Source organism: Bradyrhizobium sp. P5_C12 (assembly GCF_054049735.1).
The window spans coordinates 1-55,804 of record NZ_JBFULU010000021.1 but is presented as its reverse complement, the minus strand read 5'-3'; the positions used below and the strand labels follow the sequence as shown (position 1 = coordinate 55,804).

Genomic DNA, 55,804 nt, shown 5'->3' with positions numbered 1-55,804 from the left:
TGGCAGCACAACTTCCCGAAGTCGCAGCTGTTCGGCTCGGTGACGGCGACGGCGGGCGATCTCATCTTTGCCGGCGGCACCAACGACCGCAACTTCCGCGCCTTCAACGCCAAGACCGGCGAGCTGTTGTGGGAGCAGAAGACCAACTCCGGCATCATGGGCATGCCGGTGTCCTATGAGATCGACGGCACGCAATACATCGCGATCCAGTCGGGGTGGGGCGTGGACGCGCAACGTATCCAGGATGCGCTGGTGACCAACAACATCGGCATCGAGGCCAATGTTCCGCAGGGCGGCGTCGTCTGGGTGTTCGCGCTGAAGAAATAGGCTCCGCGGGCGGATCGAAAGAAGCGGAGCAGCAGGGGGGTGGCGAATGCGGCGGACGGAAACGTCCGTCGCATTTTGCGTGTGGCTTGTGGCACGGCCGACGCCCGTGCCACGAACTCGTCATGCCCGGGCAGAAGCGCGTCTTCGCGTTAGATGTCCCGGGCATCCACGTTCTTCTTGCTGCGGGAAAGCTCGTGGATGGCCGGGACCAGCCCGGCCATGACGTGCGGAAGCACTCGTGCGCCAAACCGCCAGGTCGCTACTTCCCCTGGCGATCCACCTTGTCCTTTTCCTTCTGGTTCATCTCCCGAACCTTCGGATCGGTGCTGCTCTGCCCGGTGGTCTGGGTGGTCGAGGCGGGCGGGGCATTGGCGTTGGGCAGTGAGTTCTGGTCCGGCGCGGTGGGGCGGGTGGCCGTGGTCGGCGGCGTCGTGTTGCTCTGGGCGAAGGCGCCGCCAGCGGTCAAAAGAAAGGCGCCCGACAGCAACGAGACTGCGAGCGCCTTCGTGATGTTGATCATCGATCTGCTCCTGTCAGATCGATGCAAACGGCGCAAGGCCGCCTGATGTTCCTAAGCGCGATAGACTTCTATCGCGCGCCTTCTTGTTTGAGCACGATCTCCGCGCAATCGCACTCCATGCGTTCACGCCTCCAATTGCTTGCCGATCGGCAGCGCGCGGATGCGTTTTCCCGTCGCGGCGAAGATCGCGTTCATCAGCGCCGGCGCGAACGGCGGCACGCCGGGCTCGCCGACGCCGCTGGGCGGCGTGTCGGGTCCGGGCGGCACGATGTAGACGTTGGTCACCAGCGGGGATTCGTCCATCCTGAGGACCTGGAAGTCGTCAAAGTTCTTCTGCTCCACCTTGCCGTCCTTGAAGGTGACCTCGCCATACTTGGCGAGGCTCAGCCCCATGATCGCCGCGCCCTCGATCTGCGAGGCGATGCGCTCGGGGTTGACATAGGTGCCGCAGTCGATTGCGGTGTCGACCCGCGGTACCGTCAGCTTGCCCTTGTCGTCGACGGCCACCTCGACGATGGTCGCGATGTAGCTGACGAAGCTGCGATGCACGGCAATGCCGAGGCCGTGGCCCTTGGCGACCGCGCGCCCCCATTCGCCCTTCTCGGCGACCAGCTCGACCACCTTGCGCAGGCGGGCGGTGTCGATCGGGTAGCTGTCATAGGGTTCGCCATAGTTCCAGAGGTCTTTCACCGCCGGCTTGACGATCCGCGGGCTTCCGATCAGCGCTAGCAGCGTCTCCTTCTGGTCGCGGCCGGTCGCATGTGCGATTTCGCCGACCATCGACTGCACCGCGAAGGCGCGCGGGATGTTCGAGACCGAGCGGAACCAGCCGATGCGGGTGAACGCCGAGGCTTCCGGGTTCTCGCAACTGATGTTGGCGATCTCGAACGGCATGTCGACGAGGCCCATGCCGAGCTCGAACGGTGCTTGGTGCTTTGTGCCGGCGGCGAAGGTCGAGGCGATGCTCGGGGCCACGCTGCGGTGACGCCAGGCGATCACCTTGCCGCTCTTGTCGAGGCCCGCCTCGATCCGTTCCACGGAGACCGTGTGCAGGAAGTCGTGGCGGACGTCGTCCTCGCGCGTCCATTGCACCTTCACCGGCGCGCCGAGCTCCTTCGAGAGGAGCGCGGCCTCGAGCGCGAAGTCGCATTTCGACTTGCGGCCGAAACCGCCGCCGAGCAGCGTGACATTGACGGTGACGTTGCCCTCGGGAATGCCGAGCGTCTTGGCGACGTCCTCGCGGGTGCCGCCCGGGCTCTGCACCGGCGCCCAGATCTCGGCCTTGTCGCCCTTGACGTCGGCAACCGCGACCGGCGGCTCCATGCTGACATGGGCGAGATGCGGCAGATAATATTCGCCGACGATCACCTTGTCGGCGCCCTTCAGGGCGGCGTCGACGTCGCCCTCCTTGCGCACGACGAGGCCGGGCTTGCGCGAGGCCTCCTCGAGCTCCTTGCGGTAGGCGACGGAATCGTATTTGCCGTTGGCGCCGTCGTCCCAGACGAGCTTCAGCGCGTCGCGGCCCTTGATCGCAGCACCGGTGTTGCGCGCGATCACCGCGACGCCGCCGAGCGGCTGGAATTTCGACGGCCACGGCCAGCCGCGCACCTGCATCACCTTCTCGACGCCGGGAATCTTCAAGGCCGCGTCCGGATCGAACGAGGCCAGCTTGCCGCCGGTCACCGGCGGGCGCGCGATCACGGCATATTTCATGCCGGGCAGGCGCACGTCGGCTCCGTAGCGCGCCTTGCCGGTGGTGATGTCGTGGAGATCGACGATGCCGATCTGGCCCTTGGTCAGATAGCGGAAGTCCTTGGGGTCCTTCAGCTTGAGGCCTTCGATGCTGGGCACCGATTCCTTGGCGGCATCGGCCGCGAGCTCGCCGAAGCCGAGCTTGCGTCCGCTGGCGCTGTGGACGACCTCGTGATTGACGGCCTTGACCTCGGTCGCAGGGACGCCCCAGCGCTTTGCCGCGGCCTGCTCCAGCATGGTGCGCGCCGAGGCGCCGATCTGGCGCATCGGGATCAGATAGTGCCGCGTGCTGCGCGAGCCGTCGGTGTCCTGGTTGCCGAACTTGGCCTCGTCGCCATGGGCCTGCTGCACCTTCACCCTGGACCAGTCGGCCTCCATCTCCTCGGCCACGATCAGCGGCAGGCTGGTGCGCACACCGGTGCCCATCTCGGCGCGGTGGGCGAGGATGGTGACGGTGCCGTCGGGGGCAACCGCGACGAAGACGCGCGGATCGACCACGACGCCATGCGGCATCTTTCCGGCGCCGGTCTCATAGGCGAAAGCCTGGCGCGACATCACGGGCGCGGCGAGCACGAAGCCGCCGGTGATGCCGAGCCCCTTCAGGATGCTGCGGCGGGAGACCTTCTCGACCCTGACGTTCTTTTCGAAGCCACGGAGCTTGCCGGGATTGTCGATGAAATTCATGTCACACTCCCGTCGATGCGAGATGGACCGCGTTCTCGATGCGCTGGTAGCAGCCGCAGCGGCAGATGTTGCCGGCCATCGCCTCGCGGATCTGGTCATGCGACGGCTTGGGATTGTCCATCAGCAGCGCGGCCGCCTGCATGATCTGGCCGGCCTGGCAGAAGCCGCATTGGGGAACGTTGACCTGACGCCAGGCCTTCTGGACCGGGTGATCGCCGTTCGGGTGCAGCCCCTCGATCGTCGTGACCTCACGCCCGGCGACGTCGTTGATCGACGTGATGCAGGAGCGCACGGCCTCCTTGTCGACGATGACCGTGCAGGCGCCGCAAAGCGCCTGGCCACAGCCGAACTTGGTGCCGGTGAGCCCGGCCTCATCGCGCAGGAACCAGAGTAGCGGGAGATCCGGGTCGCCGTCCCAGCTCTGTTCCTGGCCGTTGATCTTCACCTTGATCATGATCGTCCCTCGCTCTTCATAAGCATGCCGATTCAAAATTCACCGACGCCCGCCGGCGTCATGGTCCGTGCGTCAGGTCGTCCCGCATCTCGCCAGTCGTCCCGCGCGGGCAGGTCCCGGCGGCTGGCGGTGATGCGAATCGCAATGTCCGGATGTGCTCGATACCTCCCGTTTTGTTCTTAATTGATTGAATTTCGCGCGGCATCGTGACCGCGCGACCATATCAGGGATCGGTGCCGCCCGGCGTTCACAGCCGGGTGTTTTCGACGTGAACAGATTGCATCTGTGATTTGTCAAAAGCAGGGCGTGGCAAGACGTCGCGTAGTTTGTGCGACCGCGAAAACAGCCCTGGCGAAAAAAGCTTCGTCCGCCAGACATACTGTGCGGACGAAGCAGGAAGCCCTCAGTCGAGGGAGGGAGAAACGCAGCGGCGCACACTTCAAAGAGGAAGTTGGCGGCACTGCGCAGTCATTCAGAGACCAGGACTGAGGGAGCCGACGGTTCTCGCAAGCCGATCAGAGGCGAGCAGGCGGCATCGTCGCGATCATCCGGGAGCCGCGCCGTCCGGCTCGCTGGCGGTGGTTGCGACCAGCGAGCGGACGGGACGTGGCGAACCTGGCAGCCTTGTTTCAGGCAGCCTTGTTTAGGCAGCCTTGGCCTTCGCCACGTGGGTCGCGATTGCGTCCATCAGTGCTGGCGACAGGCAGTCATAGGGCTCGAGCCCAAGCTCCTTGAACCGAGACCGTATTCCGCCCATCTGCTCCGGCTTCACGCCCGATTCGATCACCGACGAGACGAAGGCGGCGAATTGCGGCGCTGCCGAGCCTTGCTCCTGGAACAGTTCGGCGTGGATGAAGTCGAGGCCGTAGAACGGATGGTTCTTGTTCTCGATGCGGCCATACATGTGCGTGCCGCAACCCGTGCAGGCGTAGCGCTGGATCACCGCGGAAGCGTCGACGATCTGAAGCTTGTCGCCGTTCTCGAGCACGGTGACGTTCTGGCGCGGCACCACGGCCACGACCGAGAAGATCGCGCCCTGCGGTTTCCAGCACTTGGTGCAGCCGCAGGCGTGGTTGTGGGCGACATCGCCCTTGACGCCGACCTTGACCTGATGGTCCTTGCATTTGCAGGCGAGCGTGCCGCCGGCAAAGCTGCCGCTGCCCTGCTTGATGCCGTTATCGATCGAGGGGTGGAGTGCAACAGTCATGGGTCGATCCTCCTTGGGTGTGACGGTTGAGCTAGAACACGACGACTGAACGGATGGATTTGCCCTCGTGCATCAGATCGAAGCCTTTGTTGATGTCTTCGAGCTTGAGCGTGTGGGTGATCATCGGATCGATCTGGATCTTTCCGTTCATGTACCAGTCGACGATCTTCGGGACGTCCGTGCGGCCGCGCGCGCCGCCGAAGGCTGTACCGCGCCAGTTGCGTCCGGTGACGAGCTGGAACGGGCGGGTTGCGATCTCCTTGCCGGATTCGGCAACGCCGATGACGACGGAAGTGCCCCAGCCGCGATGGCAGGCTTCCAGCGCCTGGCGCATCACCGTGGTGTTGCCGGTGCAGTCGAAGGTGTAGTCGGCGCCGCCGTCGGTGAGGTTGACGAGATGCGGGACGATGTCGCCGGTGATCTTCTTGGGATTGACGAAATCGGTCATGCCGAACCGGCGGCCCCATTCCTCCTTGGAGTCGTTGATGTCGACGCCGATGATCTTGTCGGCGCCGGCCATCTTGGCGCCCTGGATGACGTTGAGGCCGATGCCGCCGAGGCCGAACACGACGACGTTGGAGCCCGGCGTGACCTTGGCGGTGTTGACGACGGCGCCGACGCCCGTTGTGACGCCGCAGCCGATGTAGCAGCTCTTGTCGAACGGCGCGTCCTCGCGGATCTTCGCCACCGCGATCTCCGGCAGCACCGTGAAGTTCGAGAAGGTCGAGCAGCCCATGTAGTGGTAGATCGGCTTGCCCTTGTAGGAGAAGCGGCTGGTGCCGTCCGGCATCACGCCCTTGCCCTGGGTCGCGCGGATCGCCGTGCAGAGATTGGTCTTCTGGCTCAGGCAGCTTTTGCACTGCCGACATTCCGGCGTGTAGAGCGGGATGACGTGGTCGCCCGGCTTCACCGAGCTCACGCCGGGGCCGATCTCGCGAATGATGCCGGCACCTTCATGGCCCAGGATCGACGGAAAGATTCCCTCGCTGTCGAAGCCGTCGAGCGTGTAGGCGTCGGTATGGCAGATGCCCGTCGCCTTGATCTCGACCAGGACTTCGCCGGTCTTTGGTCCTTCCAGGTCGACCTCGACGATCTCGAGCGGCTTCTTGGCTTCAAAAGCGACGGCGGCGCGTGTTTTCATCGTAAACTCCTCAAATCCTCATCGGACGCCAGGACGTAGTCTCGGCAATCCGCGTCACGTTCATTACTTGCCCATGCAGGCGTCTTCCGCCTTGGTGTAGGCCTCCGTTTTCTCGTCCTTCTTGGCGGGGCGCTGCCGGCCCCATGCATCGGTGGAGCGGGCGCGCAGATAGACGTACAGATCGTCCATGTAGCAGGCGACGTTCGGGTTGTCGCCGAAGGCCGGCATGACGTTCTCCTGCGCGGTCGAGATATTCTTGCGACCGGAGGCGATCACGCCGAGGAAGTCGCCATAGCTCATGGTCTTGACGGAATCCTTCAGCGCCGGTGCGTAGGTGGATCCCATGCCGTCCGGGCCATGGCAGACGTGACAGTCGGAGTGATAGCGGCGATATCCGGAATAGGTGAACCAGTCCACGGTACCATCGGCCGAAATCTTGTAGGTCGGGTTTCCGTCCTTATCGAGCCACTTTCCGTCATCTTCCTTCTTGACGGCGGTCGGATCGCCCGGACCTTCCGCCTGCGCAAGTCCTCCGGACGTGGCGACGACAATTGCAACGATAACAAGGCCGATTTTACGCAAGAGATTTTCCTCGGGGCGTTCGGTGGAGACGAGCCGGCGCGTGGATCTGATCCACGCGCCGGGGCGACACGAAGTTGAGGCTAGTTCGTCGGCAGCGAGAACACGGTCAGCGTACCGCCGAGAGCCGTGTAGTTGCTGAGCGCCGCGTAGCCACCGACTGCGCCGAGACCGGCGGTCGGATCGGTCAGGCCTGCCGCCAGACCGATGCCGGCCCAGCCGCCCACGCCGGAGAGCACTGCGACATACTGCTTGCCGCCGTTCTCATAGGTCGTGACGTTGCCGATGATGCCGGAGGGAGTCTTGAACTTGTAGAGCTCCTTGCCGGACTTGGCATCGACCGCCTTCAGGTAGCCTTCGAGCGTGCCGTAGAACACCACGCCGCCGGCAGTCGCGAGCGCACCGGACCAGACCGAGAACTGCTCCTTGTTCGACCAGACGATCTTGCCGGTCTTGCCGTCCCAGGCGATGAAATTGCCCATGTGGCTTTCACCCTGCGGCGGATACATCGAGAGCGTCGCGCCCACATAGGGCTGGCCCGCGGTGTAGCTCACCTTGAACGGTTCGTAGTCCATGCAGACGTGGTTGGTCGGAACGTAGAACAGCTGCGTGTCCGGCGAGTAAGCCGCCGGCTGCTCGTCCTTGGTGCCGAGCGCGGCCGGGCAGATGCCCTTCACGTTGTGGTCCTCGCCCGCCTTGTCGGTCGAAGCTGCGTCGAGCACCTTCGGACGGCCATAGGTCGGCGAGTTCTTGTCCATGTCGACGCCGGAGGTCCAGTTCACCTTCGGATCGTACTTTTCGGCGACCAGCAGTTCGCCGTTCTCACGATCCATGGTGTAGGCGAGACCGTTGCGGTCGAAATGGGTCAGGAGCTTGCGCGGCTGGCCGTTGATCTGCTGATCCGAGAGGATCATCTCGTTGACGCCGTCATAGTCCCACTCGTCGTGGGGGGTCATCTGATAGACCCACTTGGCCATGCCGCTGTCGGCATCGCGCGCGAAGATCGTCATCGACCATTTGTTGTCGCCGGGACGCTGCTTTGGATTCCAGGTCGAGGGATTGCCCGACCCGTAATAGACGAGGTTCAGAGCGGGATCGTAGGACATCCAGCCCCAGGTGCAGCCGCCGCCGATCTTCCACTGATCGCCCTGCCAGGTCTTGAGGCTGGAATCGGCGCCGACCGGCTTGCCGAGCGCCGTCGTCTTGGCGGGATCCACCTTGATCTGGTCATCCGGACCTTCGGAGAAGGCGCGCCAGACCTGCTTGCCGCTCTTGAGGTCGTAAGCGGTGACGTGACACTGCACGCCGAACTCGCCGCCCGAGATGCCGACGAGGACCTTGTCCTTGACGACCAGCGCCGCCGAGGTGCCGGTCTCGCCCTTGCTCGGATTGCCGTTCGTCGCAGACCAGGCCACCTGACCGGTCTTGGCATCGAGCGCGACGAGGTTGGTGTCGGCCTGATGCAGGATGATCTTGCCGTCGCCGTACGACAGGCCGCGGTTGACGGTGTCGCAGCACATCACCGGGATGACGTTCGGATCCTGCTTCGGCTCGTACTTCCAGACGATCTTGTTCTCGTTCGAAAGGTCAATAGCGTAGACCTTGTTCGGGAACGGCGTATGGACGTACATCATGTTGCCGATGATCAGCGGGCCACCTTCATGGCCGCGCAGCACGCCGGTCGAGAAGGTCCAGGCAACCTGGAGCTTGCCGACATTTTGTGCGTTGATCTGGTTCAGCTTGGAATAGCGGGTATTGGCGTAGTCGCCCGCCGGCATCACCCAATCTTTCGGGTTCTGCGACATCTTGATCAGCTCGTCATTGGCTGACGCGCTGCCGACGGCGAGAGCCGCCGCTGAGCCAAGATAGGTCGCCAGTAGCACCTTGCGCATAGTCATTCCTCCATTGGACTCGTTTATTGTTTCCGAAGCATTGCTTATTGCCGGGCTTTGGCGTCCGGCGTCTGCTCGTGCAGGGCGGTCACGATGGGACCAGAAACGATGCTGTGCTGTTTTCTCCTCCTGATGAGAGCCACAGGTCCGCGTGCAGGAGCGGCCCGTTTTTGTTGTTCCTGAAGCAATCCCTAACGCCTCCGCGATCGGGAAACTTGCCCAAGAGAGAAGGCGGTTTGCTCGACAGCGCACGGACGCGAAGTTTTTGATTTTGCAGGAGCGAATTCGGCTTCTTCGCACCGCGCAAGCGCGGGCGGCAGCGCTCAGGTTCCCCTTGACGACGGTTCAACTAAGGCGGAGGATTAAGTTTCAAGGGTGGCAATGGAACGATGGCGCACGTTCCAAAAGACCGCCCAAATTCGAGGTAAACGTCACGCAATCATGGCTGAGGGCTCCGGCAGCGCTGGTCGCGATTCGCGCAGAGTCTCCGGATGAAACCAGTGGCTGGATTAATGTCCGACACCATTCACACCCTCTCGACGACCGGACTGACGCCGAAGCGGCAGATCCAGAGCTGGATCGACGGGTTGACGAGCCTGTGTGGGCATTTCGATGTTGATCCGCTGGAGGCGTCCTCGCTCGAAGGCCGGATCGACTACACCACCGTTTCGCGCCTCAAGCTCTGCCAGATCGAGGTCAGCCAGCATCGCATCGCGCACACGCTGGCGCGCGCCAAGGCCAATGAACACCCCTACATCAAGATCCACTTCCAGACCTACGGCGTGTCCTATTTCGAGCAGGAAGGCCGCCACATCGAGCTGAACCCCGGCGACATCATCGCCTACGACGTTTCCTGCCCGCATTCGATCGTCAGCCCCGCCTTCACCCGCCACGACGTCGTGATCGTGCCGAAGGCGCTGCTCCGCGACCGCGGATTCCCGTCGCAGCGGATGCCCGCCTGCAAGCTGTCCTCGCGGACGGGAACGGGGCGGATCGCCCATGATTTCGTTCACGCCACCTTCGACGAAGCGGCAAAACTGTCGGCGAACAGCGCGGTCGGCGTTGCTGATTCGCTGATCGATCTGCTGCTGCTGCCGCTGCGCGAGGCCGACACGATGCTCGATCGCGTCGGGCCGGAGGCGATGTATGTGCGTGCCCAATTTTTCATCCGCGAGCACCTGCGCGATCCGGATCTGTGCATCGACCAGATCTCCGCCGAGCTCGGCTGCTCAAAGCGCTATCTGCACATGCTGTTCTCCGAGCGCGGCACCACGGTGAGCGACTACATCTGGCAGGCGCGCCTTCAGAATTGCCGCCAGGAACTCGAGGCCCACGCCGGCAAGACCATCACCGACGTTGCGTTCTCCTGGGGCTTTTCCAGCTCATCGCATTTCAGCCGTGTGTTCCGGAAATATTTCGGCGTGGTGCCGTCCTCGATCCACAAGGGGCAGCAGAGCGCTGCTGCCGCGGGCGAGCACTAGGCGCGCGCCGGGGAGCTCGCGGCATTGCAAGCCGCGTCACGCCGCCGCCGCAATGTAGGGAATGCTGGCCACGAGAGCGACCAGCAGCACTGCGTTGCCCAACATTCCGCTCCAATGCAGCCGGCGCAGCCGACGCGTGGCTTCGGCATCGCCGGCGTCCCTCGCGCTGAGCTGGTCATCCATCCGCCGCATGAACCAGCGGCGTCCGTAGAATGCCAAGGCGGCAATCAGGCCGACGCCCATCGCAGCGAGCAGGCGACCGTCGAGCAGGAAAGCTACCGCTCCGATGATTCCGGCAACCCGCATCACCAGAAAATGCGCATTGAACATTCCGCGCAGCAGCTGCGTGACGGGCTGGATATCCAGCTTCACCAGCAGGAAGGCGGGCGAAGCCAGCGTGAAATAGCCCATCGGAAAGAGCAGGATGATCAAGACGGCTACGGCGACGCCATCCGGGGTCATGCGATCGGCCTTTCTCGTCCGCGCCGGCGGGGTCTTCCGCCAGCGTCGCACAATCATAGCGGGAAAATGCGTTTCCGACACTAGGCTTTGGTCGGACGCCGGCGCCGCGAAGGCGCGACCGGCGCCTTGCCTCCCGCTTCAGACCGGCTCCAGCCCGAGCGATTGCGCGCTCTCGATCCAGATCGGCAGTTCGCGCTGATACAGCGCTTTGGTCTCCTTGAAGCCGATCGCCGGTTCGAGCACGAAGGTGTTGAGAACCTCCTTCACCTTCGGATCGCTGTTGGCGGCGACGCAGAGTTCGGCCAGCCGGTCGACGATCGGCTGCGGCGTCGCCTTCGGCACCGCCCAGCCGGAGAAGCCGCTAACCGTGAAGAACTTCGAGGTCGCGCCCTGCTCGGGGAGGGTCTTGACGGCCGGAATTGCGTCGACCTTCTTCGAATGCACCGCGAACACGGTGCCACGGTCGCTTTGCAGGACGGATTGCGCGGCCGTGTAGCTGCCCATCGCGGCGTCGAGCGTGCCTTCCAGCATGCCCGTCCACATCGGGGCTTCGCCGCGGTAGTGAATCGGCTCGATGGCGAGGCCATACTGCTTGTTGAGCTCGTTGATCGTCATATGCGGGGCGGAACCCGCGCTATAGGTGCCGAAATTCACCTTGCCGCTCTTGCGCGCGAAGGCGACGAAATCCTCCAGCGTCTTGACGCCGGTTTTCGGGTTCGCCACCAGCAACAGGCCGGCGCCCGGAATGACGCTGACGAGCGTCAGATCCTTGTCCATGTCGTAGCCGGGATTCTTCATCACCACCCGGTTCATGATGTAAGTGGTCGAGATCGAGCACAGCACGGTATGGCCGTCGGGTTCCGCGCGGGCGACCTCAGCCGTGCCGATCGCGCCCGAGGCGCCCGGCTTGTTCTCGACGACGACGGTCTTGCCCACCTGTTTCGAGATGAATTCGCCGAATGCGCGCGCGAGCAGGTCGGTCTGTCCGCCAGCCGGATAGCTGCAGATCATGCGGATCGGCCGCGATGGCCAAGTACCTTGCGATGTACCTTGTGCCGTGGCGCTGCGCGAGACGAAGGGCATCGCGAGTGCGGTGGTGCCGGCGGCGATGAAATGGCGGCGATCGAATTTTGCGGACATGATTCCCTCCTGATTTTGACCGAAGGTACTGCATCATGCCGCCTCTGCCACGAGCGGGAGGCGAGACAGATTGGCGCATTCGAGGGGACGGCACTGCGATTGCGCGCGCCTCACTCCGGTGATCGAGCCTTCCGCACGACCCGCTGCCAGACAATTTCGGTCACGACCACCGCAATGATGCCGAACGCGCCGCCCGTGATCACGTTGGCGACGCGCTCCTCGGCGATGCCGCTGGCGCCGCCGGCAAAGGAGGCTGCCAGCGCAATGAAGAAGCAGCGCAGGCCAAATCCGACGATGTAGCGGGAGAATGAGGTCAGCGTGAGGGTGGCCGCGAGAACCGCGAGCGCATAGCCGACGCGGCTCTCCGGCAGCGCGATGCCGGCGATAAAGCCGAGCGGGACGCCGACGAATGCGCCGATAGCCCGTTGCTTCAGCTTGTCGGTGGAGGCCGAGAGATCTCCGACGACGACGCTTGCGGCCGACCATATCACCCATTGCCCCTCGTCGAGATCCAGGATCTCGACCAGCGCCGCCGCAGCGAAGACCGCCATGGCGGTTGCCGTCGCGGGTAGAAACCACTTGGCCGCTGGCGGTTCGAACGATGTCGTCAAGGCGCCGTCGCGTCGCCGCTGGTCGTACATCTGGACGCCACAAACCAGCGCCAGCGCAATCGGAGACGACACGGCGATCACGCCGGCATGACGCAGGGCCTCCGAGGCGGTCACGCCCTCCCGCACCTCGCAGGCGAGATAGACGGCGGGGATGAACACCCAGTTGCCCAATGTCCGGAAGTGCTCGCCATGGCGCGTTACCGCCACGGCAAGGAAACCGGCGAGCGCGGTCAGCACGACGAACAGCGGCTTGATCGGGGCAGCGAGGAAGAGCGTGGCAAACGTGGCGAGGATCGCGAGGTCGTGCAATGCGACCGCCTTCGGCGCCAGCCGCAGCCGCAGCGCGGGAATGAGCAGTGAAACCGCGATCAGCCCGAGATTCAGCAGCGCCGTTTCGCGCGAGATGAAATAGGCGGCGACGAACGGGCCGACGACGATCAGCGCGCGCAGCAGCTCGCTTGTCTTGATTTCCCGGGTGAGGAGATCGCGCAGGCTTGTGGCGGGCGGGATGGCCGGGGAATTCACGAGGACACCGGGGCGTCGAAATGAAGCACAACACATAGCACGGAAACGAAATCAGTGCTTTGGCGCGTTGGACGATAGTCTCGCCACATTCTCGCTGTCATCGCCCGGCCTGAACACTTGACCGGGCGATCCTGTCCTCCGAGGCGGTTGTGTTCGGATCGATGGGCCGCGGCGTACTGGATGCCCAGCTTTCGCGGGGTATGACGGCGGAGCGCGGGCGCCCCGGAATGACGAGCTATCTCACCGCTGAATGATCTGCCTCCAGACCTCGCCGAGGATGGCGGGCTCGCGCGGCGGCAGGTAGGTGAGACCGGCCTGCTTGCCGAATTCGGCGATCTTGCCCTCGGCAGCAAGCGCGGTCAGCGCCTTGTTGGCGGCATCGATCAGGGCGGGCTCGCTCGCAAGCCCGACATAGCCGCGATTGGCGCCGATCGGATAATAATAGCCCGACGCGGTGATCGCCGTCTCGGGATGCGCGGCGCGATGGGCGTCGAAGCGGCCGAGGTCGATCAGCGTCGCGTCGAAATCGCCGCGGTCGAGCGCGCCGAGCAGATCGCCGCGGCCGGGCACGAGATGCGTGATGCTGTCGATCAGTCGCCCCTTGTCGAAGGTCATCAGGATGGCGTCGCCGAGCGAGCCGCTCTCGATCGCGAGGCGGAGGCCGGCGAGATCGCCGATGTCGCCGATCTTGCGGCCGCGCGCCTTCGGCCCGAGCACGACCGTCATCGGCGCGTAGACGTAAGGCTGGGTCGGCGCGAGCACGCCGAGCGCGACCCGGCGGCGCCGGTCGTCACGCGTGGCGCCGGCAAAATCCGGCAGCCGCGCGGTCTTCATGCCGGGCGCGACGAGAGAGTCCTGTGTCAGCGCGTAGCCGCCGACGAGCGAGYAGCGCCCGTCCGAGAGCAGTGCGTTGGCCTCCAATTGCGGGCTCGAATCCTCGTCGAGCTTGCTCTCGAACCATTGGATTGTCAGTGGTCGTCCCATCCGCTCCGCGATCGCCTGCGCCAGCAGCACGTCGAAGCCGGAGTCCGGCTTGCCGCGGTGATGCACCGAGAGCGGCGGCCGGTCTTCGTCGAGACAGATCTTCAAGGGACCGTCTGCGGCATGAGCAGCCGTCGCGGCCGTGAGGGTCGCGGCAACGCTCCATGCGGCGGTGCGCCAGCCCGTCATGGCTTCCTCCGGCTCGAGATGAAGACCCAGAGATCTCCGATCTCGTCGTCACTGAGGATGTCGGCCCAGGGCGGCATCTTGTTGTTCTTGCCGTTCTTCACCGTGGTGACGAAGCGCGTCTTGTCGTCGGGAAACGCGCGCAAATCCGGCGTGATGGTGCCGGAGTTCATCATGTTGGGACCATGGCAGTGCGAGCATTTCGAGGCATAGGTCGACTTGCCGTGGTCGATCTGCACCTGCACGGGGTTGGCATTCGAGTCATCCGCGGCACGAACGGTCGCCGCAAGCGCGACCGTCAGCGCCGCGACGGCGGCGAAAACCGCCGCCGTCCTGTGAGATACCTCTTTCAGCACGTCTTGCCGCTACTGCTTGACCGCAAAGACCCAGAGCGAGCCGCCGGGCGGCACCTTGGCCAGCCGCTCGTCGCCGGAGAACAGCGAATAGACGCCGCCATAGCCGCTGGTCACGGCGACATACTGCACGCCGTCCTGCTGCCAGGTCACCGGTTGTCCCTCGATGCCGGAGCCGGTCTGGAACTGCCAGAGCTTCTTGCCGGTGTCGGCATCAAAGGCTTCGAACTCGCCGGTCAGCGCGCCCGAGAACACGACGCCGCCCGCGGTCGAGAGCACGCCGGAGAAGCGCGGGATGTCGCTTGGTGCTTCCCACTTCGCCTTGCCGGTCATGGGATCGATCGCCTTCAGATGACCGCGCGGACCGTCGCCCCATTCCCAGAGATCGGTGAGGTCCATGCCGAGATACCATTCACCCTGCTTGAAGGTGACGGGCTCGGTCTTGTACCTGCCGCCGAAGGCGAGCGTGTTGGCGTAGGCGAGACCGGTCTGCGGATTGAACGACATCGGCTCCCAGTTCTTGCCGCCGAGGATCGAGGGATACACCGTGACCTTCTTGCCCTCGCGCGCGTCCTTCGAAACGTCCGTCTCGATCGGGCGGCCCGTCTTCATGTCGATGCCGGTCGCCCAGTTGACCTTTACGTATGGATTGGCCGCGAGCAGCTTGCCGTTGGTGCGGTCGAGCACGTAGAAGAAGCCGTTGCGGTTGGCATCCATCAAGACCTTGGTCGGCTTGCCCTCGACATTCATGTCGGCGAGCACCATCTCGGCCACGCTGTCATAGTCGAACGGATTGTTCGGCGAGAACTGGTAGTGCCACTTGATCTTGCCGGTCTTGGGATCCATCGCCAGCACGGAGCAGGTGTAGAGATTGTCGCCCGGACGCACCGCCGAGTTGAACGGGCCGGGATTGCCGATACCCCAATAGACCGTGTTCAGCTCGGGATCGTAAGACCCCGTGATCCAGGTCGAGCCGCCGCCGAGCTTCCAGGTGTCACCCTTCCAGGTGTCGCCGCCGGGCTCGTCCGGTGAGGGAATCGAATGAGTGCGCCACAGATGCTTGCCGGTGGCCGGATCCCAGCCGTCGATGAAGCCGCGGGTGCCGAACTCGGCGCCGGAGATGCCGGTGATGACGACGCCGTCGGCGACCAGCGGCGCCACCGTCATCGAATAGCCTTCCTTGATGTCCGCCGCCTTCTGCCGCCACAGCTCCTTGCCGTCCTTGGCATCGAGCGCGATCACGTTGGCGTCGAGCGTGGTGCGGAACACCTTCCCGTCGTAGATCGCGGCGCCGCGATTGATGATGCCGCAGCAGACGATGCGCGGCGTCTCGGCGGGATATTCGATCTTGGACTTCCAGATCTGCTTGCCGGTCTTGGCATCGACCGCCATCGTGGCGTTGTGCGACGTCACGTAGATCACGCCCTGGTACACCAGCGGCTGCGATTCCTCGCTGCGATCGTCGTTGAAGCTGTAATTCCAGACCGGGACGAGGTTCTTGATGGTGTCCTTGTTGATCTGGTTCAGCGTCGAGAAACGCTGGAGATTGTAGCCCATCCCGTAGTTGAGAACATTCGATGTGTCGGTCGCGCCCTTGACCAGCTGCTCGGTGGTCTGTGCGCCCGCACAAGTTGATGCAAGCATGACGAGGCTCGCGGCCATCGCAAAGCGTTTCATCCGTTCCTCCCCAATATGCGCGCCTTTTGACGCTGCGAGCGCAACACTCCGCCCGAATGCAAAACGCGTCAATACGAAAGTCGTAAGTGTCATGCCGATATGTTGGACGCCAGATGCCAGTTGCCTTACAGAAACCTTACAACTGGCGATTCTCGACTTGCGCGGAGACGCTGGCGAAATTCCGCGGCGTGAAGCAGCGCCGCGCTCACGCGGCCGGGTTCCTCGAGTTGTAGCGCGCGCCAGTTGCAATTCCGGGCTTGAACCGGTGCCTGCATGTGGACTTATGTCGTCTCGGTCCCGGTCGAATCGGGAAACGCTATTACGGGAGGTTTTGATGATATCGCGTCGCTCTGTTGCGCTTGCGTTCACAATTGCCTTGCTCGCCGGTCCGGCCTGGTCGGCATCCGGCAACGCCGTCAAGATGTTCGATACCGACAATGACGGCACGCTCGACCTTGCCGAGGTGAAGAAGGCGGCCACCGCGCTGTTCGCAAAGCTCGATCCCGATCACGACGGCACATTGGATGCGCGCGAATTGCGCGGACGGCTGACGGCGAAAGAACTCGCCGCCGCCGATCCCGATCATGACGGCACGCTCACGCTCGACGAATATCTTTCAGTGGTGGAGCAGCGATTCAACGCCGCGAATCCGGACAAGGACGGAACGCTGGATGCGAAGGAGCTGAACTCGCGCGCCGGCCGCGCGCTGTTGCGCTTGTTGCGGTGAACGCCGCCGCCCGAACCGGTCGCAATTCCGCCCGGACATTCGGAACCTGGAGCTGCTCGGCCATGCGAGTCGAAAAGGCGCGGCGGTGCGTCGCACAAGGTACAGCGTTTGTCCGAGAGAGAACTTCTCTTGTCCGAGAGAGAAGTGTGGGCACCGAGAATCGCAACAGATCTATTCTGTCTTCGATTCCAGACTTGCGCTGCACCTGACGCAGCCCTAGTTTTTCGCCGGCGCGGTTGTCGCGCTTGATACCTTGGAGACCCCCGAATGGCTTGGAAAGCTCCGAAGATCGTGGAAGTGCCGGTCGGCATGGAAATCAACATGTACGCCTGCGCTTCGCGCAAGTAAGACTGACGACCTGCCGCGGCTTCGATGGCTTATGCCGTCGGGGCCGTGGCAGTGTTCGGCCCGCTTCTTTTCCTGGTCGCTGCGCCCGATGTTTTGTCGTCGATGCAGAGCCACCCGCGATCGGGCGCCGGCGCTCTCCCCACCAAAATCCTGACCGTGCGCGCCGCGCAGTGTGTTACGCTGATGCCTGGTCAGCGCCGCTGCCGCATCAAGGCGGCGCGCGCTTTCGGGACACGGCATGCGCGGAAAAACCCACAGATTCTGGACGGCGGTAGCGTGCAGCGTCGCGCTTGCCCCGGCGTGCGTGAGCGCCGAGGAGGGCTTCGACACCGAGCACATCTTCGGCTTCCTGATCGGCACCGATGTCGGTAATCCCGGCGAGCGCGAATTCCAGAGCCAGACGACGGGGCGGTTCGGCAAGGGCGGCGGAACCTATCGCGCGCTGGYGCAGGAGGTCGAGATCGAGGTCGTGCCGCTGCCGAACTTCCGTATCGAGGTCGGAGGCACCACCACGTTGCACGACATCACCGGCGTCCCCGACATCGGCGACCGGCGCCAGCTTAACTTCCAGGGCGCCTCGCTCGACCTGCGCTATCGCCTGCTCGACCGCGAGCGCGCACCGTTCGGCTTCACTGTTGCCGCCGAGCTCCATGGCGACCGCATTGATGAGACCTCCGGCGCAAAAGGCCGGATGTATGGCACCGATTTCACGCTCGCTTTCGACCGCGAGCTGATCCCGAATTTCGCCATCGGCGCGCTCAACCTGATCTACCAGCCGGAATGGGCGCGCTTCGAGGTGGCCGGGCTGTCCGAGAAGAGCTCCACCATCGGCGCCGGCTTTGCCGGCCTCGTGCGCGTGCGTCCCAACATGCTGCTCGGCGGCGAGCTGCGCTACTTCCGGCAATATGAGGGCATCGGTCTCGGCGAGTTCGCAGGCCAGGCCCTGTTCGTCGGGCCCACGGCCTATTTCCAGCTCTCCGAACGTTCGCGGCTGACTCTGAGCTGGAGTATCCAGGCCTGGGGGCGTGCGGCCGGATCGAGTGCCAATCTCGACCTCGTCAATTTCGAACGCCAGCAGGCAAGGCTGGTGTTCGGGGTGAATTTCTAGGTGCGCTCTTCCCCTCTCCCCGCAAGCGGGGAGAGGGGAAAAGAGCGGCCATTCCTCACACCGGATTGAAACTTCCGGCTCCTCGGGACGTAGCCTTTCATGCTAAACCTTGACCGCCCTTGCGTGAGGATTCCGGCATGAACCCGATCGATCTGGTGGTGACTGTGTGTGCGGTGCTCTCGCCTGCGACCTGCGAGGAGCAGCATCTGGTGTTCAACTATGCGGGATCGCCGAGGCAATGCGCCATGGCGGCGCCGCCCTATATCGCGCAATGGATCGGCGACCATCCGAAGTGGCATGCGGTGCGGTGGCGCTGCGAATATCCGCACCCGAACGACAAGGCCTAGCCGCGCTACTTGGTGCAGTCCTTCAGGTCCTTGTCGGCGATCGAGAACACCGCATCGGCCCTGATCTCGATGTCGCGCACGATGCATTGCCGTGCATTGGGATAGCTGACCTTGGCGTCGTAGCGGCCGGGCTCGACGCCGGTGATGCGCAGCCGCTCGTCGTGGTCGACCTCCTTATCCTTGTCGTTCAGGGTCTGGTTCGGACCCCAGTCGGTCTTGCCGGCCGGTGAGAGCTGGAAGCCGGAGATCGTCTCCGTCGTCAGATTCCACAGCCTGATGCCTTTGCCCTTGCCTTGCGCGGCGGCTTCGCCGGCAAACCCCAGCAACGCGATCAACACCAGACCCCAACGCATCAGATCGTCCTCCCAAAAATCGTCCACCCACGTCGGCGCCGTTATTGCCTGATCAGGCGCTCGCGGTTCTTTGCCTTGTCGAAATTCTTGGCGCGGTCAAGGCCGATCGGTGCAATCAGCCTGGTGGAGGTGAGATCGGCGCCCTCGAAATCGGTGTCGATCACGGTCGCCCCGGTCAGGTCGGCGCCGCCGAGCTGGGCGTTCCGGAGCGACGCGCCGGTCAGGTCGGCGCCCCTGAGGGAGGCAAACTCGAGATCGACGCGCGACAGGTCGGCGTTGCGCGCGTTCAACCGTTCCAGATTCGCCGATCGCAGCACGGCGCGCATCAACCCCATCGACTGGTTGCGCATGTCGGCGCCGAGATTAGCGTCAGCGATCGAGGCGCCGACCAGGCTCGCGCCGCTGAGATCGGCTGCGATGCGCGCGCCGGTCAGATCGGCGCCGTCGAGGTGAGCGCGCGCCATCTGCGCGGCGAACAGGTTGGCGCCTCTCAGGCTCGCGCCCGTGAGATCGGCGTCGAGAAGCCACGCCTGATCGAGGATCGCTCGATCAAGACGGGCGCCGCCGAGTTTTGTCTTGTTGAGCCGTGCGGTGCGAAGCACCGCCCTGGAAAGGTCGAGCCCCGAGAGATCGAGCCCCGACAAGCGCGTGCCGGTGAAGTCGGCGGGCGCGCCGGCGCTCGCTTTGGCCAGCACGGCCTCGACCTCCTGCCGGCTCATTTCAGCGGAGACCATGGCGGGTGAGGTGAGGTCGACGTCACGCATCATGTCCTGGGCGCCCGCCATGGTCGCGACGAGCGCGAAGCCAAGCGTCGTCAGAGCAACGGTTCGTCTCATCGTCAGGCTCCGCTACCGGCCTGTTTAGCACACGCGCCGCGCGGCTGCCTATGAGACATCCCGCCCGGCGCGTTCGCCGCCCTGCTCACCCTGGGCGCGCCGCGCAAGCCCGGCCTTGATCGCGGCAATCGCGGCGTCGCTGCGCGCCTCGCGCGGGATGCCGATGGGGACCTCGGCCAGGATGCGCGCCGGGCGCGGCGACAGGAAGAACAGGCGATCGCCGAGGCGCACCGCATCGTCCAGGCTGTGCGTCACGAGCAGCGTCGTGACCGGCCGGCTGGCGACCAGCGTCGCGATCTCGTCGCGCAATCGGCCGGCCAGCGCGTCGTCGAGCGAGGCCAGGGGCTCGTCGAGCACCAGAATGTCCGGCTCGACCGCAAAGGCGCGGGCGAGTGCGACGCGGCGGGCCAGCCCCAGCGACAGCTCGCCGGGGAAGTGGCTGCGGTGCTGCTCCAGCTCGAGGATCCTGAACAGCTCGGACAGTTTTGCCTCGCCGATCCCGGGCGCCGCCAGCCGCACATTCTGCTCGACCGAGCGCCACGGCAACAGCCGCGGCTCCTGGAACACCATGCCGATGCGGGCGTCCGGCGGGCACGAGATGGCGCCTTGAAAGTCGCGATCGAGGCCGAGGATGATCCGCAGCATCGTGCTCTTGCCGCAGCCGGACGGTCCGATCAGCACGCCGACCTCGCCGGCACCAAGCGCGAATTTGACCGGCGCGAGCACATCGTGCGTTTCGCCCGCTGCGCTTCTGAACGTCTTGGCTGTGATATCGACTTCAAGCCGCACGGGGCCGCCACCGTGTTGCACGGGCTTCGAACGGCTGCACCAGGACGGTCTCGATGACGAACACCACGGCGGCGAATGTCAGCGAATAGGCGAGCAGCCGCGGCGTGTCGAACAGCTGGAAGGCGACCCCGATCTCGAAGCCGACGCCGTTCGGGCGCCCCAAGAGCTCGGCGACCAGCACGATCTTCCAGACCAGCGACAGCCCGGAGCGCGCGGAGGCGGCGATATAGGGCGCAAGCTGCGGCAGCGCCACGTGCCGGAACGCGCGCCAGCGCGGCATTGCGAACACGGCCGCCATCTCGTCGAGCGAGCGGTCGAGCGCGCGGGTGCCTTCGCGCAAGGTGACGATGGCGGTCGGCAGCTTGTTGATGGCGATCGCGGCGATTGCGGCAGCTTCGGTCAACCCGGCCCAGATATAGGCGAGCACGATCACCACCAGCGCCGGCAGGTTCAGGAGCAGGATCAGCCAGGGATCGCCGAGCCGGTCGGCGAGCTTCACCCGGCCCATCAGATAGCCGATGGCGCTGCCGAGCGACATCGCCAGCACGAAGGCGAGCGCGACGCGCGCGAGCGTGGCGCCGAGATGCAGGAACAGCGCGCCGCTCGCGGCCTCCGCGATCATCACGTCGAGCACGGCGGGCGGCGAGGGCAGTTTTGCACCGCCGACGAACAGCGCGGCTGTCCACCAGATCGCAAGGAGCAGGGCAATCGACAGAAGGCGCAGCACCTCAGTCTCCGGGGACGGCGTGATAGAAGGTGCCGGGATCGAGCTCGGCCGCCGGCCCGACCAGGTCGCGGCCGCCGGTCTCGGCCAGCACGCGGTAGAGCACGCGCGCATCGGCCTCCTCGTCGGCGATGCTCCGGCGCGGAATGCCGTCGCGATAGCGGTCGCGATAGGTCTTGAGCATCGCCGGATCGGTCGCGCCGGTGAGCGGCGCGACCTTCTCCCACGCCGCGTCCGAGGTCACCAGCAACTGCTTGGCCTTGCGGGTCATCGCGATGAAGCGCGCCACCGTATCGCGGTGGCTCGCGGCCCAGCTCTCGTCGAAGACATAGCCGACCGCCGAGACCGCCCCCTTGGCGCCGAGCTTCGGCAGGATATCCTCGATGCCGGCGAGGCGTCGAAAGCCCTTGGCCTCGAGCTGGGCGCAGAAATTCCAGAAGTTGAGGCTCGCATCCATCTCGCCGTCCAGCGCCTTGGCGGCAATCAGCGGCGGGGCACCGTAGACGATGGTCGCGTCCGACTTCAGGTCGATGCCGTCCTGCTTCATCCGTGCTTGCAGCAGCAGCCAGCTCTTGTCGAGCGGACCTCCGCCGACGGCGAGCTTGCGCCCCTTGAGGTCGGCGAGCGACTTGATCGGCGAGGCGGCCGGCACCATCACCGCGCCGAGCGCGCTGGAATAGGGATAGAAGGTCAACTTGGCGCCGAGCGCGCGTTCGCGCGACACCCAAAGCCAGTCCGACAGCATGATGTCGGCGCTCCCGGCGCGAAGCGCGATCTTGCCGGCCTCGGGACTCGCGAGCTCGGTGACCTCGAGCGAGAGCCCGGCCTCCTTGTCGAGCCCATTGGTGCGGATCGTGGCCAGCTCCCAGGAGAATGTTCCGGTCTTCTGCACCGCAAGGCGGATCGTATCCGCGGCGCGGACGGTTGCGACCTGTGTCAGCGCCAGCGTCATCGCGAGCGCCAATGTTCGACCAAGAAGTCTCATCACCTTGTGAGCCGTTTCCTCGAAGGGAGTGCTTTTCAGGACAATACGCATAGCATAGCTTTGATCGCAACCAGCGGGAGGACGCCCATGAATCTGGCGGGACAGCTACGACCGATTGTCGCCGCATTGGCGGTGTGGGCCGCGACCGTGTACGCGGCGCGCGCCGAGGAGGCCAATGATTATCCGACCTCCGCGCGCGCCGAATACGTCTATGGCTGCATGAAGGCCAATGGCGAGAGCCGGCAGTCGATCGAGCAATGTTCCTGCTCGATCGACGTGGTTGCCTCGATCGTGTCCTATGAGCGTTACGTCACCGCGGAAACCGCGCTCAGCATGTCCCAGGTCCGCGGCAATCTCGGCGTCCAGTTCCGCACGTCGGAGCAGGCGAATTCCGCGGTGAATGATCTCAGGCGGGCGCAGGCGGAAGCCGAGGTGAGGTGTTTTTGAATCTCTTGGACGTCATTCCGGGGCGATGCGAAGCATCGAACCCGGAATCTCGAGATTCCGGGTTCGGTCCTGCGGACCGCCCCGGAATGACAACTTGAGACTCACGTCCCCGGCTTCTCCACATCCCACTCGTTGCGGAACACGTGCCCATCCGTGTCTTTCGCCTCCGCGCGGAAGCGTTTTGCGCCGTTGGACACATACGTAAAGCGCAGATTGGGATCTTCCGAGATCGAGATGCCGCCCTCCATCGACAGCACCGGACTGTCGTCCTGCGTCAGCTTCAGCTGGTTGACGAAGAAGGCGGGAATATAGAGCTGTGTGACCTGGTCCATCTGAAGGCCGGAATTGTTGGGATGGCCGATCATGATCTGCGCCTCGCGGGTGCGGCTGGCGGGCGCATCATCGCGCGCAAATTGCCGGTAGCGCATCTGGCCGAGCCGGTTCCTGGCTTCCTCGACATTCTTTCCCGCCGGCGCGGAGCAGCCGCCGGAGGCCTTCACATAGGTCTTGGCGACGTAGAGCTGGCCGTCGCTGAGCTCGGCGACCGCATGGACGTCGGTGTAGTTGTTGACGCGCACGCGCGTGGAGATTTCCGTGACGTTGGCATCCGGCCCAAGCTCGAACTTCGCCGCCATCGGCGCCGGGTTGCGGTCGATCACCAGCGTGATCGCGCGAATGCGGCGGCCGTCGCCGGGTGACAGCTTGCTGCGCAAGGTCACGGGCACGATCGCGGCGTCCTCGGCGCGATACGGCATCTCGATGCCGATGATGTCGCTGCCGTCCTGCATCGGGCGGTTGCTGAAGATGTCCTGCACCAGGCCCGGCCAGGGATCGTAGGCCTCCTCCGCGCGTGCCGGCGCGGCAAAGGCCAGGCCGAGCAGCGCAGCGATCAAGGTCAGGCGGAGATTGTGTCCCATCATGTGTTGGTCCCGCGCGGACGAAGCAGCAGCGGACGCAACGTAGCGCGCCTGCTACTCCCATTCAATTTCCGAAAATGCTGCGGTTGCGTTGCGGGCGTTGTAGTCGTCGAACAGCTCCCAGTGCGACCGTTCGGACGCGGCCGCCTTGTCCGCGGCGGCCCGGATCGGCTCGCCCTTCTTGTTGAGCGCGCGGACGTCGGACAGCAGCGTCGAGAGATAACGCCGTTCGTCGGCCAGCGCGGCAGGCCAATCGGTCACGGGGCCGTGACCGGGAACGACGCGCTGCGCCGGAATGCTCTCGAGTTCCTCGAGCAGGGCGAGCCAGCCGCGGATGCTGCCATCCATCACCGGGATATGGCGGCGAAAGACCAGATCACCCGCGAACAGGGTTTTCGTCGTCGCGTCGAACACGCTCAAATCGTTGTCGCTGTGCGCGGCGGGCCACGCCCGCAAGGTCAGGCGCCGCGATCCGAGATCGAGCGTCAGCGTGTCCGAAACGAGCAGGGTGGGCGGCACGATCTTCACGGGATCGATCAATTCATGGCCCATGATGCGTCTGAAATTGTCGAGATAATACGGCCCGCGCGCCGCCAGCGCCTGCGGCAGCTTGCTGTGTCCGACAAAACTTGTTCCTGCGGCGGCGAACGCCGCATTGCCGAAGACATGGTCGGGATGGCCATGGGTGCTGATGACGTAGCGAACCGGCTTGCCGGTGTGGGCCCGCACCGCCGCGAGCAGCGCCTCGCCTTCGCGGACGCTGCCGCCAGTGTCGATCACGGCCACCGCATCCTCGCCGACGATGAAGCCGACATTGGCGATGTCGCCCTCATTCTCGCGCGACATCAGGGCGATGGTCCCGGAGTGTACGAAGATTCCGGGCGCGACTTCGCTCACAGGCAATTCGACCGGCCCGGCGCGTGCTAGCGTCGTTGCTCCCAGCAGGGCCAGGGCTGCGATCATTGAAGCGACGTGGGACACTTTTCCGCCTCAGTTCAAAGGATTTGCCACATTGCACTGCAACAAAGTCAAGCCGACACAAAGTTGGCGAAACAGATGCGTCCGTGCGTTGCATGGATAGCATTCGAACAAAACGAGGAGGAAGCGGGATGAGGGAGGCCGGACGACATCGTCGCTGGTTGTTTTTGCTGTGGGGCCTGGCTGCATCCTGCGCGCTGGGCGACGTCGCTATGGCGCAGACGAACGAGAGCGGCGACCTCTCGTTCGAGCTGGTCGATCCCAAGGTGCTGCGCGTCTGCGCCGATCCGCGCAACCTGCCGTTCTCGAACGAAAAGGGCGAAGGGTTCGAGAACAAGCTCGCCGAGCTGCTTGCGGACAAACTCCAGAAGAAGCTCGACTACGTCTTTTTCCCGCAAGCCACCGGCTTCGTCCGGATGACGCTGGGTGCACATCGTTGCGACGTGATCATGGGGTTTCCGCAAGGTGACGATCTGGTGCAAGGCACCAATCCCTACTACCGGACGACTTATGCGCTGGTCGCCAAAGCGGGCAGCGGGCTCGAGGATGTCGACACGCTCGAGGACACCAGGCTCAAGGGCAAGCATGTCGGCATCGTCGCCGGCACGCCGCCGGCGACCAATATGGCGATTGCCGGCCTGATGGGCGACGCAAAGCCCTATCCCTTGATGATCGATACGCGCTTCGACAATTCGGCGCAGGCGATGATCGACGATCTCGCCGCCGGCAAGATCGACGCCGGCGTGCTGTGGGGACCGATGGCCGGGTTCTATGCGAAGAAGGCCGGCTCGCTTCATGTCACCCCGCTGGTGAAGGAAACCACCGGGCCGAAGCTCGTCTATCGCATCGGCATGGGCGTGCGTCCCGCCGACCAGAACTGGAAGCGGCAGCTCAACAAGCTGATCCAGGAGAACCAGGGCGAGATCAACAAGATCCTGCTCGACTTCGGCGTGCCGCTGCTGGACGAGAGCGACCGGCCGCTCGGCGCGGAGACGGCCAAGAAGACGCCATGAGGCGGCGCGTTGCCGCGGCGCTGGTCGCCGCCGTTCTGGCGGTGCCGGCATTGGCGCAGCAGCAGGAGCCGTTCGAGCCCGAAGGGTATCGCACCGACAATTACCGCGCGCCGGTGCCGGCAACGCTGGCGCGCGCACGCGTGCTCACGACCGTGGAAGCCGAAGCGATCTGGCGGGCAAAGGGCGCTGCCTTCATCGACGTGATGCCACGCCCGCCGAAGCCCAAAAATCTACCTGAAGGCACCGTCTGGCGCGAGGCGCCGCGCAAAAATATTCCCGGCAGCATCTGGCTGCCGGATACCGGTTACGGCGCACTCCCGCCCGCCATGGACGATTATTTTCACCGCGGCCTGGCGCGGGCGTCGCGCGGCGACAAGGCCGCACTGCTCGTGATCTATTGCCTGGCCGATTGCTGGATGTCCTGGAACGCCGCCAAGCGCGCGCTGGCTGACGGTTACTCCAACATCGCCTRGTATCCCGACGGCACCGACGGCTGGGAGCGCGCGGCATTGCCGACTGAAGAAGCGCAGCCGGAGCCGCGGCCGGAGCAGTAGCAACCTGTATCGCTGGACGCAGGTGCGCTCCCTCGCCCCGTTCTTACGGGGAGAGGGTTGGGGTGAGGGGCCTCTCTCGGCGCTTGATCAAGTAGTGAGACCTGTACCCCCTCACCCGGATCGCAAGAGCGACATAGCCGAAGCTTTGCTTCGGCGTTCTTAGAAGCGGCCGCCGAAGGCGGCCTACGCCTCTCCCCGCAGGCGGGGAGAGGTGAAGACGCGGCTTTATTGCTTCTGCAACTTCGTCAGCGTCCCCGTGCCGTTGGTGTCTGTCGCCGAATACGTCACCCTGTCACCGGCGTGGACGGCATCGAGCATCGCGGCGTCCTTGGTCCTGTATTCCTGGAGCGCGCCGGCGCCGCCGGCGCTGCCGCCGACCGTTCCCTTCTGCGCCTGCTGGATTGAGATCGTGCCGTTGAGCCGGTCGATCCTGGTGACCATTCCGGTCATGTCGTCAGCAAAAGCGCTGGATGCGAGCATGGTGATGGCCGCAGCGCCTGCGAGCATGAATTTGGTTGTTCCCATCGAGGCCTCCCGGCGTTCGAGATTCACATCGACAAGCCATCCTAGATCGATTTGGTTCCGGCAAATAGCGCAGCAAAGGTTAACGATTGCCGGGAGATGCCGGGAACTCTTCGGCAAGCCGTCAGCGAGGCTGACGCTATTCCATTTCCTGCTGGATCACGCGGCCGAGCGCAAACAGGCGCTGGTCGATCGCGGTCGGAACCTCGCAGACGAATCGCACCACCTTGTGGCGGTCCTCGAAAATGCGGGTCTTCCAGACCAGATCGTTGCTGAGCGCCTCGACCCTGGCCTCGTCGCGCGGTGTCGCGCCCTGGAGTGCTTGGAGCTGAACGGTCTCGTCGCGGATCTTGTCGGCGGCGTCGCGCTGCTTGCGGCTGACCCGTTCGAGCCCGCTCATGACCTGCGAGCGCTGGGCGTTGAGGGTGTCGAACAGGCCGGCGAACAGCAGTTTTGCATTCGCGGTCTTGTCGCTGGCCGAGCCAGCCAGAAATTCCTTCACCGACTTCTCGGCCTCGTCCAGCGGAGTCTTCCGCGCCGCCAGTTTTGAGACCAGCGCGCTGACCTTCGCATCGTCCTTCCATTTGTTCTGCACATCGTCGAGCGGCGGCCCGGCCCAGACAGCGGCAAGCGAGATGTCCGGAACTTTTGCTTGCGTGCAAGGCCAGTCGGGAAAGCGCGGATCGGCGGCGCGGACGGCCGTGCCCGCGACTGCGAGCGCCATAGCAGCCATGGTCACGATCCCTGATCTCATCCTTCGCCTCCCGCAGGGCCTCGCCGCGCCAGCCCGCGCGAGGGATCATAGGCATAGATCGCCCCGATCATGAAGACGATTGTGCAGGTCGCGACCACCGCCAGCGAGATCCAGTTGATCTGTCCGTAGAGCGCGAAGCGGATCAGCTCGACCGCGTGGGTGAACGGATTGGCTTGGCAGACATAGTAGAGATAGGGGCTGCCCTCCTGCACCCGCCAGAGCGGGTAGAGCGCGGAGGAGGCGAAGAACATCGGAAAGATCACGAAGTTCATCACCCCGGCAAAATTCTCGAGCTGCTTGATGCCCGAGGAGATCAGCATGCCGAGCGAGCCCAGCATCAATCCGGACAGGATCAGCGCAGGCAGCACGGTGAGATAACCGATCGGAGGAGGGGTGATGTCCCAGAACCAGGCGATCAGGAGGAAGGCGTAGACCTGGAGCAGCGACACCGCGGTGCCTGCGAGCAGCTTGCAGAACAGCAGGAAACCGCGCGGCAGCGGGCTCACCAGCAGCGTGCGCATGTTGCCCATTTCGCGGTCGTAAACCATCGACAGCGAGGACTGCATGCCGTTGAAGAGCTGGATCATCGCCATCAGCCCCGGCGCGATGAAGACCTCATAGAGGATGTAGGTCTCGTAGGGCGGGATGATGGAGATGCCGAGCACCTGGCGGAAGCCGGCGGCGAAGATGAACAGCCACACCAGGGGGCGCACCAGCGCGGAGACGAAGCGCTCGCGCTGGTGCAGGAAGCGGAGCCCCTCGCGCCAGACGATGCCGGTGAGGCAGGTCATGTACTCGGCAAACGAGAAACCGCGTGGCGTGTCGTGGGCGGTGATGCTGCTCATGCGCCGCCTCCCGGCATCACTTGCGCGCCGGTCAGGCGCATGAAGGCGGTGTTGACGTCCTGTGCGCCGGCCTCGGCAATCACGCTGCCGACCGGCCCCTGCGCCAGCACCTTGCCCTGGTGCAGCACCACGAGATCGTCACTCGCCGTGATCTCGTCGAACAGATGCGTGGCCCAGAGCACGCCGATGCCTTGCTCGGTGACGAGCTGGCGGACGTGGCTGATGATGTCGGCACGTGCCTTGACGTCGAGGCCGACGGTCGGCTCGTCCAGCAGCAACAGGCGCGGCCGGTGCAGCAGCGCGCGTGCGATCTCGAGCCGCCGCATCTGGCCGCCGGAGAGATCGCGCACCTTGCTGCCGGCGCGCTCGGAGAGGCCGATGCGGCCGAGCAATTCGGCGCTGCGCGCGGCAGCCTCGCGGCGGCTGATGCCGTGAAGCGCGGCGTGATAGAGCAGGTTCTGCGTCAGCGACAGATCGAGGTCGAGCGTGCGCGGCTGGAACGCCACGCCGAGCAGCCGCAGCGCCTCGCCGGGGCTCTTGCTGACATCGTGACCGAAAATGCCGACGCGGCCGGACTGGATGCCGAACAGCCGCGTGATCAGCGAGAACAGCGTGCTCTTGCCGGCACCGTTGAGGCCGAGCAGCGCGGTGAAGCTCGCGGGCTGCACGTTGAAGGAGACGTCCATCAGCGCCCGGCGCGGGCCATAGGCATGGCTGACGCGGTCGATCGACAGCGCCGGCACCGCCGCCGTTTCAGGCTTCGGCGCGCTCTCGCGTGGCTCGGCGATGGGAGCGGGACTGGTCATGGCGCGATCGTGATGCCCCAGGGCAATTCGCCCACCTGAATGGTCTTGATCACCTTTTGCGCGGCGACGTCGATCACGGAAACATCGTTCGACACGCCGTTGGTGGTGAGCAGGTATTTTTCGTCCGGCGTGAACGCCATGTGCCAGACCCGCTGCCCGACCAGCAGGTATTTCGTCACCTTGCGCGAGGCGACGTCGACCACGGCGATACGGTTGGCGGGGCCGAGCGCGACGAAGGCGGTCTTGTCGTCCCTGGTCATGCCGATGCCGACCGGCTGGATTGCCTCTTTCCGGAGGCCCGGAATCTCGAAATTGACCTTGCCGATCACCTCGTGCTTTTTGGGATCGATGATCGAGACGGTGCCGCCGATCTCCGAGGACACCCACAATTCGGAAGCGTCGTGCTTGAACTCGGCAAAGCGCGGCCGGGCGTCGACCAGCACGTTGGCGACGATCTGGCGCGACGAGGTGTCGATGAAATGCGCCATGTTGGTCGTCTCGGACGTGTTGATCAGGGTCTTGCCGTCGGGGCTGATGGTCATGCCCTCGGGCTCGACCCCGACCTGGATGTCGCCAAGCCGGGCGCGCTTCTCGAGGTCGATCACGGTCACGGTGTTGTCGTTCTCGTTGGCGACGTAGAGGATCTTGCCGGCGGCGTCCTGGGCGAACAATTCAGGATCGGGCCCGGAGGGCAGGCTGTCCACGACGCTCTGCGTCTTGGCGTCGATCACCTGGATGGTGTCGTCGTCGCCGACCGCGACCATCACGAACTTGCCGTCGCGGGTGAAGTCGATGCCGCGCGGGCGCTGACCGACCTTGATGGTTTTTGTCACCGTCCAGCTCTCGGTGTCGATCACCGAGACCGTATTGCTCTTCTCGTTCGAGACATAGGCGATGAAGGCATGCGCGGGCGCCGCCGCCAGCGCCAGTCCGGACAGCAACCCGACACGCCACATCCGCAACATCCGCGTCCTCACTTCAACTTGCATTTGCTCTCCGGGCGGTCATAGCCGAGCGTGTCGAGCTCCGAGACCTGGTGCAGGAATCCCTCTTGCGGCGACACCGACACCACCATGCGGCCGTCGACCAGCAGGATCGGCTGGCGCAATTGCAGATTCCAGTCGCGCAAGGTCAGCTTCGTGCCCTTGAAGGCGGCGACGGAAAAGTCCGGCCCCTTGATGAAATCGGTGACCTTCTTGACGTCGCCCGAATTGGTGCGCGAGGTGGCCTCGCCAATCATGCGCACCGCGGTCCAGGCCTGCATGTCCAGCGCGGTCATGCGCCGCGAGTTCAGCTTGATGAAGCGGTTCTGCATCTGGATCGCGCCCCACTGGTCCTGCGCCGCGTCCCAGCTGCGCGGCACGAGCCCGGCCGAACCCGCGACGGGGCGCGGATCCCAGGTGCGATAGGGCAGATAGGCCGCGAACACCTCGCTCTCGTCGGCGGCGACCAGCACGTCATAGGCCGGCGCCTGCTGGGTGAAGACGGGTATCTGGCGCTGGATCAGCGTCACACCGCTATCGGTGCGCCGCGCGCCGCCTTTGTCCTCGAACGTGCGTTCCTGCACGATCTTGGCGCCGAACCGCGTCGCGGCGCGCCGCAGCGCATCGGCATAGAGCTTGTCCTCGTCATGCGAGCCGGCCACCAGCAGCCAGCGCTTCCACTGCTTCCACACCAGATATTGGCCGAGCGCATCCGCCAGCATCGACCGCGTCGGCGCGGTGTGGATGACGTTGGCGCGGCAATCGGCCTCGCGCAGCCGCTCGTCGATCGCCCCCGCGTTGAACAGCAGCGTGCCGCGCTCGCGCAGGGCGTCGGCGACCTTCAGCAGCGCATCGGCCGGAAGGTCCGCGACGATGAAGCCGTTGCGCGCGGCGAGGTCGGTCGCGGCCTGGACCACGTCCTCGCCTTCCCTGATGCGGCGCTCCTCCAGCGCAAAACGCTGGTTGAGGAATTTTCCCGTGGTGTTGTTGTCCTCGATCGCGAGGCGCGCGCCGGCGACGCCGTCATTCTCCGCGGGCTGCTCGACCAGCGACAGCGTCGATCTGGTGCCGGCGACGCCGAGATAGCCGACGCCGATCAGGGCAGGGTCCGCCGCCAGGACTTGCGTCGCGGCGAGACTCCAGCCGACCAGGCCGACCAACCATCGGATCATGCTTCCTCCGTAGATCTCCCCGGCTTGACCGCCGGTGGAGAATTGTCTCTCTTGAAGCATGACCGATTTGGCCCGGCTTGCAACCCCGCATTTCGTCCGCGCGCCGCCCGGCGCTGGAATCACGATCATGCGAGCCTTGCTATCGATTATCGCTTTGCTGTTGACGGCGTCAGTCGCGTTCGCCGATCCGCCCAAGCTCGCCGTGTTCGATTTCGAGCTGATCGACACCAGCCTGCCCGGCGAATTCTACGGCTCGAAGCCGGAGCTCGAGCGCCTCGATCGCATCAGCGAGCAGTTGCGCAAGGAACTGGCAGGTTCAGGCAGGTTCCAGCTGCTCGATATCGCGCCGGTCAGGGATGCCGCCCGTCACAGCAATTTGCAGGCCTGCGGCGGCTGCGACCTCAAGCTCGCCGGGCAGCTCGGTGCTGACCTGGAGATCACCGGCATGGTGCAGAAGGTCTCGAACCTGATCATCAACCTCAACATCTATCTGCGCGACGTGAAGACCGGCAACATGATCACGGTCGCCAGCGCCGACATGCGCGGCAACACCGATGAGTCCTGGACGCGCACCATGAGCTATCTGATCCGCAACCGCCTGCTGGCGCCGAACTACGGCAAGCCGGAGTAGGTTCTTCGCCTCTCCCCGCCTGCGGGGAGAGGCCGGAATTTGCGACAGCAAATTCCGGGTGAGGGGGAGTCTCCGCGAGTCCAACTGCGGCTGTTTGCGCGGACGCAGCCCCTMACCCCAACCCTCTCCCCGTAAGAACGGGGAGAGGGAGAGGAGAGACCGAACCTCACCCCTTCAACCGCTCCGCGTGCCAGTGCAGATGATCGCCCATGAACGTCGAGATGAAATAATAGCTGTGGTCGTAGCCCGCCTGCCGCCGCAGCGTCAGCGGGATGTTGGCCTTGGTGCAGGCCGCCTGCAGCAGCTCGGGCCGAAGCTGCTCCTTCAGGAAATTATCGGCCTCGCCGACATCGACGAGAAAGCCGGAAAACTTCGCGCCATCCTCGATCAGCGCCACGGTGTCGTGGCTGCGCCAGGCCTCCTTGTCCGGCCCGAGATAGCCGGTCAGCGCCTTGTTGCCCCAGGGCACCAGCGACGGCGCCACGATCGGCGCAAACGCACTGGCCGCGCGATAGCGGTGCGGATTGCGCAGCGCCACCGTCAGCGCGCCGTGGCCGCCCATGGAATGGCCCATCACCGATTGGCGCTTCGCGTCGACCGGAAAATTCTCCGCCACCAGCTTCGGCAGTTCGTCGGTGACGTAGCTCCACATGCGATAGTTGCGTGCGAACGGCTCCTGCGTCGCGTCGACATAGAAGCCGGCGCCCAGGCCGAAATCATAGGCATTGTTGGGATCGCCCGGCACGTCGGGCCCGCGCGGTGAGGTGTCGGGCGCGACGAAGATCAGCCCGAGCTCGGCGCAGGCGCGGCGGAATTCGCCTTTCTCGGTGACGTTGGCATGCGTGCAGGTGAGCCCGGAGAGATACCAGACCACGGGCAGCTTCGCGCCAACCGGATGCGGCGGAACATAGACCGAGAACACCATGTCGGTTCCGGTCGCCTGGCTCGCGTGGCGGTAGACGCCCTGCACGCCGCCGTAGGATTTGTTGGTCGAGACAGTCTGAATCGTCATGCCCTAAGCTCCAGTGGCACTTAACCACATCAACATTGCAACGCTTGTGTGACCGAATGTGTGGCGGCTGCCCCGCGCGTCAGGCGACGCCGCTGTCGATCGCCAGCCGCACCAGCTCGACCGAGGTCTTCACCCCGAGCTTCTGACGCATGATCGAGGAGGTGTTGGCAACCGTCTTGTAGGACGATTGCACCAGCCAGGCGATCTCGGACAGGCTCTTTCCGGCGCTGAGCAGCCGCAGGATCTCCATCTCGCGCGCGTTCAGCTTCGACAGCGGATTTTGCGCCAGCGCAGGCCCGGCAAAGGCGATGCTGCGCGCGATCGCGCTCGGCAGATAGGTGCCGCCGTCGCCGACGGTGCGGATCGCCTCGACGAGATCGTCGGGATCGCCGGTCTTGGAGACATAGCCCTTGGCGCCGCACTCGATCGCGCGCGCGGCGAAGGCGGGGTCGTCGTTCATGCTGAACATGATGATGCGGGCCTCGGGCGCGCGGTCGAGGATGCGGCGCGCCAGCTCGAAGCCGGAGACGGTGGGCAGGTTGATGTCGATCACGCAGAGGTCGGGGCGTTCGACGATGAACACGCACTCGCCGTCTTCGGCGTCGGCGGCCTCCAGGATCTCGATCTCGCCTTCGTCGGCCAGCACGGCACGGCAGCCGGAGGCGACGATGGGATGATCATCGACGATCAGAATGCGCATAGGCGTTCCCCGCGACAGCCCCCGGCCTGTTTCGCGCCGCATGATGCCCAACCATCGAGACGCGTGCGAGCGCGCCTCATGTCGCCTCATGCAACCCGGCCGGGATTGCTGTACGCTTTCGATTAGATATCGGGCGCTTCGGGTCTGTCAACGCCATCGCACAGGCACGAGCAATCCTTCGCGGGGCACGGGCAACACCAATGTGGCAAAATCTATCCTTGCGCGGGCGCATCAACCTGCTGCTGGCGCTGCTGCTGGCGCTGGGGCTCGCCGTCAACATCGGCCGCCAGGTCGCGGAAGCCGGGCCGCGCGTGCAGGCCGAGGACCAGAGCGTGATCCGGCTGGCGCGCGAGTTCATCGAGATGATCGTTGCGGACCTCAACGAGGCGCCCGATCCGGACGCCCGGTTGAACCAGATCGCGCGCGATCTCAGCCGTCTGCGCCATGTCAGCATCGCGCTCAGGGACGGCGGCGGGACGCCGCTCACGCCGCCGCGGCTCGATGCCGATGACGAGGCGCGCGGACCGCCGGCCTGGTTCGTCAGCCTGGTCCATCCCGAGCAGACCGCGGTCAGCGTGCCCGTCTCGGTCCATGGCAAGCCCGGCTCGCTGGTGATCACCTCGCATCCCAATGACGAGATCGCCGAGATCTGGGACGGCATCGTGACCCAGCTCGAGGTCGGCTCGGTGATCGCGCTCGCGCTGTTCCTGGTGATGATGACTGTGGTCGGCCGCGCGCTCCGGCCGCTCCAGTCTCTGGCGGAGGCGATGGCCGAGCTCGAAAACGGGCGCTATGAGGCGCGGGTGAGGCCGGGCGGCGCGCCCGAGCTTGCCGCGATCTGCACCAAGCTCAATCATCTGGCGGCCACGCTGGGGGAGGCGGTCGAGGACAAGCGGCGCCTTGCCGAGCGCACGGTGTCGCTCCAGGACGTCGAGCGCAAGGAGATCGCGCGCGAGCTGCATGACGAGTTCGGGCCGTATCTGTTCTCGCTGCGCGCGCATGCCAGCGCGCTGGCGAAGCAGGCGGACGGGCGCGTTCCGAGTGCGGACGCCGTGCGAAAGCACGGCAGCGCCATGCTGGAACAGATCAACGCGCTCCAGCAGTTCAATCGCCGCGTGCTGGAGCGGCTGCGGCCCGTCGGCCTCGCCGAACTCGGCCTGCGCCAGGCGCTCGAATCGCTGTCGCGGCTGTGGCGCGAGGCGCATCCCGACGTCGCGATCGAGACCACGATCTCGCCGGCGCTCGGGGTCACCGGCGAGACCGCGGACCTCACCATCTACCGCACCGTGCAGGAGGCGCTCACCAACGTGTTCCGCCATGCCGGCGCGACCTCGGTCAACGTCGTGATCGAGCCGGCCGGGCAGCCGGGGCGCGACGGCCGCATCTGCGCCCGGGTGCGGGTCAGCGACAATGGCCGCGGCATGGAGCCGGGCCAGAAGCTCGGCTTCGGCCTCGTCGGCATGCGCGAGCGGATTCTCGCACTGGGCGGCACGCTCAACGTCGCCTCCGGCGAGGGCGGCGTGACCGTGGAGGCGCTGGTTCCGACGGCGCCGGCCTGATCGCACGGAAAACAAATCGGGAAGAATTCCCGATTTGGTCGGGAAAACGGGTGCGGATATCGCCCGATCTTTTGTGGCTGGTGCGTTCGCGGCGGCCGACTACACTCGTCCCAACCAAGCGGCGAAGTTCAAAACAGCCGCAAAAAAAGACCGAACGTATTTGCGGATGGGACGGCAGGGGATGGGCGTGCGAAGATTGTTGATCGCCTCGATATCGACGGGGCTGATGTCTGGCGTGGTCCTCGGGACGGACGCGGGGGCCGCGCAGGACGACGAGACCAACGTTCAGAACCTGCCTGCGATCGAGGTGGTGGCGCCGCAGCCCGCTCCGCGGCGGAGCGCGCCGCGGACGCCGGCGCGATCCGCAAGCTCCGCGAAGCCCAGCAACAGGCTTTACGTCTACCCGACCTCGCCGGGCACCGGCAGAGGTCTTGAAGTCGACAAGGTTCCTTCGGCGATCAACGCCGTCGATGCCAACCAGATCAAGCGTACCGGCTCGCTGAACATCACCGACGCGCTGAGGGACAACATCGCCGGCGTCAACATCAGCGAAGTGACCGGCAATCCGTTCACGCCTGATGTTGAGTTCCGCGGCTTTGTCGCTTCGCCCGTGACGGGCACGCCGCAAGGCCTCGCGGTCTACCAGAACGGTGTCCGCATCAACGAAGCGTTCTCGGATGCCGTGAACTGGGACCTGATCCCCACCGCCGCGATCAGGTCGGTGACGCTGGTGACCAACAATCCTGCCTTCGGCCTCAATGCGCTGGGTGGCGCGATCAACCTGCAAATGAAGGACGGCTTCACCTATCAGGGCGCCGAGCTCGACCTCATGGGCGGCTCGTTCGGCCGCATCCAGGGCTCGGCGCAATGGGGCAAGCAGGTCGAGAAGAACTACGCCGTCTACGCCGCGCTCGAAGGCCTGCACGACAACGGCTTCCGCAATTTCTCCCAATCGGACGTGCGGCGCTTCTACGGCGATGTCGGCTACAAGGCCGGCGACAGCGAATTCCACGTCAACATGGGGCTCGCCAAGAACGATTTCGGCGCCAGCGCCACCGTTCCGGCCGAGCTGCTGGAGAAATATTGGGGTGCGACCTACACGACACCGCAGACCACCAGCAATCGCGTCGGCTACGTCAATCTGATCGCCAAGGCGGACGCGACGCCGACCTGGACGCTCGAAGGCACGGCGCATGTGCGCAGGTTCGAGCAGAAGGTCGTCGATGGCAATCCGACCGACGTGCAGGAATGCGCCATTGCGGGACTGCTGTGCTTCGGCGACGACACGACGCCGGCGAACGGCGTGAACGGGGTCCAGCTTGCCAATCCCTTTGCTCCGGGAACAATCCTCGGCGAGATCGACCGGGGCTCGATCCGTTCGACCACCTTCGGGGTCTCGGGGCAGGCCACCAACGTCGATCAGCTGCTCGGGCATGATAACCGTTTCGTGGTGGGGGCGAGCTATGACGCCAGCGTCACGCGCTACAACGCCACCGCCGAGATCGGGACGATGGGCGAGAACTATGTCGTCAGCGGCAGCGGCATCTTCCTGGGGCCGACCGGCACACCAGTCCCCGTTGCCGGTCCGGTCTCGCTGCGGACCGTCAACCAGTATAACGGCCTGTACGCGATGGACACGTTCAACGTCACGGATGCCTTCGCCGTCACGGGCGGCGGCCGCTTCAACGCGGCGCGCATCACGCTGGAGGATCAGCTCGGTACCGATCTCAACGGCGATCACACCTTCTATCGCTTCAACCCGGTGATCGGCGGCACCTACAAGATCACGCCGGAGTTGACGGCCTATGCCGGCTATTCCGAGGCCAACCGCGTGCCGACGCCGCTCGAGCTCGGCTGCGCCGATCCCATTCGGCCCTGCCTGATCGCGGCGTTTCTCGTGTCGGACCCGCCGCTGAAGCAGGTGGTGTCCAAGACGGTCGAGGCCGGCTTCCGCGGCACCAAGGAGCTGAACATCGGTTCTCTTGGATGGAAGGTCGGCGCTTTCCGCGCCACCAACTATGACGACATCCTTGCCGTTCCTGCGGTCGGACGCACCGGCTTCGGCTATTTCACCAACGTCGGCAGAACGCGGCGTCAGGGGCTAGAGGCCGAGGTCAACATCAAGTCGCCCACGCTTCAGTTCCAGGCGAGCTATGCCTTCGTCGACGCGCGCTTCCTCGATGCGCTCGAACTCGGTTCGGAGAGCCCGTTCAGGGATCCTGTGACCGAGACCATCCACGTCTCGCCCGGCAACCAGATCCCGGCGATTCCGCGCCACCTCGTCAAGGTCGGCGTAGACTATGCCGTGACCGACGTCTGGAAGGTCGGGGCCAACGCAATCTTCGTCTCCAGCCAGTATTTCGTCGGCGACGAGTCCAACCAATATTCGAAGCTGCCGTCCTACACCGTCTTCAATCTCCACACGTCCTATCAGGTGACGAAGAACGTCCAGCTCTACGGCCGCGTCGACAACATCTTCGACAGGCGCTACGCCACCTATGGGCAGTTCTTCGACCGGGGGGCCCTGCCGAACTTCACCAATGGCGGCGCCGAGTTCACCGACCCGCGCTCGCTGAGCCCGGCGCGGCCGCGCGCCTTCTATGCCGGCATGCGGGTGACGTTCTAGGCCAACGTCTTGCTGTTCCTGTGTGCGGGACGGCCGCGCCGGTCGCCGGGCCGAGTCCCGCGGCGACCGGCCCTCTCCCGGAAATTGTCACAAATCGGCTCGCCGATCGGCTTGTATTGATGGTTGTTGCTGCGTCATACTACACCGTTACATAGAGCGTCGGTGTTGAGGGCGATTATTGTCCAAGCCGGGCTTGCGGCAGTGCGGGTCTGCATGATGTGCAAGCTCACTTCGCGTGACTTTTGAACACGTGAATTCAAGGGCGTGCCCTTGGGGGCGTGATTTTGACGGATACCGGCGCGATTTCAGCAGCGCCGGTGGAAAGACCCCCTGAGCATCGGCGTGCAGACGCGTTGCGCGAGCCATTCCCGGCGGGTGGCCCGGAGGATCCTGCGCGCGCGTCACTCTGAGGACGGGGGGCGAGGAATGACTGATATTGCTGCGACCGGCGGACCGGAGACCCGGCAGGACAATCTCTATGCGCGCGAGATGCGCCTGGGCGTCGTCATGTACGGCGGTGTCTCGCTCGCAATCTACATCAACGGCGTCACCAACGAATTATACGAAATGGCCTGCGCCACGCCGAAGGTCGGCGGGCATGGGATCACCGGCCGCACGCGCGACGTCTACCGCAAGGCGTCCTGGTTGATGCGCGACCAGCGCCTGCGCGAACGCTATGTTGCATATTTGAACAATCCGAAAGCGATCGACCCGTTCAGGGATCCGGGGACCCTGAGACTGGTGGGGCGTACGCGGTTCGTGGTCGACACGATTGCGGGGACGTCGGCCGGCGGCATCAACGGCCTGTTCCTCGCCAAGGCGCTCGCCAACGAACAACCATTTGCTCCCCTGAAAAAGCTGTGGATTGAGGAGGGCGATATCGGCAAGCTGCTCAACGACAGCGCGTCCTATCAGCAGCTGGAATACGCCAGGACCAATGGTCCGCCGCAGTCCTTGCTCAACAGCGATCGCATGTATCTCAAGCTGTGCGACGCATTCCTCAAGATGAAGACGACCGCCGCGCCGTCCGCTCAAGACGGGTCGTCGTTGGCCGATGAGATCGACCTCTTCATCACGACGACCGATATTCGCGGAGCCGTGGTGCCGCTGCGCTTGTTCGACAAGGTCGTCTATGAGAGGCGGTACAAGCAAGTCTATCACTTCCGTTACGACGCAGCTAATGGCCACAACGATCTCTCCGACGACAACGTGCCCTTTCTCGCATTCGCCGCGCGTTGCACGTCGTCGTTTCCATTTGCGTTTGAGCCGATGTCCCTGGTTGATGCCGAGCGCTTGTGGGGCTTGCGTCCGGGAGCTCAGGTGGTCGTCTTCGACGAATGGAAGCGGTTTTTCACCGGACTTTCGACCGATGATCTGACCAAAGGCTATTGGCGCACGCGCGCCTTCGGCGACGGCGGTTATCTCGACAACAAGCCCTTCAGTTACGTCGTCGAATCGTTGTCGTTGCGCATCGGCAGCTTGCCGATGGAGCGTAAGCTCATCTATGTCGAGCCTTCGCCGCTTCATCCCGAAACGGAGCGCAATGTTTTCGAGGCCAAGCCCAACGCCGTCGAAAACGCCTTTGATGCTCTCCTCTCGATTCCGACGGACGAGACGATCAGGGAAGACCTCGAAGCGGTATTGGCCCGCAACCGGCGTATCGAACGCGTCGACCGGATCGTTCGTCAGGTCGAAAAGGAGATCGAGGAGCGCAGTGATGATCCCTTCGCGCGCATCGTGCTCGAGAACGGCACGGTGCCTAAATGGCGATCGCGCGACATGCGCGACATGGTCAATTACTACGGCGCGGCATTCCTGCCGTATCGCCAGCTCCGTGTCATGACGGTGACCGACGGCATCGCAGATCGGCTGGCTGCGTGGTGGGGTATCGACGAGCAATCCGATCGCTTGTACGCGTTGAGAGCAATGGCGCGCGTATGGCGCGACGCGCATTACTTCGAGAACAAGGCCGACCCGAGGGCCGCGGATCAGGCCGAGTCCACAAATGCGTTTCTCGAAGACTACGATATGAAATACTATCTGCGGCGCGCCGCCTTTATCTTGCGCAAGGTGCATCAGCTTCTGGCTCTGGCGATGAAGCTCGGGCTGCCCGAAGCGGAGCGGGACTACTCCGATATCGAGCTGCATCTTCGCAAGCGCTGGGAAGCCGCCGGCTCACTGCCGATCGACTCGATGGACTCGCGGCATCTCGTCAGTGCGCTGACCTGCCTTGCGGAGGGTCTCGGTGGTACGATCCGGGAAATCCGGCAGGCGGTGTCGCTAAAGGCTCCGCCGGAGAGGGTCCCGCCGAGGAATCGCAAGGCCCTCGATCAGGTCCTTCTGCTGCTTCTCAGCGACAAGGCTGACGAGTGGCCTTCAGAGTTGAAGACGGAGGACGGCCAGACGGTCCGCGTTTCGTGGGACCTGCCGCTTCCGAGCCCGTCGCGCACGCTTCAGGAAAATGTCTACGCGAGAGCGCAGATACTCTATCAGTACGCGCTGGGAGCCAGTGTCACGGACCTCCAGGCGGCACTGGAGAGGGACATTGCCGCGATCCAGTCGGCCTACGGGCGCGTCATACGGCGATCATCCGACACGGGACCGACGGTCCACGCACTGTTGGGAGCGCCGGACTTGGTCGTCTCGGAACAAGGCGGGGCACCAAAGGTCGACATCGCCGTTTTCTCCGTCGACCTGCCCGGCTACGCAGCCTGCCTGAACACGCCTGAAGGCATGGTGCTGCGCCGCTTTCTCGCCGGGTACTACATGCGTTTCGACGAATACGACCAGGTGAGCTTCCCGCTTTACTATGACACGGGTACCGGGGAGCCTTCGACGGTCGAGGTGATCCGCATCAGCCCCGAGGATGCCGGTAGCCTGATCGATGAATTGGACGACCAGGGCGAGACCGGTCAATCGCGACGGAAGCTCGCAGGGACGGCGCTTTACAACTTCGGCGCCTTTCTCGACGAACGATGGCGCCGCAACGACATCATGTGGGGCCGGTTGGACGGTTGCGAGCGGCTGCTCGACACCATGTTCCCGGCTCCCGACGACAAGACAATCAAGGACATTCTCCTCCAGGAGGCGCAACGCACGATCGTGCGCGAGGAGATGCAGCCTGACGGATACGAGAAGCTGCTCAACGACTTTGCCAGAGCACTGCGCGCTCGCCCCGACGCGTCCCTTGGCGCGACGTTCGACGAATTCTGGTCGAAGCTTCCGCTGGCTGCTGCAGGTCAGCGCCGCGTGCAGATCGCCCAGGCGCTGAAAGCTGTGCTCGGCGATGCCAGCATGGTCGACTACGTGCGGAAATATTACGAGGTCAACCGCGACCTCGAAACCAAGGCGACGCTCGATATCGCTGCGCGCGGGCTGACGATCACCGGCCGGGTGCTGGAGGATATCGAGAAGCACAATCAATCGCAGTGGAGCAGGATGATCTGGCTCACCCGCAGCGGCCGCGCGCTCCAGGTCTTGCTGACGGTCTCGACGCCGGGCAGCCTGGGCCAGGTCGTCTCGCGCCACTGGCTGGGATTGTTGTACGTCTTCGAAGCCTTGATCATCGGTGGCTCGTTGCTGTTTTCGGCGCCGGGCGCTCGCAACTTCGGCTTCGCAGCCCTCGGCGTGACTGCGGCATTTCATCTCGCAAGCTTGATTACCGAAGATCTCCTCGGGCGAAGATTCCGCTGGCTCCAAAGGACCGCTCTGGGACTTGCCGCCCTGGTTTTGTTGCTGGCGTTCCTCGGCGCCATGACGGCGGTCAATGGCGGTCTGCAAGGGATCAAGTGCCAGGGCGGCCACAACGCGTTCGGCCGGGCCTTCGACCTATTGTGTCAGCCGAGCAACAGCGGTGACGGCCACGCGCCGCGGCCGGGCGGATGAGCGGAGCTTCACGTCTCAGATCGACCGGGACTGGTCATCGTGCCGGCCGAAAGACGGAAGCGGGCGCGCTCAGGCCACGCAGATGCCGGGCACGCCGACTTTCTGGAAGAGATGCGGGGACGCCACCGCCGAAGCCGGATAGACCGCGATCTTTGCCCTGAACTCCGGATGGGTGAACGCGGCGCGGAAATCGGCGGTCGATTCCCAGACGGCGTAATTCAGGTATGTCGGGCTTTCGCCGATCGCGCGGTGAAGCTGGGTCGAGATGAAGCCTGGCTGCCCCTTCATGAAGTCCGCGTCGTCCTGCCAGGCCCGGAGGAACGTCTGCTCGTCGGCCTTGGCAAGCGTGAAGACGTTCACGAGCACGACGGGGGAAGCGTCGACGGCGAGCTGACGTTCGATTGGGAATGCAGGGTCCATTGGCTGCAAGCGCGCCATTTTTGAGCTCCGTTCGAGTTGGTGGTATGATGTCATTACGACATCATCAATACTAAAATATTGACATGATCATGTCAATAATGATCTATGGTGACATATGAAAGATAGCGAGCGGACGCCGGCCGGAACCGCCTTGACCACCCTCATTCTCGACCTCTTCGGCCTCAACAACCGCCTGCTCGCGGCGGGCGACAGGCTGGTCGCCAAGCTTGGCCTGACGAGTGCCCGCTGGCAGGTCCTCGGCACCATCGTCACGGCGGCCCGGCCGCAGCCGGTCGCGTGGCTTGCGCGGGACATGGGAGCGAACCGGCAAAACGTGCAGCGGATCGTCAACGATCTGGAAAAGGAGGGGCTGGTCGCCTTTGAGCCCAATCCGCATCACCGGCGGGCCCAACTCGTCGTTCTGACCAACAAGGGGAAGCAGACGTTCGAGACGGCCATGCGCCTGCAGGCGCCTTGGATCAACCAACTCTCGGAAGGACTTCGGGTCAAGGATATCGAAGCCACGCGGGCCGTCATGTCGGCGCTGCGCAGCAAGCTGCAAGGAGATGGAGATGCTGACGAGCAGGCCTGATCGCGACCGCGCGGTCGCAGTCATGCCGGAGCAGCCCTCCAGCACCGGTTCGTTCGCGGCGATGGGCGCCTTCGGCGGATGACGGCACCACAGGTGACCGCGCCAACGAGCACTATCACCCTACAAGGAGGATATCGCGCTCATCCGCGACCTCGGCTGCAAGGCCTGCCGCTTCTCGGTCGCCTGGCCGCGGGCCCTTATGCAGGCGACGTTTTAGGACGGCCGGTCCCGATTATCCCCTAAGGTCCTTCTGCTAGACCCGCGAGCGCCATAGCTGCTCTGAGTTCATGCACTGTCGCTGTTCCCCCGCCGGCAGCCTGGAACGCGAGAGGGGCCGGATTCAGCGGAAGCCGCGTCACGTTGGCCGGGCCGCGCGGCGGCTCGAATATCATCGCCTGGCTTGCGCCGAATGGCGTCCGATCGAGCTGCCGAATGGCGCTGCGCATCTCGCGCAATCCGGCATTCAGAGGCATGGCGAAGGGCCGCTGATCGGTCCGGACGCCGAGTGCGCGGGCTGCATCCGGCAACCCCGCCCCGGTCTGCCATGGATGGCCGATGGGCTGCGCAGTATCCTTCAGAATTTGGAACAGCCGTTCGACCCGGTGGACATCCTTTGCGGCGAAGCTGCCCTTGAAGTCGGCGTGGTCGGCGAGGATCAAGGCTGCAAGCGCGGCGACGTAAGCCGCTGCAAGCGAGGTGCCGTCGCAGACCGCGTAGCCGTCCGGCGACTGGCAGGCAATGACCGCAACACCGGGCGCGCACAGGTCGAGTTCGGACCCGCGGCAGGAAAACGGCGGTACAAACAACCCGCCCGCCGCCGCAGTGGCGGCTGCGGCCTGCGCCGCCTGCGGACTGTCTTCCGGGAAGCTTCCCATCTGTCCGACCGCACCGACCGCTACGACATGCGGAGAACAGGCCGGAAACAGTATGCCCTCTCCGGAGTTGCCGGCGGCAGCGATGATGCTGACGCCTTGCTGCTTGGCCATGGCAATGTGCTGCTCAACCAGCACGGAGCCGCGCTCGCAACCGACTCCGATGCACGCCACGTCGATGCCGTTTTGCAGGCAATCATCGAGCGCCGCGATCAGGTCGCTGCAACGGGCATCTGGGGGAAGCTTGCAAACATGCAGCTCGCTGTCCGGGGCGTAGCCGCGGATGCCGTGATCTGCCTGCGCTGCCGCATTGATGATGCCTGCGCAAGGCGTACCGTGGCCAGTGACGTCCTTTGACCATAAGCGATCGTCGCCACCTCTAGCATCGATACCGTGCTTGATGTCAGCCAATTGCTTGTGGCTGGTCGCCACGCCGCTGTCGATGAGCGCGATCTTGACGTCAGCTCCACGGCAATGGTCGGGAATCTGATCGAAGCGCATCGCTTCGCCGCCCCAATCCGGCCGGTCAGGTAGTGGCAACGGTTTCAGGGTGAGGGTGTTCACCGCATCGGCCTCGATATAGGGCTGCTGTTGCCACAAGCCCCAATGGCCGGAGCGTGCGCTGACGAAAATGGCGGCGATTGTTTCCGGCACTTCGTCCCGCAGCGTCAGATCGACGTTGCCATCACGGTCCGTCCGTCCTTGAACTGACGCTTGCTCGCCGACGAGCTGCACAGTTGCGTGTTCCACAGGCGCACCTGTTTCGCTGAGGACCCGGATCGTCACCGTCAAGTCCGGCCCGAGTGCGGTCATCGCCGCCGGGATGAAAGACGAGGCTGGACCGGCAAAGGATGCTGCTCGCAGATGGCTGTCCGGCTCGATGATGAGGCTACCTCCCGTGGAACGGCGCAAGACCTCGGCGGCTTCGTCAGGCATGCGCACGATCGCAATTGGCGGGCCGCTGACGCCACGCTGGTCGTGGGTCCACAGGATGTTGCCGAACCGGTTCAGTTGTTCGGCCAGCGTTTGAGCGCTGATGCCGGCGCCTGCTGGCGCGATCATGTATTGAGTGGTGCGCACTTGCTTGCGTCGATTGTCGCTCGAGGTCGGTCGCGCATCATCTGGACTTGTTGCCATGACGTGGCCTCCGTTGATTTCAGTGGATGGAAGATTGCGTGCGATCGATCGAAGCCTGTCGCGGTAACGGAAGGCGGGGATCGGCTGCGCGGGCGGCTTCGATCGCGCGATAGGCGAAATAGATCAGGTTGAAGGCCTGCGCAAAATCCCGCTCGGTAAACTTGTTGGCTGCCTGGGTGACGATCGCGACGCAGTTTTCGAGGCCCGCATGCTGTGCCGCGTTGGCCTCGAGATAGGCGGAGAGCGAACGCAGTGATTCCGCGATCATGTCTCCGATCATGTTTTCCGCAGCCTGATGATCGAGCACCGGGTTCGGCATCGGGAAGTTGCCGGGCATGGTTCGGAACGGCTGCTCGAACGTGTGCGACTGCAGGCGCAAGAGCAGCGGCATCAAATTGCCGAGCAGGCCCACGAGCTGCTGAATGTCCGGGGAGTGGCGCTGTGACGCGGATGCGGCGGAGGGATTGGAATCCGACATGAGGGTTCTCCTTGGGAGGAAGCATGCGCAACGGCAGGCGCGACCGCCGCTTTTGGCGGCGGTCGCGCCTTACCGCGCGGTCAGATCATCCGCTGCTGGCCGTAGGCCTGAAGGTTGCCGATGACCTGGGGTATGACGCCGATCAGCTGGCGGGTGATGTCAGCGACGTCTTGCTGCGTCAGTTGTCGCTGCTGGCCAAAGCCCGTCTGACCGCCGAACGCCGCCTGGAACTGCGGCGCGCCGAACTGCGTACCCCACATCTGCGCCGGCTGAGCCTGCGTGGGATAGCCGGGACCGAATTGACCGAGGCCTCCGAATTGACCCTGACCCGGACCGCCGTGCATGGCCGAATGCTGCATTTGGGGCTGGCTTTGCAGCATTCCCATGATCTGCGGCACGATGGGCAGGATCTGCCGCACCACCTCGCTCACGTCTTGCGGACTTAGCTGCCGCGGCGCCTGGCCGTAAGCCGCATAGCCCATTCCTGCGAATGGAGTCTGAGCTTGCGCGAGAATTTGAGGCAGCGCCGGTACCAATTGCCGAACGACCTCATTCACGTCCTGCGGCGAAAGCTGGCGCTGTTGTCCGCCCCAGGTCTGCTGACCCGGCTGCTGACCCGGCTGCTGACCCCAGCCCGTTTGCCCGCCCCAGCCGGGGCCATATCCAAACGCGCCAAAGGTCGGCTGACCGCCGAACTGTCCGTATTGCTGTCCATAGGCAGCCTGGCCCAATCCAGGACCGCCTCCTCCATACTGTTGGCCGCCTTGCTGTTGGCCGCCTTGCGAACCGAATGCTCCCGATCCCCATTGTTGCGGACCGGACTGGCCGAACGGCGAACCATGCGCGAGGTTCTGTTGCAGGGTGTCATAATAGGTCATCGCTCGATCTCCGATGGTGGTGCCCTCAGCCCAAAATCCTGCCGAGAATCCTGCAAAGGCCGGTCGCATGCGCGACCCCTTCGCTGGCAATAGTGGTCTGTCACGCCGGTGCGACGGCGTTGGAGCTTCAAGTTCAAATGCTTGGCACGGAAGTCTAGGCCGCAAGCAATGTCGCCCGCCTGGGAGGCGCGAGTTGCGTCCCCTCAAGGTGACAAGCCAACGGTGAGATGTTTTAGAGCGGCAAGATCATTGCCGTCGAAAAAGGTGGGAGCGGATTTTCCTCGCTGGCACGATGGCCAGCCATTTATCATTTATGTCTTACGTCCGCTCGAACGCTTGGCAATTACGCTGGTTTCTCCCCAGTGCTGCAATGAGCAGAGACGCGGAAAACGTACTCACGTCGAAATAGTTTCGCGAAAGCGCGGCGATATTTTGGCGGCAATCAAACTCCGCAAAATTTCAAGCCGCGCGGATTTTCGTCAGCACTCTTTGCCTGGTCAGCGAGCCTTCCGATGTGCATCCGTGTCAACTTCAGCGAATGCTAGGGCGTGGACTCACTAGCGCGCAACGGATTGATGCGAGTTTGGCGAACACCAGATGGTTGGCCGCGAATTTGTCATATCGGATCGCGACACGCCGACACTGCTTGATCTTATTGAAGGCGCTCGACCAAGTTGCGCGCGCGATAGAGATACGGACTAGAGCGGATCGGGTCTTTGCGATTTCGTTTCGGTGGGATATTCGCCCATGCGCCTTGCTGACGGGCAAGCTCCCTGATCCAGTCCGCATCTAGCCGCGGTTGCGGGTCAAGCGCTGACTGATTATTGCTGCAATTCATGTGAAATTGCGCAAGCTTGCTGAGCGCGCCACTCGGCTCGCCTGAAACGCCCGCGAGAAATGCGCTCAACTGTTGGACCGCTTGAGGGCGCGATCGACACATTGAATGAGGGTCTTTCCGTCGAAAGGCTTCGTGAGAAAGCCGATGGCCCCACCCGCGATCGCCCGCTCCTGGATTCGAAGATCCGGAAAAGCGGTAATAAAGATGACAGGCGTTCGACGATGTGTGGACGCCAATCGGCTCTGCAACTCGAGACCGCCGATGCCCGGCATTTGAACATCAGAAATGACGCAGCACGTTTCGCCGAGTTCCGGCGACTGCAGAAACTCCTCAGCGGACGCAAAACCCCGGGCAGCGAATCCGAATGCCCTAATGAGGTTTGCCGTCGAGACGCGAATGGATTCATCGTCATCGACAATCGCAATGAGAGATTTTTTTGCCATTGCTGGGTGATTTTAGAACACTGGTGGTGTTTGCACAAGGCTGGGGACTCGACGATGCCAGAGCTGCCGCAAAGCAAAGCACTGGCCTATCAGGATTTGCTATCGGCGCCTCGCACCCGCCCAACACCCTCGCACCGCGGACCAGCGGTTGTGGATCGATCGGCTTTGCACGTTTGGGGCACGCGGTTGCAGAAATTCATTCTTCCCAAACGGCCTCGCGACCTTATTTTCAGCCACTGCACAACCAATCACACAGGCTCGCAAGCCGGATGAGTGTTGGTACGAGCCTACCATCAGCAAAACCTCCGTGCCGATCCGTACGCGAGATTGAATGCCAGCCAAAATCGTAGTAGCGTCGGTGTCTTCCTGCATCAGCGTCATCGTGGCGGCCGCAAAGTGGACGCGGATGGCTGCTTCGATATGAGGTCGTACAACCGGTTGGCCCGAGCATCCCAATGTCGCAACCGGAATTTGAAGCGCACTACGCCGCACTGAAGCGCGAGATTGATGCTCTTGAGGCAGACCTCGCGGAGCCAAAAGCACGCAAGCATTTTGCAGACGTGAGGCAGCGGATCGAAACGCTCTACGAGGCGTTGCGAGAGAACCATCTGCTCCTGCACACCGTCCTCGAAAACAGCGCCGCGAGTATTTACGCCAAGCGCAAAGATGGTCGCTACACCTTCCTCAATCGAGGCATGGAGATGCTGTGCAACGTGACTCGGGAGCAGTGCCTCGGCAGAACAGACTTTGATGTGTTTCCCATGGAAATCGCCCAGCAGTATCGAAGCAATGACGTCGCCGCCATGATGACGGGCAAGCTGTCGGAATCCGAGGAAATGTCGAAGACGCCTGCAGGTGACCGGTTGCTCCTGTCCAAGAAGGTGCCGCTGATTTCCGACGCCGGCGAAGTCCAGGGAATTTGCGGCATCTCGACCGACATAACGGACCTGCGACGGACCGAACGCGCCCTGCGCGAGGCGGTTGAGACGCTGCAGCGCGAACGAGACAACAAACTGCTGAATGTCGAGGCGGCCACAGCGTCCATCGCCCACGAAGTACGCCAACCCCTGACGGCCATTGCGACAAACGGCGATGCGGCAATGAGCTTTCTTGAAATGACGCCGCCCGATCTTGACGAGTTGCGGGCGATTCTGACTCGGATCATCACCGACTGCCATCACGCGAGCGAGGTCTTCGAGAGCATCAGTGCCCTGTTTAAGAAGGTCGATCACAGCCGAGGACCGGTCGATGTCAACGAGATTGCACGTGGCGTGCTGCAATCGCTTCACGGACAGTTGAGGGATCACGGCGTCGCGACCGAAACCGAACTTGCATCCGATCTGCCGCTGGTCGACGGGCATCAGGGTCAGTTGCGACAGGTGGTCTTCAACCTGGTCCACAATGCGATCGATGCCATGGCCACCACAACGGATAAAACACGCCTGCTGCGGGTGAGCACACAGCCTCGGGATCGCAACACAATCGTGGTGGCAGTTGAGGATTCAGGACCTGGGATTGATCCTGGACGTTTGAACAACATATTTGATGCATTCGTCACGACCAAAGCGAATGGAATGGGATTGGGCCTCGCGATCTGCCGCATGATCGTTCAGCGTCACGGCGGTCAACTTTCGGCATCGTCAGACGGCAAGGCCGGCGCGCGCGTCCAATTCGTTCTGCCGGTCGGATTGGTGGATACTGCACACGCGCGCAACGTTAGCCATTGACTGTTTCGGTTTTCTGGCGAACGAGTAGGCTGGATGAGTTCGCCTGCCGCCATAGCGCTCGATCGTGTAGCCAAGGTCTACGACAAACCTGTCGTGTCCGACATTTCGTTGGAGGTGCCGGAGGGAAGCTTCGTCACGGTGCTGGGGCCTTCCGGCTCTGGCAAGAGTACGATATTGCAAATGATCGGTGGCTTCCTGCAGCCGACCGCAGGACGTATTCTCTTCGCCGGTACGGACATGACGGCGCTTCCGCCCAACAAGCGGCCATGCAACACGATCTTTCAGGACCTCGGCCTGTTTCCGCACATGACTGTTGCCGAGAACGTCGCCTATGGTCTCAAGGTGCGTGGCGTCGACCCGGCCACGCGGCGCAAGTGCACGGCGGAGATGCTCGCTATCGTTGCCCTTGAAGGCTACGAGAGGCGCCGCATACACCAGCTTTCCGGAGGCCAGCGCCAACGCGTGGCGCTTGCCCGAGCGCTGGTGCTCGACCCTGCTGTTCTTCTGCTCGACGAGCCATTGACGGGGCTCGATGAGCGATTGCGCCAGCAACTGCGCGGCGAGATCAGTCGTCTGCACCGACGGCTCGGCGCGACCATCCTTGCCGTCACTCACAATCAGGATGAGGCTCTGTCTCTAAGCGATCGAATCATCGTTTTGCGAGCGGGCCGCATCGAACAGATCGGTACGCCGCGCGAAGTCTTCGAACGACCGGCCAATGCCTTCGTCGCGCGGTTCGTTGGGTTCGACGCAATATTGAAGCCGGAGCGCGTCGATTCCGGCATTGCCGACTGGCACGCGCGCGTCGCTGGACGAGATATCCGCTGTGAACCGCCCATCAGCCGTGACCCGGCGAACGATTATGTGCTGGTCCTCCGACCCGAGCGGATCAGGATCGCACGCCCGGAAGAACGAAGTGATCTTGGGCCGCTCACGGTCATTTCCACCGCCTACAAGGGCCGCGACGTCGAGGTTGAGAGCCGCTTGGTTGACGGTCAAGCGTTCAAGTTTCTCATCTCCGCAGATCCGGGTGTCGCGGTACCCGCATCAGGCAGCAGCATCGAGATTGTGTGGGAACCCATGAAGCCGCTGTTGCTACCGGACGCGCTGGTCGAGCCCTGATATCCGCCCAGCGCCGCCTCTGCGAAGGCGCCTGAATTATGATATGCATCAAGTCGGGAGGCTCCTGAGGAGCTTGGACAATGGCGCACAGCATCGGGAATGGCTCTCCACCGGGCGTATTCTCCCAGTTAACACGCCGCCAGCTTGTTCAGAACAGTGTTCTTGGCGCTGGCGCGCTGGCAGTCGGAAGTTTCGGCCTGCCGCGCGCCGCCCGAGCGTTAGATGAGATCAATTTTTGGGCAACCGGCACGCTCGATATCGGCGACGACGGCTGGAGAACCTTTGCCAACGACAGCGGTGTCAAAGTCGAATTCACCGATAACGGCAATGACCCGGGGCCGGTCGTTGCCAAGCTGGCGGCTGGCAACGCAAACGACATTTATGATGTCGCAGGGCTCCAGGGAGGCAGCGAAAAGGAACTCGCGAGACGCGGCCTGATTGCGCCCTGGGACATTTCGCAGATCCCGAATTATGCGAGCGTGTGGCCGTGGGCGAAGGACATTCCCTACCTGACCCACGATGACAAGGCCTACGGAATTCCGACCGTCATCAATGCCGATTCCATCATCGCCATAAGAGACAAGGCTGGCAGCGTCGACAGCTATGGCGCCATCTTTGATCCGAAGCTGAAGGGCAAGACCGCCATGGAAGACGCCTGGATCAACAGCGTGATCTTTACCGCCATTTATCTGAAGAACTCCGAGAATGCGAAGATTGCCGAGCCTGGTAACCTGACCGCTGACGAGCTCGGGCTGGTCATGGAATTCCTGATCAAGCACAAGCGGGACCGCCAGTTCCGCACGTTCTGGAACGGTTGGGAACAGGGTCTCCAGCTCTTGGCCAACCAGGAGGTCTGGGTGATGACCGGCTGGGAACCCATTGTTTATGCCGCGCGGATGCGGGGTGTCGATTGCTATTATGCCGTGCCGAAGGAAGGCTACGAGGGATGGGCTAACAATACCGTCCTGCTGAAGAGCGCGGTGGTCCGCGGGCGTACAAAGGCGGCCCATCAGTTGGTCAATGCCCTTTTCTCGGGATTCTACGGCTGCAAGCTCGGCCTGCTGCGCGGTTACGTCGTACCCACCGACAACAACGTCGCCTACGCGAACGCTCATGCGAATGCCTTCGATCCGGCGGGCGTCCGGAAACTGGCCGAGCATGTGAAGCAAAAGTTTGCCGGCAAGATCTATTGGCAAAACACCCGGCCGGACAATTTCCAGCTCTACGAAACATGGTGGCAGAGATTGAGGAACGCGTAGTGCCTCACGAACCGGGGCTCGGCGAAAGCGTGGGCGCCCGCTGGTGGCCGGCGGGCTTCCTTCTCGCGCTCCCGTCGCTCGCGGTCTTTGTTGGGGTGGGCTTCATTCCACTGGCACTGATCGCGATGTGGAGTTTCTGGAGCTTCGATCCTGATACCTACTGGATCAAGCCCGCCTGGTCGTTCTCGTCATATGCGGTCCTCCTCGACAGCGGACGAGCAACCGTCTTTCTGCGCACGGCGGGCCTCGCCGCACTGACCGCTACGGCCTCCACGCTGCTCGCAGTTCCGGCCGCGGCGGTCGTCGGTCTGTTGAGCGGACCTCGCCGGGCTGCGCTCCTCCTCGCACTGTTCACCATTCCATTCTTCACGAGCGGCCTGGTGCGCGCCTTTGCATGGCGCCTCGTGCTTGGTCGGCAGGGCGTCATCAACAACGCGCTAATGAGCCTAGGAATTGTGGAGACCCCGGTCGAATGGCTTTTGTTCTCCGATTTTGCGGTCCTCCTGGGGATGGTCGCCGCCTATCTGCCATTCGCGATAATTCCCATCGTGCTGGCATTCGCGCGGATCGAACATTCAGTGATTCGCGCAAGCCAGGACCTTGGTGCAGGCTTCTGGACCGTGCTCGCAACCATCGTCTTACCGCTCATCCTGCCAGGAATCGTGGCGGGCTTTCTGTTCGTATTCGTCGTCGCCGTTGGCACGTCGATGGAGATCCAGCTTCTTGGAGGGGCTGGTGCTTCTTCCATTTCCATCATGATCAACGATGTACTGAGAGTGGTGAATTTCCCCCTCGCTTTCGCCATCGCTACGGTTGTCGTCACTCTGCTCACCGTCCTCATCATCATCGCAAATCGCGCGCTCAGGCTGTCGCGCCTGTTCGAAAGCCTCGGCATATGAGCTTCGATGCAATCGTCACGGGACGCACCAGCGGCGGCCGGCTTTTGTTCACCACTATCACGGCGCTGAGCCTAGCAATCATGTATGCGCCGGTACTGTACTTGCTGCTTGCATCGCTGAACCCGGACGCGCAGCTTGGACTCGTTCCGCCGAGCCGCTATAGCCTCAAATGGTATTTTGCGCTTCTCGACGATGGCCGCCTCGCCGGCGCTCTCAAGGAAAGCGCGCTGGTCGGGCTCGCAACAGCCGCACTGGCGACGCCGATCGGTCTGTCTGCTGCGCTCGCCTACCGGACGATGACGCGCCTGCGCGGCGTATTCCTCCTCGTCATTCTCTCGGCCATGTTCGTCCCGGGTACGATTGAGGGCCTCGGTCTGTCGGCGACTCTGAGAGTTGTCGGTCTCGCCCCATCTTGGGTCACCATAGCAATCGGACATCTTCTGTGGACGCTGCCGTTCGCCACTGTGGTCTCGCTCATCGGCCTGTCGGCGGTCAGGCCCAGCACCATCGCGGCGGCCCGCGACCTCGGCGCCGGGCCGATACGGGCCTTCGTCGACATAACCCTGCCGCTTATGCGCACCAATCTCATCTCAAGCTTCGTCTTTGCATTTCTCCTTTCACTGAACGAGCAGGCGCGCGCCTACTACCTGGCCGGTCGCCAGAACACGCTTCCGCTTTATATGTTCGGCGCGATGAATTCGGGTGCCTCGCCGACAATCTACGCATTTTCGGGCGCGATCATCGTCGTCTCGGTCGCAGTCGTCGCCCTGGTCTTTGCCGGCCTAGTGGGGCAGCAGAGCCGAAGGCCGCGACAAGCGTCAGGCAAAACCAGCTATTGAGGCTGCAATAGGCAGTTGTCATTCTGCCCATTAAACGGCCAACTCGCACCGCGCCAAAGTTGCGTTCTCACGATCGGTGCGGCCACGGACGGGATCGTTGGTTCGAGGAATTCCTGACCAGGATGGCATATCATTTTCATCCGCCGAAGTTTCCAATCGAGCGCCAGACCGCGCAGCTGTTGGAGGTGGCCGAGCGTATCGGCAGCCCGACTCAAATGAGTAACGGAGCCCTCGCAGAGGGTGTCCTCTGATTTCAGCTTACATTCGCAGCACGGCGTCCGGTTTTTGATGTCCTAGGACAGCTTGCGCAGGCCAGTGGAAACGGTCTCGTGTGCACCCACCGGGGTGCAGGTCGTGAATACGAGCGCAAACCGGCTGCACTGCCAGTCCGCGCCCAGCGCGGCGCTGGTGGGTGATGTCAGGTTGACCGACAGAAATGCCGCTACGCAGGCAAATATCACGTACACCGCGATCAGCATCGCTCTCTTGTGGGTCCTTGGCTGAGAAATCATGGCCTTGGCTCCTGTACGATGGCCGGAAGATCAAAGGGCAGGCTCCACAGTCCTTGTGAGTCCTTGCGATCTAATCCACGTCCTGACCCACACTTTTCGCTGGTGGCCCGAAGGCGTGCGCCATTGCTGGCACTGGATCCGCGCCGCAGCCGGACTCGCGCACCGGGGCAAACAGCATCTTTAGTAGATCAACCTCGTCGGCACAGGCGAGCAACGCGGGCGGAATGTCAACGCCGAGCGACCTCGCTGTCATGGGATTGATGACAGGCTCAAACCTGGTTGGCCGCTCGACGGCCTTCGCGTGCGGCTGCTGCCTGGGCTTGATCGTGATCAAATTCAGCAGCGTCGCCACCACGATCATCACCAGGACGCCACCAACACTGAGCGCGACCTGCATCGTCAGCCCCGCCGAGATGTCGAGCAGCGCCAGGTGGCTGACCAGCGTCAGCAGAACGCCAAGGCAGTAGATCGGCAGCGAATTCTGGCCACAGAGAATGGCGCCACGCATCACCGGCGTCGTCAGCCCTCGCCAATCGCGAGGCACGAGCCATGCGGCCAACACTGCAAGGGCCAGAAAATGCAGCAGCCGCAATGGAGCGAGATTCGATTTGTCCATCGGGTAAAACAGCGTCACGAGTGACTGCGGGACCAACGCTTCCGGCGGTTTGACGCTCCAGCTCAATGCGATGATGAGGCTGATCAGCAGATAGAGAACCGCAGGAACAAGCACGGTGCGTGAGGTCAGCCACGGTCGAAATCTCTCGCCCTCGATGATCCACCACGCGCCAAGCACAAGCGGCAGCTGCCAGGCCAGCGGATTGAAGAACCAGTGGCCGTTCGGCCATGCCGGGATGGTCCAGCCGAAGACGTGCACCAGTGTGTAAAGCAGCAGCGATGCGCCCAGCGTTGCGTTCGGCGCTCGCAGCAGCAGCCACAGCAGCGGCGCGAACAAGAGGTGATAAAGCACGAAGAGCGGCAAGATGTCGGTATTCACTGGGCGGTATTGCAGCGTCGCCGCGTGCGCGAGCGTCACGCCCGGCTGATCCAACAGAATGCGCGTATTGCTCTTGTCGGCAAGAGGGCCGCCGCCTGCGAGGTGAACCACGATGGCGCAGGCGAGGGTGAGAAGTAGAAATGCGACATAAATATCCCAACTTCGCCACAGCGTCCGGCCGATCACGCCGGTCCAGCCCCCGCTCTGCCGTGCCTTGCCGTAGGACAGCGCGCAGGTCAAACCCGAAAGAAACATGAATACTTCCGCGGCATCGCTGAAGCCGTAGTTGCGCAGCGTCAGCCAACTCCCGATGTTGTTGGGGACATGGTCAAGGAAGATCCACCAGAGCGCGATGCCGCGGCAGGCATCAATGCGCAGATCGCGGCCGTAGCCGCTCAGCTCCGGCAGGGCGCCCGCGAAGGGCTTCGGGGTGGCAGTTCGATCAAGCATCTGGTTCCCCGTCCGGCGTCCGCGCACGTTTCAAGAGGGACCGAAACTGACGAAAATATCAGCCGCGCCGAACCCGGCCGCAAATTACGGCGACGCCTGGTAGAACCTCCTGGCGCGCGAGGCTGTCAGTTGACGATTATCGTTCAACGGCACAGCGCGTAAATCAGCCGGAGGTCCTCACGGAGGGGTTCCTAGGTCCTATGATCAAAGTACCTAAAGATATCCGCAGTCTGAATCCCGCGACTCTGGTGGCCGCACTCGCCTTTTTTGGCATCCCGTGAGCTGATTACAATTACAACATACAACGGCATTCAACTTCTATCTTGGGTGCCTCACCGTGGGCCGCCGGTTGGACCAGCGATGAAGAATGGACGGCTTCGGGGCCAGTCTTCCCGCCAGCCTCTTCCTCGCCAAAGACCCAATGGCGGGTGTATGATTTCTTGAATTGGATCTCCGTGCCATGGGATGACGGAGAGCTTTTCATGAAAGTCCTTATTGTCGACGATCATGCATTGATACGCGAGGCGTTGTGCGCCGTCCTGAGACAGCTGAAGCGAGAAGCCGTCATATTTGAAGCTTCGAGCAGCCGTCAGGCAGTGGACATAGTCGAGGAACATCCCGACATCAGCCTCATCCTGCTCGATATCAATTTGCCTGACAGAGACGGCTTCTCTGTCCTCCGCGAACTACGAGACAGCTATCCGACCATTGCTATCATCATTCTTTCGTCCTCGAATGATCAAGACACGGT

The 55,804-nt window shown here is 63.6% G+C and carries 55 protein-coding genes and 2 pseudogenes (1 of these 57 cut by a window edge); 21 read left to right on the top strand and 36 right to left on the bottom strand.

Annotated elements, in window-relative coordinates:
• Nucleotides 1–327: the 3' portion of a methanol/ethanol family PQQ-dependent dehydrogenase gene (locus ACXJMY_RS19950; protein ID WP_456621109.1), read on the top strand. Its footprint begins 1,401 nt before the window's first position; the window shows 327 of its 1,728 coding nt (coding positions 1,402–1,728); its start codon lies beyond the left edge, outside the window; its stop codon occupies nt 325–327.
• Between the two features lie 259 nt (nt 328–586).
• Here ACXJMY_RS19950 and ACXJMY_RS19945 read toward each other — a convergent pair whose 3' ends face one another.
• From ACXJMY_RS19945 to xoxF5, 7 genes are all read right to left on the bottom strand, one after another.
• Nucleotides 587–847 carry a hypothetical protein gene (locus ACXJMY_RS19945; RefSeq protein WP_456621049.1) on the bottom strand — a complete coding sequence of 87 codons (261 nt, stop codon included), beginning with the start codon at nt 845–847 and terminating at the stop codon, nt 587–589.
• A 123-nt stretch (nt 848–970) separates the two neighbouring features.
• Nucleotides 971–3,283, bottom strand: coding sequence for a molybdopterin cofactor-binding domain-containing protein (locus ACXJMY_RS19940; RefSeq protein ID WP_456621048.1), 2,313 nt, complete (start codon nt 3,281–3,283; stop codon nt 971–973).
• A 1-nt stretch (nt 3,284) separates the two neighbouring features.
• Nucleotides 3,285–3,737, bottom strand: coding sequence for a (2Fe-2S)-binding protein (locus tag ACXJMY_RS19935; protein WP_200499076.1), 453 nt, complete (start codon nt 3,735–3,737; stop codon nt 3,285–3,287).
• Nucleotides 3,738–4,380: 643 nt separating this feature from the next.
• On the bottom strand, nt 4,381–4,944 hold the full coding sequence (gfa, locus tag ACXJMY_RS19930; RefSeq protein WP_456621047.1) for an S-(hydroxymethyl)glutathione synthase: 564 nt from the start codon (nt 4,942–4,944) through the stop codon (nt 4,381–4,383).
• A gap of 31 nt (nt 4,945–4,975) precedes the next feature.
• Nucleotides 4,976–6,085 (bottom strand): S-(hydroxymethyl)glutathione dehydrogenase/class III alcohol dehydrogenase, encoded by a 1,110-nt coding sequence (locus ACXJMY_RS19925; RefSeq protein ID WP_456621046.1) that lies wholly within the window; start codon nt 6,083–6,085, stop codon nt 4,976–4,978.
• A 63-nt stretch (nt 6,086–6,148) separates the two neighbouring features.
• Complete coding sequence (locus tag ACXJMY_RS19920) at nt 6,149–6,667, bottom strand: c-type cytochrome, methanol metabolism-related (RefSeq protein ID WP_456621045.1); 519 nt, start codon at nt 6,665–6,667, stop codon at nt 6,149–6,151.
• A gap of 80 nt (nt 6,668–6,747) precedes the next feature.
• Nucleotides 6,748–8,556, bottom strand: coding sequence for a lanthanide-dependent methanol dehydrogenase XoxF5 (gene xoxF5 / locus ACXJMY_RS19915; RefSeq protein WP_456621044.1), 1,809 nt, complete (start codon nt 8,554–8,556; stop codon nt 6,748–6,750).
• Nucleotides 8,557–9,068: 512 nt separating this feature from the next.
• On the opposite strand from xoxF5, the gene ACXJMY_RS19910 reads away from it, so the two are divergent.
• A complete protein-coding gene (locus ACXJMY_RS19910; protein WP_456621043.1) occupies nt 9,069–10,037 on the top strand; it encodes a helix-turn-helix domain-containing protein in 969 nt (322 codons plus the stop codon).
• A 36-nt stretch (nt 10,038–10,073) separates the two neighbouring features.
• On the opposite strand, the gene ACXJMY_RS19905 is transcribed toward ACXJMY_RS19910, so the two are convergent.
• The 6 genes from ACXJMY_RS19905 to ACXJMY_RS19880 form a co-directional block, all read right to left on the bottom strand.
• The gene (locus ACXJMY_RS19905; RefSeq protein WP_456621042.1) at nt 10,074–10,499 is read right to left on the bottom strand and encodes a hypothetical protein; all 426 of its coding nucleotides are present in this window, start codon (nt 10,497–10,499) and stop codon (nt 10,074–10,076) included.
• A gap of 138 nt (nt 10,500–10,637) precedes the next feature.
• Entirely contained in the window at nt 10,638–11,639 is a 1,002-nt protein-coding gene (locus tag ACXJMY_RS19900) for a Bug family tripartite tricarboxylate transporter substrate binding protein (protein ID WP_456621041.1), read from the bottom strand.
• 110 nt (nt 11,640–11,749) lie between these two features.
• The gene (locus ACXJMY_RS19895) at nt 11,750–12,775 is read right to left on the bottom strand and encodes an FUSC family protein (RefSeq protein WP_456621040.1); all 1,026 of its coding nucleotides are present in this window, start codon (nt 12,773–12,775) and stop codon (nt 11,750–11,752) included.
• Nucleotides 12,776–13,015: 240 nt separating this feature from the next.
• A complete protein-coding gene (locus ACXJMY_RS19890; RefSeq protein WP_456621039.1) occupies nt 13,016–13,945 on the bottom strand; it encodes a substrate-binding periplasmic protein in 930 nt (309 codons plus the stop codon).
• Nucleotides 13,942–14,298, bottom strand: a complete 357-nt coding sequence (locus ACXJMY_RS19885) for a c-type cytochrome (RefSeq protein WP_456621038.1) — start codon at nt 14,296–14,298, stop codon at nt 13,942–13,944. The genes ACXJMY_RS19890 and ACXJMY_RS19885 overlap by 4 nt, the downstream gene beginning before the upstream one ends.
• A gap of 9 nt (nt 14,299–14,307) precedes the next feature.
• Entirely contained in the window at nt 14,308–15,972 is a 1,665-nt protein-coding gene (locus ACXJMY_RS19880) for a methanol/ethanol family PQQ-dependent dehydrogenase (protein ID WP_456621037.1), read from the bottom strand.
• Between the two features lie 334 nt (nt 15,973–16,306).
• Between ACXJMY_RS19880 and ACXJMY_RS19875 the strand changes: the two genes are divergently transcribed.
• From ACXJMY_RS19875 to ACXJMY_RS19860, 4 genes are all read left to right on the top strand, one after another.
• Nucleotides 16,307–16,699, top strand: a complete 393-nt coding sequence (locus tag ACXJMY_RS19875; protein WP_456621036.1) for an EF-hand domain-containing protein — start codon at nt 16,307–16,309, stop codon at nt 16,697–16,699.
• Between the two features lie 267 nt (nt 16,700–16,966).
• Entirely contained in the window at nt 16,967–17,047 is an 81-nt protein-coding gene (pqqA, locus tag ACXJMY_RS19870; RefSeq protein ID WP_008562446.1) for a pyrroloquinoline quinone precursor peptide PqqA, read from the top strand.
• A 238-nt stretch (nt 17,048–17,285) separates the two neighbouring features.
• Nucleotides 17,286–18,155, top strand: coding sequence for a hypothetical protein (locus ACXJMY_RS19865; protein ID WP_456621035.1), 870 nt, complete (start codon nt 17,286–17,288; stop codon nt 18,153–18,155).
• A gap of 137 nt (nt 18,156–18,292) precedes the next feature.
• Nucleotides 18,293–18,502 (top strand): hypothetical protein, encoded by a 210-nt coding sequence (locus ACXJMY_RS19860; protein ID WP_456621034.1) that lies wholly within the window; start codon nt 18,293–18,295, stop codon nt 18,500–18,502.
• A gap of 5 nt (nt 18,503–18,507) precedes the next feature.
• On the opposite strand, the gene ACXJMY_RS19855 is transcribed toward ACXJMY_RS19860, so the two are convergent.
• The 5 genes from ACXJMY_RS19855 to ACXJMY_RS19835 are packed head-to-tail and all read right to left on the bottom strand — an operon-like array spanning nt 18,508 to nt 22,189.
• A complete protein-coding gene (locus tag ACXJMY_RS19855) occupies nt 18,508–18,855 on the bottom strand; it encodes a hypothetical protein (RefSeq protein ID WP_456621033.1) in 348 nt (115 codons plus the stop codon).
• Between the two features lie 41 nt (nt 18,856–18,896).
• A complete protein-coding gene (locus ACXJMY_RS19850; RefSeq protein ID WP_456621032.1) occupies nt 18,897–19,691 on the bottom strand; it encodes a pentapeptide repeat-containing protein in 795 nt (264 codons plus the stop codon).
• A 48-nt stretch (nt 19,692–19,739) separates the two neighbouring features.
• On the bottom strand, nt 19,740–20,480 hold the full coding sequence (locus ACXJMY_RS19845) for an ABC transporter ATP-binding protein (protein WP_456621031.1): 741 nt from the start codon (nt 20,478–20,480) through the stop codon (nt 19,740–19,742).
• Nucleotides 20,470–21,207: an ABC transporter permease gene (locus ACXJMY_RS19840; protein ID WP_456621030.1), complete on the bottom strand. Its 738-nt coding sequence runs from the start codon at nt 21,205–21,207 to the stop codon at nt 20,470–20,472. The genes ACXJMY_RS19845 and ACXJMY_RS19840 overlap by 11 nt, the downstream gene beginning before the upstream one ends.
• 1 nt (nt 21,208) lies before the next feature.
• Nucleotides 21,209–22,189, bottom strand: a complete 981-nt coding sequence (locus ACXJMY_RS19835; protein WP_456621029.1) for an ABC transporter substrate-binding protein — start codon at nt 22,187–22,189, stop codon at nt 21,209–21,211.
• A gap of 87 nt (nt 22,190–22,276) precedes the next feature.
• Here ACXJMY_RS19835 and ACXJMY_RS19830 point away from each other — a divergent pair, with 87 nt between their 5' ends.
• Entirely contained in the window at nt 22,277–22,636 is a 360-nt protein-coding gene (locus ACXJMY_RS19830; RefSeq protein ID WP_456621028.1) for a hypothetical protein, read from the top strand.
• A gap of 101 nt (nt 22,637–22,737) precedes the next feature.
• Here the strand turns inward: ACXJMY_RS19830 and ACXJMY_RS19825 are convergent, their stop codons facing one another.
• Entirely contained in the window at nt 22,738–23,556 is an 819-nt protein-coding gene (locus ACXJMY_RS19825; protein WP_456621027.1) for a quinoprotein dehydrogenase-associated SoxYZ-like carrier, read from the bottom strand.
• Nucleotides 23,557–23,607: 51 nt separating this feature from the next.
• Entirely contained in the window at nt 23,608–24,516 is a 909-nt protein-coding gene (locus ACXJMY_RS19820) for a quinoprotein relay system zinc metallohydrolase 2 (protein ID WP_456621026.1), read from the bottom strand.
• Nucleotides 24,517–24,662: 146 nt separating this feature from the next.
• Between ACXJMY_RS19820 and ACXJMY_RS19815 the strand changes: the two genes are divergently transcribed.
• Both ACXJMY_RS19815 and ACXJMY_RS19810 read left to right on the top strand, forming a co-directional pair.
• Nucleotides 24,663–25,544, top strand: a complete 882-nt coding sequence (locus ACXJMY_RS19815) for a substrate-binding domain-containing protein (protein WP_456621025.1) — start codon at nt 24,663–24,665, stop codon at nt 25,542–25,544.
• Nucleotides 25,541–26,098 carry a PQQ-dependent catabolism-associated CXXCW motif protein gene (locus ACXJMY_RS19810; RefSeq protein WP_456621024.1) on the top strand — a complete coding sequence of 186 codons (558 nt, stop codon included), beginning with the start codon at nt 25,541–25,543 and terminating at the stop codon, nt 26,096–26,098. The genes ACXJMY_RS19815 and ACXJMY_RS19810 overlap by 4 nt, the downstream gene beginning before the upstream one ends.
• A 225-nt stretch (nt 26,099–26,323) precedes the next feature.
• On the opposite strand, the gene ACXJMY_RS19805 is transcribed toward ACXJMY_RS19810, so the two are convergent.
• From ACXJMY_RS19805 to ACXJMY_RS19780, 6 genes are all read right to left on the bottom strand, one after another.
• Nucleotides 26,324–26,623, bottom strand: coding sequence for a copper-binding protein (locus ACXJMY_RS19805; protein ID WP_456621023.1), 300 nt, complete (start codon nt 26,621–26,623; stop codon nt 26,324–26,326).
• 136 nt (nt 26,624–26,759) lie between these two features.
• Nucleotides 26,760–27,374 carry a hypothetical protein gene (locus ACXJMY_RS19800; RefSeq protein ID WP_456621022.1) on the bottom strand — a complete coding sequence of 205 codons (615 nt, stop codon included), beginning with the start codon at nt 27,372–27,374 and terminating at the stop codon, nt 26,760–26,762.
• A complete protein-coding gene (locus tag ACXJMY_RS19795) occupies nt 27,371–28,219 on the bottom strand; it encodes an ABC transporter permease (protein WP_456621021.1) in 849 nt (282 codons plus the stop codon). The genes ACXJMY_RS19800 and ACXJMY_RS19795 overlap by 4 nt, the downstream gene beginning before the upstream one ends.
• The gene (locus ACXJMY_RS19790) at nt 28,216–29,025 is read right to left on the bottom strand and encodes an ABC transporter ATP-binding protein (RefSeq protein ID WP_456621020.1); all 810 of its coding nucleotides are present in this window, start codon (nt 29,023–29,025) and stop codon (nt 28,216–28,218) included. Before ACXJMY_RS19790 ends, ACXJMY_RS19795 begins: the two co-directional genes overlap by 4 nt.
• Nucleotides 29,022–29,990, bottom strand: coding sequence for a YVTN family beta-propeller repeat protein (locus ACXJMY_RS19785; RefSeq protein WP_456621108.1), 969 nt, complete (start codon nt 29,988–29,990; stop codon nt 29,022–29,024). The genes ACXJMY_RS19790 and ACXJMY_RS19785 overlap by 4 nt, the downstream gene beginning before the upstream one ends.
• Before the next feature lie 8 nt (nt 29,991–29,998).
• Nucleotides 29,999–31,180 (bottom strand): ABC transporter substrate-binding protein, encoded by a 1,182-nt coding sequence (locus tag ACXJMY_RS19780; RefSeq protein WP_456621019.1) that lies wholly within the window; start codon nt 31,178–31,180, stop codon nt 29,999–30,001.
• Between the two features lie 58 nt (nt 31,181–31,238).
• Between ACXJMY_RS19780 and ACXJMY_RS19775 the strand changes: the two genes are divergently transcribed.
• A complete protein-coding gene (locus tag ACXJMY_RS19775) occupies nt 31,239–31,811 on the top strand; it encodes a DUF3280 domain-containing protein (RefSeq protein WP_456621018.1) in 573 nt (190 codons plus the stop codon).
• A gap of 166 nt (nt 31,812–31,977) precedes the next feature.
• Here the strand turns inward: ACXJMY_RS19775 and fghA are convergent, their stop codons facing one another.
• Both fghA and ACXJMY_RS19765 read right to left on the bottom strand, forming a co-directional pair.
• Nucleotides 31,978–32,823: an S-formylglutathione hydrolase gene (gene fghA / locus ACXJMY_RS19770; RefSeq protein WP_456621017.1), complete on the bottom strand. Its 846-nt coding sequence runs from the start codon at nt 32,821–32,823 to the stop codon at nt 31,978–31,980.
• A 79-nt stretch (nt 32,824–32,902) separates the two neighbouring features.
• A complete protein-coding gene (locus ACXJMY_RS19765) occupies nt 32,903–33,523 on the bottom strand; it encodes a response regulator (RefSeq protein WP_456621016.1) in 621 nt (206 codons plus the stop codon).
• A gap of 200 nt (nt 33,524–33,723) precedes the next feature.
• On the opposite strand from ACXJMY_RS19765, the gene ACXJMY_RS19760 reads away from it, so the two are divergent.
• From ACXJMY_RS19760 to ACXJMY_RS19750, 3 genes are all read left to right on the top strand, one after another.
• Nucleotides 33,724–35,082, top strand: a complete 1,359-nt coding sequence (locus ACXJMY_RS19760; RefSeq protein WP_456621015.1) for a histidine kinase — start codon at nt 33,724–33,726, stop codon at nt 35,080–35,082.
• Nucleotides 35,083–35,263: 181 nt separating this feature from the next.
• Nucleotides 35,264–37,708, top strand: coding sequence for a TonB-dependent receptor (locus ACXJMY_RS19755; protein ID WP_456621014.1), 2,445 nt, complete (start codon nt 35,264–35,266; stop codon nt 37,706–37,708).
• A gap of 426 nt (nt 37,709–38,134) precedes the next feature.
• The gene (locus ACXJMY_RS19750) at nt 38,135–41,593 is read left to right on the top strand and encodes a patatin-like protein (RefSeq protein WP_456621013.1); all 3,459 of its coding nucleotides are present in this window, start codon (nt 38,135–38,137) and stop codon (nt 41,591–41,593) included.
• Between the two features lie 69 nt (nt 41,594–41,662).
• Here ACXJMY_RS19750 and ACXJMY_RS19745 read toward each other — a convergent pair whose 3' ends face one another.
• Nucleotides 41,663–42,031: an antibiotic biosynthesis monooxygenase family protein gene (locus tag ACXJMY_RS19745; protein ID WP_456621012.1), complete on the bottom strand. Its 369-nt coding sequence runs from the start codon at nt 42,029–42,031 to the stop codon at nt 41,663–41,665.
• Nucleotides 42,032–42,128: 97 nt separating this feature from the next.
• On the opposite strand from ACXJMY_RS19745, the gene ACXJMY_RS19740 reads away from it, so the two are divergent.
• Together ACXJMY_RS19740 and ACXJMY_RS19735 are read left to right on the top strand one after the other, a co-directional pair.
• Nucleotides 42,129–42,605, top strand: coding sequence for a MarR family winged helix-turn-helix transcriptional regulator (locus tag ACXJMY_RS19740; protein WP_456621011.1), 477 nt, complete (start codon nt 42,129–42,131; stop codon nt 42,603–42,605).
• 77 nt (nt 42,606–42,682) lie between these two features.
• A pseudogene (locus ACXJMY_RS19735) lies at nt 42,683–42,798 on the top strand (family 1 glycosylhydrolase); the annotation flags it as partial.
• 46 nt (nt 42,799–42,844) lie between these two features.
• Here ACXJMY_RS19735 and ACXJMY_RS19730 read toward each other — a convergent pair.
• The 5 genes and pseudogenes from ACXJMY_RS19730 to ACXJMY_RS19710 form a co-directional block, all read right to left on the bottom strand.
• Entirely contained in the window at nt 42,845–44,614 is a 1,770-nt protein-coding gene (locus ACXJMY_RS19730; RefSeq protein WP_456621010.1) for a S8 family serine peptidase, read from the bottom strand.
• 19 nt (nt 44,615–44,633) lie between these two features.
• A complete protein-coding gene (locus tag ACXJMY_RS19725) occupies nt 44,634–45,092 on the bottom strand; it encodes a hypothetical protein (protein WP_456621009.1) in 459 nt (152 codons plus the stop codon).
• 80 nt (nt 45,093–45,172) lie between these two features.
• Nucleotides 45,173–45,970, bottom strand: coding sequence for a hypothetical protein (locus tag ACXJMY_RS19720; protein WP_456621008.1), 798 nt, complete (start codon nt 45,968–45,970; stop codon nt 45,173–45,175).
• Nucleotides 45,971–46,501: 531 nt separating this feature from the next.
• A pseudogene (locus ACXJMY_RS19715) lies at nt 46,502–46,760 on the bottom strand (IS5/IS1182 family transposase); the annotation flags it as partial.
• A gap of 113 nt (nt 46,761–46,873) precedes the next feature.
• Nucleotides 46,874–47,251, bottom strand: a complete 378-nt coding sequence (locus ACXJMY_RS19710; RefSeq protein ID WP_456621007.1) for a response regulator transcription factor — start codon at nt 47,249–47,251, stop codon at nt 46,874–46,876.
• Nucleotides 47,252–47,706: 455 nt separating this feature from the next.
• On the opposite strand from ACXJMY_RS19710, the gene ACXJMY_RS19705 reads away from it, so the two are divergent.
• The 5 genes from ACXJMY_RS19705 (at nt 47,707) to ACXJMY_RS19685 (ending at nt 53,097) form a co-directional block, all read left to right on the top strand.
• Nucleotides 47,707–48,978: a two-component system sensor histidine kinase NtrB gene (locus tag ACXJMY_RS19705; RefSeq protein WP_456621006.1), complete on the top strand. Its 1,272-nt coding sequence runs from the start codon at nt 47,707–47,709 to the stop codon at nt 48,976–48,978.
• Nucleotides 48,979–49,011: 33 nt separating this feature from the next.
• Entirely contained in the window at nt 49,012–50,100 is a 1,089-nt protein-coding gene (locus ACXJMY_RS19700) for an ABC transporter ATP-binding protein (RefSeq protein WP_456621005.1), read from the top strand.
• An 80-nt stretch (nt 50,101–50,180) separates the two neighbouring features.
• Nucleotides 50,181–51,359: an ABC transporter substrate-binding protein gene (locus ACXJMY_RS19695; RefSeq protein ID WP_456621004.1), complete on the top strand. Its 1,179-nt coding sequence runs from the start codon at nt 50,181–50,183 to the stop codon at nt 51,357–51,359.
• The gene (locus tag ACXJMY_RS19690; protein ID WP_456621003.1) at nt 51,359–52,258 is read left to right on the top strand and encodes an ABC transporter permease; all 900 of its coding nucleotides are present in this window, start codon (nt 51,359–51,361) and stop codon (nt 52,256–52,258) included. The genes ACXJMY_RS19695 and ACXJMY_RS19690 overlap by 1 nt, the downstream gene beginning before the upstream one ends.
• Nucleotides 52,255–53,097: an ABC transporter permease gene (locus ACXJMY_RS19685; protein ID WP_456621002.1), complete on the top strand. Its 843-nt coding sequence runs from the start codon at nt 52,255–52,257 to the stop codon at nt 53,095–53,097. Before ACXJMY_RS19690 ends, ACXJMY_RS19685 begins: the two co-directional genes overlap by 4 nt.
• A 293-nt stretch (nt 53,098–53,390) precedes the next feature.
• On the opposite strand, the gene ACXJMY_RS19680 is transcribed toward ACXJMY_RS19685, so the two are convergent.
• Together ACXJMY_RS19680 and opgC are read right to left on the bottom strand one after the other, a co-directional pair.
• The gene (locus ACXJMY_RS19680) at nt 53,391–53,576 is read right to left on the bottom strand and encodes a hypothetical protein (RefSeq protein WP_456621001.1); all 186 of its coding nucleotides are present in this window, start codon (nt 53,574–53,576) and stop codon (nt 53,391–53,393) included.
• Nucleotides 53,577–53,679: 103 nt separating this feature from the next.
• The gene (gene opgC, locus ACXJMY_RS19675; RefSeq protein ID WP_456621000.1) at nt 53,680–55,053 is read right to left on the bottom strand and encodes an OpgC domain-containing protein; all 1,374 of its coding nucleotides are present in this window, start codon (nt 55,051–55,053) and stop codon (nt 53,680–53,682) included.
• 482 nt (nt 55,054–55,535) lie between these two features.
• Between opgC and ACXJMY_RS19670 the strand changes: the two genes are divergently transcribed.
• Nucleotides 55,536–55,804 (top strand): response regulator (locus tag ACXJMY_RS19670; protein WP_456620999.1); only part of this gene is annotated, 269 nt, incomplete at its 3' end.

Coding starts and splice junctions, on each gene's coding strand:
- ACXJMY_RS19945 (WP_456621049.1), bottom strand. CDS start 847: ATGATCAACATCACGAAGGCGCTCGCAGTCTCGTTGCTGTCGGGCGCC.
- ACXJMY_RS19940 (WP_456621048.1), bottom strand. CDS start 3,283: ATGAATTTCATCGACAATCCCGGCAAGCTCCGTGGCTTCGAAAAGAAC.
- ACXJMY_RS19935 (WP_200499076.1), bottom strand. CDS start 3,737: ATGATCAAGGTGAAGATCAACGGCCAGGAACAGAGCTGGGACGGCGAC.
- gfa (WP_456621047.1), bottom strand. CDS start 4,944: ATGACTGTTGCACTCCACCCCTCGATCGATAACGGCATCAAGCAGGGC.
- ACXJMY_RS19925 (WP_456621046.1), bottom strand. CDS start 6,085: ATGAAAACACGCGCCGCCGTCGCTTTTGAAGCCAAGAAGCCGCTCGAG.
- xoxF5 (WP_456621044.1), bottom strand. CDS start 8,556: ATGCGCAAGGTGCTACTGGCGACCTATCTTGGCTCAGCGGCGGCTCTC.
- ACXJMY_RS19910 (WP_456621043.1), top strand. CDS start 9,069: ATGTCCGACACCATTCACACCCTCTCGACGACCGGACTGACGCCGAAG.
- ACXJMY_RS19905 (WP_456621042.1), bottom strand. CDS start 10,499: ATGACCCCGGATGGCGTCGCCGTAGCCGTCTTGATCATCCTGCTCTTT.
- ACXJMY_RS19900 (WP_456621041.1), bottom strand. CDS start 11,639: ATGTCCGCAAAATTCGATCGCCGCCATTTCATCGCCGCCGGCACCACC.
- ACXJMY_RS19880 (WP_456621037.1), bottom strand. CDS start 15,972: ATGAAACGCTTTGCGATGGCCGCGAGCCTCGTCATGCTTGCATCAACT.
- ACXJMY_RS19875 (WP_456621036.1), top strand. CDS start 16,307: ATGATATCGCGTCGCTCTGTTGCGCTTGCGTTCACAATTGCCTTGCTC.
- pqqA (WP_008562446.1), top strand. CDS start 16,967: ATGGCTTGGAAAGCTCCGAAGATCGTGGAAGTGCCGGTCGGCATGGAA.
- ACXJMY_RS19860 (WP_456621034.1), top strand. CDS start 18,293: ATGAACCCGATCGATCTGGTGGTGACTGTGTGTGCGGTGCTCTCGCCT.
- ACXJMY_RS19855 (WP_456621033.1), bottom strand. CDS start 18,855: ATGCGTTGGGGTCTGGTGTTGATCGCGTTGCTGGGGTTTGCCGGCGAA.
- ACXJMY_RS19850 (WP_456621032.1), bottom strand. CDS start 19,691: ATGAGACGAACCGTTGCTCTGACGACGCTTGGCTTCGCGCTCGTCGCG.
- ACXJMY_RS19835 (WP_456621029.1), bottom strand. CDS start 22,189: ATGAGACTTCTTGGTCGAACATTGGCGCTCGCGATGACGCTGGCGCTG.
- ACXJMY_RS19830 (WP_456621028.1), top strand. CDS start 22,277: ATGAATCTGGCGGGACAGCTACGACCGATTGTCGCCGCATTGGCGGTG.
- ACXJMY_RS19825 (WP_456621027.1), bottom strand. CDS start 23,556: ATGATGGGACACAATCTCCGCCTGACCTTGATCGCTGCGCTGCTCGGC.
- ACXJMY_RS19820 (WP_456621026.1), bottom strand. CDS start 24,516: ATGATCGCAGCCCTGGCCCTGCTGGGAGCAACGACGCTAGCACGCGCC.
- ACXJMY_RS19815 (WP_456621025.1), top strand. CDS start 24,663: ATGAGGGAGGCCGGACGACATCGTCGCTGGTTGTTTTTGCTGTGGGGC.
- ACXJMY_RS19805 (WP_456621023.1), bottom strand. CDS start 26,623: ATGGGAACAACCAAATTCATGCTCGCAGGCGCTGCGGCCATCACCATG.
- ACXJMY_RS19800 (WP_456621022.1), bottom strand. CDS start 27,374: ATGAGATCAGGGATCGTGACCATGGCTGCTATGGCGCTCGCAGTCGCG.
- ACXJMY_RS19795 (WP_456621021.1), bottom strand. CDS start 28,219: ATGAGCAGCATCACCGCCCACGACACGCCACGCGGTTTCTCGTTTGCC.
- ACXJMY_RS19790 (WP_456621020.1), bottom strand. CDS start 29,025: ATGACCAGTCCCGCTCCCATCGCCGAGCCACGCGAGAGCGCGCCGAAG.
- ACXJMY_RS19785 (WP_456621108.1), bottom strand. CDS start 29,990: ATGTTGCGGATGTGGCGTGTCGGGTTGCTGTCCGGACTGGCGCTGGCG.
- ACXJMY_RS19780 (WP_456621019.1), bottom strand. CDS start 31,180: ATGATCCGATGGTTGGTCGGCCTGGTCGGCTGGAGTCTCGCCGCGACG.
- ACXJMY_RS19775 (WP_456621018.1), top strand. CDS start 31,239: ATGACCGATTTGGCCCGGCTTGCAACCCCGCATTTCGTCCGCGCGCCG.
- fghA (WP_456621017.1), bottom strand. CDS start 32,823: ATGACGATTCAGACTGTCTCGACCAACAAATCCTACGGCGGCGTGCAG.
- ACXJMY_RS19765 (WP_456621016.1), bottom strand. CDS start 33,523: ATGCGCATTCTGATCGTCGATGATCATCCCATCGTCGCCTCCGGCTGC.
- ACXJMY_RS19760 (WP_456621015.1), top strand. CDS start 33,724: ATGTGGCAAAATCTATCCTTGCGCGGGCGCATCAACCTGCTGCTGGCG.
- ACXJMY_RS19755 (WP_456621014.1), top strand. CDS start 35,264: ATGGGCGTGCGAAGATTGTTGATCGCCTCGATATCGACGGGGCTGATG.
- ACXJMY_RS19750 (WP_456621013.1), top strand. CDS start 38,135: ATGACTGATATTGCTGCGACCGGCGGACCGGAGACCCGGCAGGACAAT.
- ACXJMY_RS19745 (WP_456621012.1), bottom strand. CDS start 42,031: ATGGCGCGCTTGCAGCCAATGGACCCTGCATTCCCAATCGAACGTCAG.
- ACXJMY_RS19740 (WP_456621011.1), top strand. CDS start 42,129: ATGAAAGATAGCGAGCGGACGCCGGCCGGAACCGCCTTGACCACCCTC.
- ACXJMY_RS19730 (WP_456621010.1), bottom strand. CDS start 44,614: ATGGCAACAAGTCCAGATGATGCGCGACCGACCTCGAGCGACAATCGA.
- ACXJMY_RS19725 (WP_456621009.1), bottom strand. CDS start 45,092: ATGTCGGATTCCAATCCCTCCGCCGCATCCGCGTCACAGCGCCACTCC.
- ACXJMY_RS19720 (WP_456621008.1), bottom strand. CDS start 45,970: ATGACCTATTATGACACCCTGCAACAGAACCTCGCGCATGGTTCGCCG.
- ACXJMY_RS19710 (WP_456621007.1), bottom strand. CDS start 47,251: ATGGCAAAAAAATCTCTCATTGCGATTGTCGATGACGATGAATCCATT.
- ACXJMY_RS19705 (WP_456621006.1), top strand. CDS start 47,707: ATGTCGCAACCGGAATTTGAAGCGCACTACGCCGCACTGAAGCGCGAG.
- ACXJMY_RS19700 (WP_456621005.1), top strand. CDS start 49,012: ATGAGTTCGCCTGCCGCCATAGCGCTCGATCGTGTAGCCAAGGTCTAC.
- ACXJMY_RS19695 (WP_456621004.1), top strand. CDS start 50,181: ATGGCGCACAGCATCGGGAATGGCTCTCCACCGGGCGTATTCTCCCAG.
- ACXJMY_RS19685 (WP_456621002.1), top strand. CDS start 52,255: ATGAGCTTCGATGCAATCGTCACGGGACGCACCAGCGGCGGCCGGCTT.
- ACXJMY_RS19680 (WP_456621001.1), bottom strand. CDS start 53,576: ATGCTGATCGCGGTGTACGTGATATTTGCCTGCGTAGCGGCATTTCTG.
- opgC (WP_456621000.1), bottom strand. CDS start 55,053: ATGCTTGATCGAACTGCCACCCCGAAGCCCTTCGCGGGCGCCCTGCCG.